Source organism: Cupriavidus taiwanensis (genome assembly GCF_900250115.1).
Classification (GTDB): Bacteria; Pseudomonadota; Gammaproteobacteria; order Burkholderiales; family Burkholderiaceae; genus Cupriavidus; species Cupriavidus taiwanensis_B.
The window spans coordinates 666,575-723,135 of record NZ_LT984803.1; the positions used below are offsets into that span (position 1 = coordinate 666,575).

Annotated in this window: 49 protein-coding genes (2 of these 49 running past the window's edge); 20 read left to right on the forward strand and 29 right to left on the reverse strand. The window is 67.9% G+C overall.

Annotated elements, in window-relative coordinates; all coding sequences use genetic code 11:
• A protein-coding gene (locus CBM2586_RS03170) for a diguanylate cyclase (protein WP_115688609.1) crosses the window boundary here: on the reverse strand, positions 1-1,286 show its 5' portion. Its footprint begins 2,098 nt before the window's first position; the window shows 1,286 of its 3,384 coding nt (coding positions 1-1,286); its start codon is at positions 1,284-1,286; its stop codon lies beyond the left edge, outside the window.
• Positions 1,287-1,638: 352 nt separating this feature from the next.
• Here CBM2586_RS03170 and CBM2586_RS03175 point away from each other — a divergent pair, with 352 nt between their 5' ends.
• Positions 1,639-2,037, forward strand: coding sequence for a nuclear transport factor 2 family protein (locus tag CBM2586_RS03175; protein ID WP_115686790.1), 399 nt, complete (start codon positions 1,639-1,641; stop codon positions 2,035-2,037).
• Between the two features lie 98 nt (positions 2,038-2,135).
• Positions 2,136-3,023, forward strand: coding sequence for a c-type cytochrome (locus tag CBM2586_RS03180; protein WP_115686791.1), 888 nt, complete (start codon positions 2,136-2,138; stop codon positions 3,021-3,023).
• On the opposite strand, the gene CBM2586_RS03185 is transcribed toward CBM2586_RS03180, so the two are convergent.
• A complete protein-coding gene (locus CBM2586_RS03185; RefSeq protein WP_115688611.1) occupies positions 3,020-4,141 on the reverse strand; it encodes an acyltransferase family protein in 1,122 nt (373 codons plus the stop codon). The genes CBM2586_RS03180 and CBM2586_RS03185 overlap by 4 nt on opposite strands.
• A gap of 308 nt (positions 4,142-4,449) precedes the next feature.
• Here CBM2586_RS03185 and CBM2586_RS03190 point away from each other — a divergent pair, with 308 nt between their 5' ends.
• The 3 genes from CBM2586_RS03190 to CBM2586_RS03200 all read left to right on the forward strand — a co-directional run bounded on the left by CBM2586_RS03190 (position 4,450) and on the right by CBM2586_RS03200 (position 7,702).
• Positions 4,450-4,914, forward strand: coding sequence for a (2Fe-2S)-binding protein (locus tag CBM2586_RS03190; RefSeq protein WP_115662862.1), 465 nt, complete (start codon positions 4,450-4,452; stop codon positions 4,912-4,914).
• Positions 4,915-4,930: 16 nt separating this feature from the next.
• Complete coding sequence (locus CBM2586_RS03195) at positions 4,931-7,201, forward strand: xanthine dehydrogenase family protein molybdopterin-binding subunit (RefSeq protein ID WP_115686792.1); 2,271 nt, start codon at positions 4,931-4,933, stop codon at positions 7,199-7,201.
• A 213-nt stretch (positions 7,202-7,414) separates the two neighbouring features.
• Positions 7,415-7,702, forward strand: coding sequence for an ArsR family transcriptional regulator (locus CBM2586_RS03200; protein WP_115686793.1), 288 nt, complete (start codon positions 7,415-7,417; stop codon positions 7,700-7,702).
• Between the two features lie 75 nt (positions 7,703-7,777).
• Here CBM2586_RS03200 and CBM2586_RS03205 read toward each other — a convergent pair whose 3' ends face one another.
• Complete coding sequence (locus tag CBM2586_RS03205) at positions 7,778-8,206, reverse strand: hypothetical protein (protein ID WP_115686794.1); 429 nt, start codon at positions 8,204-8,206, stop codon at positions 7,778-7,780.
• A 374-nt stretch (positions 8,207-8,580) separates the two neighbouring features.
• Here CBM2586_RS03205 and CBM2586_RS03210 point away from each other — a divergent pair, with 374 nt between their 5' ends.
• From CBM2586_RS03210 to groL, 4 genes are all read left to right on the forward strand, one after another.
• Entirely contained in the window at positions 8,581-9,540 is a 960-nt protein-coding gene (locus CBM2586_RS03210; protein WP_240987885.1) for a hypothetical protein, read from the forward strand.
• A 155-nt stretch (positions 9,541-9,695) separates the two neighbouring features.
• Positions 9,696-10,622 carry a transcriptional regulator GcvA gene (gcvA, locus tag CBM2586_RS03215; RefSeq protein WP_115686796.1) on the forward strand — a complete coding sequence of 309 codons (927 nt, stop codon included), beginning with the start codon at positions 9,696-9,698 and terminating at the stop codon, positions 10,620-10,622.
• Positions 10,623-10,888: 266 nt separating this feature from the next.
• The gene (gene groES, locus CBM2586_RS03220; protein ID WP_008644494.1) at positions 10,889-11,179 is read left to right on the forward strand and encodes a co-chaperone GroES; all 291 of its coding nucleotides are present in this window, start codon (positions 10,889-10,891) and stop codon (positions 11,177-11,179) included.
• Positions 11,180-11,226: 47 nt separating this feature from the next.
• Positions 11,227-12,870: a chaperonin GroEL gene (gene groL / locus CBM2586_RS03225; protein ID WP_115662857.1), complete on the forward strand. Its 1,644-nt coding sequence runs from the start codon at positions 11,227-11,229 to the stop codon at positions 12,868-12,870.
• A gap of 117 nt (positions 12,871-12,987) precedes the next feature.
• Here the strand turns inward: groL and CBM2586_RS03230 are convergent, their stop codons facing one another.
• The 15 genes from CBM2586_RS03230 to CBM2586_RS03300 all read right to left on the reverse strand — a co-directional run bounded on the left by CBM2586_RS03230 (position 12,988) and on the right by CBM2586_RS03300 (position 26,677).
• Positions 12,988-13,761 carry a metallophosphoesterase gene (locus CBM2586_RS03230; protein WP_115686797.1) on the reverse strand — a complete coding sequence of 258 codons (774 nt, stop codon included), beginning with the start codon at positions 13,759-13,761 and terminating at the stop codon, positions 12,988-12,990.
• A 211-nt stretch (positions 13,762-13,972) separates the two neighbouring features.
• Positions 13,973-14,947, reverse strand: coding sequence for a type II secretion system F family protein (locus CBM2586_RS03235; RefSeq protein WP_115662855.1), 975 nt, complete (start codon positions 14,945-14,947; stop codon positions 13,973-13,975).
• A 75-nt stretch (positions 14,948-15,022) separates the two neighbouring features.
• Positions 15,023-16,000, reverse strand: coding sequence for a type II secretion system F family protein (locus tag CBM2586_RS03240; RefSeq protein ID WP_115662854.1), 978 nt, complete (start codon positions 15,998-16,000; stop codon positions 15,023-15,025).
• A 45-nt stretch (positions 16,001-16,045) separates the two neighbouring features.
• Positions 16,046-17,416, reverse strand: coding sequence for a CpaF family protein (locus CBM2586_RS03245; protein ID WP_115686798.1), 1,371 nt, complete (start codon positions 17,414-17,416; stop codon positions 16,046-16,048).
• A 58-nt stretch (positions 17,417-17,474) separates the two neighbouring features.
• On the reverse strand, positions 17,475-18,668 hold the full coding sequence (locus CBM2586_RS03250) for an AAA family ATPase (RefSeq protein ID WP_115688613.1): 1,194 nt from the start codon (positions 18,666-18,668) through the stop codon (positions 17,475-17,477).
• Positions 18,669-18,691: 23 nt separating this feature from the next.
• On the reverse strand, positions 18,692-19,150 hold the full coding sequence (locus CBM2586_RS03255) for a TadE/TadG family type IV pilus assembly protein (protein ID WP_115662852.1): 459 nt from the start codon (positions 19,148-19,150) through the stop codon (positions 18,692-18,694).
• On the reverse strand, positions 19,147-19,656 hold the full coding sequence (locus CBM2586_RS03260; RefSeq protein ID WP_115662851.1) for a TadE/TadG family type IV pilus assembly protein: 510 nt from the start codon (positions 19,654-19,656) through the stop codon (positions 19,147-19,149). Before CBM2586_RS03260 ends, CBM2586_RS03255 begins: the two co-directional genes overlap by 4 nt.
• Before the next feature lie 9 nt (positions 19,657-19,665).
• Positions 19,666-20,922: a pilus assembly protein TadG-related protein gene (locus tag CBM2586_RS03265; RefSeq protein ID WP_115686799.1), complete on the reverse strand. Its 1,257-nt coding sequence runs from the start codon at positions 20,920-20,922 to the stop codon at positions 19,666-19,668.
• Positions 20,923-20,944: 22 nt separating this feature from the next.
• Positions 20,945-21,283, reverse strand: a complete 339-nt coding sequence (locus CBM2586_RS03270) for a hypothetical protein (protein WP_115662849.1) — start codon at positions 21,281-21,283, stop codon at positions 20,945-20,947.
• Between the two features lie 32 nt (positions 21,284-21,315).
• Positions 21,316-23,208 carry a type II and III secretion system protein family protein gene (locus CBM2586_RS03275; protein WP_115686800.1) on the reverse strand — a complete coding sequence of 631 codons (1,893 nt, stop codon included), beginning with the start codon at positions 23,206-23,208 and terminating at the stop codon, positions 21,316-21,318.
• Between the two features lie 65 nt (positions 23,209-23,273).
• A complete protein-coding gene (gene cpaB, locus CBM2586_RS03280; protein WP_115662847.1) occupies positions 23,274-24,113 on the reverse strand; it encodes a Flp pilus assembly protein CpaB in 840 nt (279 codons plus the stop codon).
• 45 nt (positions 24,114-24,158) lie between these two features.
• Positions 24,159-25,571: an ATP-binding protein gene (locus tag CBM2586_RS03285; protein WP_115662846.1), complete on the reverse strand. Its 1,413-nt coding sequence runs from the start codon at positions 25,569-25,571 to the stop codon at positions 24,159-24,161.
• A gap of 75 nt (positions 25,572-25,646) precedes the next feature.
• Entirely contained in the window at positions 25,647-26,180 is a 534-nt protein-coding gene (locus CBM2586_RS03290) for an A24 family peptidase (protein WP_115686801.1), read from the reverse strand.
• A 50-nt stretch (positions 26,181-26,230) separates the two neighbouring features.
• Entirely contained in the window at positions 26,231-26,404 is a 174-nt protein-coding gene (locus tag CBM2586_RS03295; protein WP_115662844.1) for a Flp family type IVb pilin, read from the reverse strand.
• 87 nt (positions 26,405-26,491) lie between these two features.
• A complete protein-coding gene (locus CBM2586_RS03300) occupies positions 26,492-26,677 on the reverse strand; it encodes a Flp family type IVb pilin (protein ID WP_115662843.1) in 186 nt (61 codons plus the stop codon).
• A gap of 1,202 nt (positions 26,678-27,879) precedes the next feature.
• On the opposite strand from CBM2586_RS03300, the gene CBM2586_RS03305 reads away from it, so the two are divergent.
• Positions 27,880-29,118 carry a glycosyltransferase family 87 protein gene (locus CBM2586_RS03305; protein ID WP_115686802.1) on the forward strand — a complete coding sequence of 413 codons (1,239 nt, stop codon included), beginning with the start codon at positions 27,880-27,882 and terminating at the stop codon, positions 29,116-29,118.
• Positions 29,119-29,226: 108 nt separating this feature from the next.
• Positions 29,227-30,249 carry a glycosyltransferase family 2 protein gene (locus CBM2586_RS03310; RefSeq protein ID WP_115662841.1) on the forward strand — a complete coding sequence of 341 codons (1,023 nt, stop codon included), beginning with the start codon at positions 29,227-29,229 and terminating at the stop codon, positions 30,247-30,249.
• Between the two features lie 29 nt (positions 30,250-30,278).
• Here CBM2586_RS03310 and CBM2586_RS03315 read toward each other — a convergent pair whose 3' ends face one another.
• The 4 genes from CBM2586_RS03315 to CBM2586_RS03330 form a co-directional block, all read right to left on the reverse strand.
• Positions 30,279-30,668 (reverse strand): GtrA family protein, encoded by a 390-nt coding sequence (locus CBM2586_RS03315; RefSeq protein WP_115662840.1) that lies wholly within the window; start codon positions 30,666-30,668, stop codon positions 30,279-30,281.
• Positions 30,665-31,399: a class I SAM-dependent methyltransferase gene (locus CBM2586_RS03320; protein ID WP_115686803.1), complete on the reverse strand. Its 735-nt coding sequence runs from the start codon at positions 31,397-31,399 to the stop codon at positions 30,665-30,667. Before CBM2586_RS03320 ends, CBM2586_RS03315 begins: the two co-directional genes overlap by 4 nt.
• 31 nt (positions 31,400-31,430) lie before the next feature.
• Entirely contained in the window at positions 31,431-32,807 is a 1,377-nt protein-coding gene (locus tag CBM2586_RS03325) for a sigma-54 dependent transcriptional regulator (protein ID WP_115662838.1), read from the reverse strand.
• Positions 32,808-33,938: 1,131 nt separating this feature from the next.
• The gene (locus CBM2586_RS03330) at positions 33,939-34,907 is read right to left on the reverse strand and encodes a LysR substrate-binding domain-containing protein (RefSeq protein ID WP_115686804.1); all 969 of its coding nucleotides are present in this window, start codon (positions 34,905-34,907) and stop codon (positions 33,939-33,941) included.
• A gap of 496 nt (positions 34,908-35,403) precedes the next feature.
• Here CBM2586_RS03330 and CBM2586_RS03335 point away from each other — a divergent pair, with 496 nt between their 5' ends.
• The 3 genes from CBM2586_RS03335 (at position 35,404) to CBM2586_RS03345 (ending at position 40,102) form a co-directional block, all read left to right on the forward strand.
• Positions 35,404-36,300 carry a phosphatase PAP2 family protein gene (locus CBM2586_RS03335; RefSeq protein WP_231942512.1) on the forward strand — a complete coding sequence of 299 codons (897 nt, stop codon included), beginning with the start codon at positions 35,404-35,406 and terminating at the stop codon, positions 36,298-36,300.
• 67 nt (positions 36,301-36,367) lie between these two features.
• Positions 36,368-38,668 carry a methyltransferase domain-containing protein gene (locus tag CBM2586_RS03340; RefSeq protein ID WP_115686805.1) on the forward strand — a complete coding sequence of 767 codons (2,301 nt, stop codon included), beginning with the start codon at positions 36,368-36,370 and terminating at the stop codon, positions 38,666-38,668.
• Between the two features lie 171 nt (positions 38,669-38,839).
• A complete protein-coding gene (locus CBM2586_RS03345) occupies positions 38,840-40,102 on the forward strand; it encodes an MFS transporter (RefSeq protein WP_115662834.1) in 1,263 nt (420 codons plus the stop codon).
• Positions 40,103-40,164: 62 nt separating this feature from the next.
• Here CBM2586_RS03345 and CBM2586_RS03350 read toward each other — a convergent pair whose 3' ends face one another.
• The 5 genes from CBM2586_RS03350 to hemL form a co-directional block, all read right to left on the reverse strand.
• Entirely contained in the window at positions 40,165-40,836 is a 672-nt protein-coding gene (locus CBM2586_RS03350; RefSeq protein WP_115662833.1) for a methyltransferase family protein, read from the reverse strand.
• Between the two features lie 204 nt (positions 40,837-41,040).
• Positions 41,041-41,544, reverse strand: coding sequence for a TPM domain-containing protein (locus tag CBM2586_RS03355; protein WP_115662832.1), 504 nt, complete (start codon positions 41,542-41,544; stop codon positions 41,041-41,043).
• A gap of 20 nt (positions 41,545-41,564) precedes the next feature.
• A complete protein-coding gene (locus CBM2586_RS03360; protein ID WP_115662831.1) occupies positions 41,565-42,443 on the reverse strand; it encodes a TPM domain-containing protein in 879 nt (292 codons plus the stop codon).
• A 4-nt stretch (positions 42,444-42,447) separates the two neighbouring features.
• A complete protein-coding gene (locus tag CBM2586_RS03365) occupies positions 42,448-43,086 on the reverse strand; it encodes a LemA family protein (protein WP_115662830.1) in 639 nt (212 codons plus the stop codon).
• 109 nt (positions 43,087-43,195) lie between these two features.
• The gene (gene hemL / locus CBM2586_RS03370; RefSeq protein WP_115662829.1) at positions 43,196-44,488 is read right to left on the reverse strand and encodes a glutamate-1-semialdehyde 2,1-aminomutase; all 1,293 of its coding nucleotides are present in this window, start codon (positions 44,486-44,488) and stop codon (positions 43,196-43,198) included.
• Between the two features lie 241 nt (positions 44,489-44,729).
• On the opposite strand from hemL, the gene CBM2586_RS03375 reads away from it, so the two are divergent.
• The 6 genes from CBM2586_RS03375 (at position 44,730) to CBM2586_RS03400 (ending at position 55,151) form a co-directional block, all read left to right on the forward strand.
• The gene (locus CBM2586_RS03375) at positions 44,730-44,900 is read left to right on the forward strand and encodes a rubredoxin (RefSeq protein WP_010813017.1); all 171 of its coding nucleotides are present in this window, start codon (positions 44,730-44,732) and stop codon (positions 44,898-44,900) included.
• A 337-nt stretch (positions 44,901-45,237) separates the two neighbouring features.
• The gene (locus CBM2586_RS03380; RefSeq protein WP_115662828.1) at positions 45,238-45,765 is read left to right on the forward strand and encodes a response regulator; all 528 of its coding nucleotides are present in this window, start codon (positions 45,238-45,240) and stop codon (positions 45,763-45,765) included.
• Positions 45,766-45,803: 38 nt separating this feature from the next.
• Positions 45,804-46,175, forward strand: coding sequence for a response regulator (locus tag CBM2586_RS03385; protein ID WP_115662827.1), 372 nt, complete (start codon positions 45,804-45,806; stop codon positions 46,173-46,175).
• Positions 46,176-46,228: 53 nt separating this feature from the next.
• Positions 46,229-46,786, forward strand: a complete 558-nt coding sequence (locus CBM2586_RS03390) for a chemotaxis protein CheW (RefSeq protein ID WP_115686806.1) — start codon at positions 46,229-46,231, stop codon at positions 46,784-46,786.
• Positions 46,787-46,894: 108 nt separating this feature from the next.
• Complete coding sequence (locus CBM2586_RS03395) at positions 46,895-49,135, forward strand: methyl-accepting chemotaxis protein (protein WP_115662825.1); 2,241 nt, start codon at positions 46,895-46,897, stop codon at positions 49,133-49,135.
• 127 nt (positions 49,136-49,262) lie between these two features.
• Positions 49,263-55,151 (forward strand): hybrid sensor histidine kinase/response regulator, encoded by a 5,889-nt coding sequence (locus tag CBM2586_RS03400; RefSeq protein WP_115686807.1) that lies wholly within the window; start codon positions 49,263-49,265, stop codon positions 55,149-55,151.
• A 135-nt stretch (positions 55,152-55,286) separates the two neighbouring features.
• Here CBM2586_RS03400 and CBM2586_RS32525 read toward each other — a convergent pair whose 3' ends face one another.
• On the reverse strand, positions 55,287-55,718 hold the full coding sequence (locus tag CBM2586_RS32525) for a hypothetical protein (protein ID WP_373424212.1): 432 nt from the start codon (positions 55,716-55,718) through the stop codon (positions 55,287-55,289).
• A gap of 598 nt (positions 55,719-56,316) precedes the next feature.
• Positions 56,317-56,561: the final stretch of an MFS transporter gene (locus tag CBM2586_RS03410; RefSeq protein ID WP_115662822.1), read on the reverse strand. The gene runs 1,063 nt beyond the window's last position; the window shows 245 of its 1,308 coding nt (coding positions 1,064-1,308); its start codon lies off the right edge, out of view; it ends in the stop codon at positions 56,317-56,319.

Here is a 56,561-nt window from a genome sequence, read left to right on the forward strand (position 1 = left end):
CGTTCCAGCTCTTGCTGCGCCACCTTGCGTGCGTGGATATCTTCCACCTGCGTGATGAAGTGCTGGGGCGCGCCGGTCTGTTCGTCGCGCACCAGCGAAACCGCCAGCAGCACCCAGCGGTAGTGGCCATCCTTGTGTCGGTAGCGCTTTTCCAGCCGATAGGCCTCGACCTTGCCCGACAGCAGGTTGGCGACCTGGCGCAGGTCGCCGGTCAGGTCGTCGGGGTGGGTCAGCTGCTGGTAGCTCAGTTCGCGCAGCTCGGCCGCGCTGTAGCCGAGCAGCTCGGTCATGGCGCGGTTGACGGTCTGCCAGCGGCCGTCCATGTCGACCAGCGCCATGCCGATGGCCGAATGCTCCATGGCCTGGCGAAAGCGCTTGTCGCTGCTGCGCAGGCTGGCGCGGCCGTGCCGGTTCTGCTCGGTCAGGTAGGCAATGCAGACCGGCAGCACCATGATCACCGCGGCCGACAGCGGCACCGCTTCATGGCGGTGCGACAGCAGCATCAGCGCCTGCAGGCACAGCGTGGCCACCAGCGCCAGCAGCGCGGTGGCAAACGGATTGCCGGCCAGCGCCAGCAGCACCAGCGGCAGCGACATCGCCGCGAACGGGTCGTGGCCCTGCCAGTGCGCAAACGCGCCGATGGCCAGGCTCAGCGCCAGCGCGCCCGCCTGCGGCGCCAGCATCGGCCGCGCGGCGGCGGCGCGCACCCGCGCCGCGGTCATCGACAGCATCAGCGGCAGCAGCAGCGCCATGCCCAGTGCGCTGGCCTGCCACCAGGTCCACCACACCGGCGCAAAGCGGCTGCCCTCGAGCGCGGCGATGGCCGCCGCGCCGGCGGTGGCCCCGACCATCGGCGCCAGGATGCCGCCCAGCGCCAGCATCACCGCGAATGCGGCCAGCGGGCCGTGGCGTCCGGTCACGCCATGCCGGTCCAGCAGGCGCAGCAGCAGCAGCGCGGACAGCATCTCGGCCAGGTTGGCGCCGCTCAGCATCAGCGCCGTGCCGACGCTGTCGCCCGCGCCGTGGTTGGCCAGCACGCTGGCCACCAGCATGCCGGCCAGCAGCCACGGGCCCTCCGCGCGCGGCCGCTGCAGCAGCAGGCCCAGCCCGAACGCGTTGGGCAGCCAGACCGAGGCCACGGTACCGGGCAACCGCGCCAGCCACAGCGCCGCCGCCGCCAGCACAAAGTAGCAGGCGCCGGCCAGCAGCAAGGGCAGCCAGCGGCGCGGCGCGGCGAAAGGGGCTGAAGCGGCCGGATGGCTCGGCGGGGCCGTGTCGGGCGTCATGGACGAGAGCGAGGCAAAGGCGGTGCGATGCGGGTGGGAAGAAGGCGGCGCGGCCGGCGCGCCCGGCGGCATGCCCCCGGAACGCCCGGACAGACCGCCGCCCAGCGTAGGGGCAATGTAGCGAGAATAAGCGCACGGCCATCGGCAGGACAGGGGGCAGGTTGGGGGGTTACTTGCCTCTGGTGTCGGGGGCGATTTTTTGGTAGGGCGGCAAGAGCCGGGGTCCGCTAGGCCGGTGTCCGTGCCGATAACCTCCCCGGTAATCGCCCCGCCGCGGCCCAGCGCCGATCATGCAGCCATGGCCTGACGCCAGGCCCCGAGAGCCTGATCATTCAACCCCAAGGAGAACGCCATGTCCGCTGCCACCCAGTCCCCCCAGGTCGAACACGCCGCCACCCTTGCCGACCGCTACCTCGCGGCGTGGAACGAGACCGATGCCGCGCGCCGGCGCGAGCTGATCGCGGCGGCGTGGACGGAAACGGCTTGCTATGTGGATCCGCTGATGCGGGGCGACGGGCATGCCGGCATCGACGCGATGATTGCCGCGGCACAGGCGAAGTTTCCCGGTTTCCGCTTCACCCGCGTCAGCCCGGTCGACGCGCATGGGGAACACCTGCGCTTTACCTGGGAGCTGGGGCCCGCCGGCGAAGCGGCGCTCGTGGTCGGCACTGACTTTGCCACGGTGTCGGCCGATGGCCGGCTGGCGCGCATGACCGGGTTCATCGACCGCGCCCCGGCCGGGCTGGCCTGAGCGCCGCCGGCGCTGCGCTATGTTGCCTGTCCCACCGACAGACCCCCTGGCCCTGGCCGCAAGCTGCGGCATCCGGTGCGGCGGACAGGGGAAGGCAAATGGCGCGGGTTCTGCGGAGGGTGGCATGGGGGCTTGCCGGCACGGCCGTGGTGGTGGCCGCGGCGGCTTACGGCGCGGCATGGGTGGGAGAGCGCAAGGCGCAGCGTCTGGTGCAGGTCCGGGTCGCGCCCGTCGCCATCCGCGAGGATCCGGCGGCCATCGCCCATGGCAAGTACTTGTATGAATCGCGCGGCTGCATGGAATGCCATGGCGCCGGCGGGGGCGGCAAGCAGGTAATCGACGACCCCGGCGGCCTGCGCGTGCGCGCGCCCGACCTGACCCGCGCCAATCCGGACATCGCCGCCTACCAGCCGGTGGACTGGGTGCGCAGCATCCGCCATGGCGTGGCGCCGTCGCACCGCCCGCTGCTGGTGATGCCCAGCGAAGACTACAACCGGCTCAGCGATGAGGATCTCGGCGCATTGATCGGCTACCTGCGCAGCCTGCCGGCGGCGATGGGCGCGCCGGCCGAGATCACCATGCCGTGGCTGGTGCGCGCCTTGTATGGCGTGGGCGTGGTGCAGGATGCAGCGTCCAAGATCGACCACAGCCTGCCGGCGCAGCAGGCGCTGGTGCCGGAGCCGACGCCGCGGTATGGCGCCTACGTGGCCAATGTCTGCCTGGGCTGCCACGGGCCATCGTTCCGCGGCGGCAAGATCCCGGGGGCGCCGCCCGACTGGCCCGCGGCCGCGGACCTGCGTCCGGTGCCGGGCGGCGCGATGGCGCGCTACGAGCAGCCCGCGGCCTTCATCGAGATGATGCGCAGCGGCAAGCGGCCTGACGGTACCGCGCTCAGCCGCGTGATGCCGTTCGATTCCTTCGGGCGCATGAACGATACCGAGCTGACGGCCTTGTACCTGTTCCTGGCCGGCCTGCCGCAACGCTAGCCGCGCGCCAGCCGGCGCCCGGCCGCGATGCCGGGCAGCTCGACCCAGCGGTGCAGCAGCCACGCCAGCGCCAGCGCCAGGCCGGCATCGATGGCGAAGCGCAGCAGCTGCATCGCGGTCTGGTCCGCGCCCAGCTCGGGCATCACGCGCTTGACCGCTTCGATCACGGTGGGATGGGTCAGGTAGAGCGCGTAGGACAGCTCGCCCAGCCAGATCAGCGCGCGCGGCACGCGCAGCATGCCGGCGTGCTCGGCGGCGACCACGCCGGCCACCAGCAGCGCCGCCGGCAAGCCGCGTCCGGCCAGGCTGAAATCCGGCCCGACCAGCGGCAGCGACAGCGCGAACGCCGCGCTGCCGAGCGCCAGCAGCGCCAGCAGCGCCAGCGCCGGTGCCGGTGTCAGCAGGTGGCGCCAGCGCGCATAGGCCCACGCCAGCCCGCAGCCCAGCAGGAACTCAAGCACCAGCGGATTGCTGACCATGGCCAGCCACGGCGCCGCGAACCCGTAGCCCTGCGCGGGATCGGCCACCAGCGTGCCGAAACGCCACCACGGCAGCGCCAGGGTGAACAGCGCGAACACTGCCAGCACCACCAGCAGCGCGCGCCGCCCCGCCAGCAGCAGCCCGAGCGCGAACGCCGCGTAGAACGCCAGCTCGTAGTTGAGCGACCAGCCCACATACAGCGCCGGATAGCCGTAGTAGGGCGCATGGCTGGTGGAGGTCGGCAAGAACGCCAGCGACGCCGCGAACAGCGCCGGCGTGACCGGATTGAGCAGCAGCGCGTGGATTGCCGACATGGTCCAGTACGGCGGCGCCAGCCGGCACAGGCGCCGGATCATGAAGCCGAGCGGACGCTCCGGACGCGGCCGGGCCAGCACCGCCACCCAGGCGATGATGAAGCCGCTGATGACGAAGAACACGTCCACGCCGACATGGCCGCGCTTGATCACGTTGTGGGTCAGCCAGTTCAGCACCGGCGCATTGGCGCCGCCCAGCGCGAGCCCGGAGTGGTAGAGCACCACCAGCGCCGCGGCCAGTCCGCGCAGGGCCTGGATGCTGTCGAGCCGCGCCACCTGCGGCGGCTGTGCCGCGCACGCGCGCGCAGCGAGCGGGGCGGTGATGCCGGGCGCGCCGGTGGCGTCAGGGGATGGGGCCGTGCTGGCCCCGGCAAATGAATTTTCTGGAATAGTCGATGGCACTGTTTCAACGGCAGGAACCGGATCACGCCGGGCCCGCCGGATGGCAAGGCAATCCATGAGGGACAGCTGTTCCTTGCACAAAGTTCGTGCAACCGCCTCCAACGGGCACGCTAGTTCGCAAAGCGTCCGGCAAGGTGCCGGAAATTGCACTATCCTCACTTGTCCGTTGCGCCAGGCTGCGGCGCAAAGGCGATGACCAGCGGGCAACGTACCCAAGGAGTGTCCCCCCAATGACCACCCTCTCCATCAACGTCAACGGCAAGACCCGTGAAGTCGACGTGGACCCGTCCACGCCGCTGCTGTGGGCGCTGCGCGACAACCTCGAAATGAGCGGCACCAAGTTCGGCTGCGGCATGGCCGCGTGCGGTGCCTGCACCGTGCACGTCAATGGCCAGGCCACGCGCAGTTGCGTGACGCCGGCCTCGGCGGTCGCCGGTGCGCGCATCACCACCATCGAAGGCATCGGCACCGACCGCGTCGGGCGCGCCGTGATGGACGCCTGGCTCAAGCACGATGTGGCCCAGTGCGGCTACTGCCAGAACGGCCAGGTAATGAGCGCCGTCGGCCTGCTGCGCAGCAAGCCGCGGCCCACCGACGCCGACATCGACCAGGCCATGGCCGGGAACCTGTGCCGCTGCGGCACCTACCAGCGCATCCGCGCGGCGATCAAGGACGCCGCCCGTGCGCTGGCCTGAGCGGGAGCGAACCGATATGCGTATCCGAGGCATCGAAGCCCTGGCCGGCGGCCAGGCAGGCAATCCCGGCGAGGCACGTGCCGACGCCGACGTGGCGACAATGGACCGCCGCAGTTTTCTCAAGCTGACCGGCCTGGCCGGCGGCGGGCTGGCGCTGGGCGTGGCACCGCTGGCGCAGGCGCAGGAGGGCAACAAGCCCAAGGCGGCGCCGGCGGCGCCGCAGGCGTTCCTGGTCATCGCGCCGGACAACACCGTGACCGTGGCCGTGAACCGGCTCGAATTCGGTCAGGGCGTGCATACCGCGCTGCCGATGGCGCTGGCCGAAGAGCTGGATGCCGACTGGCGCAACGTGCGCGCGGCGCTGGCGCCGGCCGGCGACCCCTACAAGGACCCCGGCTTCGGCATGCAGATGACCGGCGGTTCCACCGCGCTGAACCACTCGTTCCAGCAGTACCGCGAACTCGGCGCGCGCGCCCGCGCGATGCTGGTCGCAGCCGCGGCGCAGCGCTGGAAGGTCGACCCGGCCAGCTGCAAGGTCGAGCAGGGCGTGGTCACGTCCGGCAGCCAGCGCGCCACCTTCGGCGAACTGGCGCCGGCGGCGATGGAGCTGCCGGTGCCGCAGCAGGTCACGCTGAAGGACCCGGCACAGTTCCGCATCGTCGGCAAGCCCACGCCGCGGCTGGATGCGCGCGGCAAGATGGAAGCGACCACGCCGTTTGGCATCGACACCCAGCTCAAGGGCATGGTGGTGGCGGTGGTGGCGCGTCCGCCGCGCTTCGGCGGCAAGGTCAAGAGCTTCAGCGCCGACAAGGCCCGTGCAGTGCCGGGCGTGCGCGGCGTGCTGCAGGTGCCGGTCGACCGCGGCGGCAGCGGCGTGGCGGTGATCGCGAGCGGCTACTGGCCCGCCAAGATGGGCCGCGATGCGCTCGAGCTCCAGTGGGAGGACACCGGCTCGAAAGTATCGTCGCAGGCCTTGTTCGATGAATACGCGAAGCTGGCCGGCCAGCCCGGCACGGTCGCGCGCGCGGGAGAGGGCGCGGGTGGCGGCGATATCGCCGCGGCGATCCAGCGCGCCCCGCGCAGGATCGAGGCCGACTTCCGCTTCCCTTACCTGGCGCATGCGCCGATGGAGCCGCTGAACTGCACGCTGCAGCCCGAGGTGGCCGGCGGCAAGGTGCAGTCGGTCAAGGTCTGGGTGGGCTCGCAGTTCCAGACCGTCGACCAGGCCGCGGTGGCCCGCACGCTCGGGCTGGCGCCGGACAAGGTGGTGCTCAACACCATGATGGCCGGCGGCGGCTTCGGCCGGCGCGCGGTGCCGACCTCCGACTACATCGTCGAAGCGGCCAACGTGCTCAAGGCCTGGGTCGCCGCGGGCCACACCGAGCCGCTCAAGGTGGTGTGGAGCCGCGAGGACGATATCCGCGGCGGCTATTACCGCCCGCTGCACCTGCACCGCGCCCGCATCGGCCTGGACGCGCAGGGCAAGGTGGTGGGCTGGCAGCACACCATTGTCGGCCAGTCGATCCTGAAGGGCACGCCGTTCGAGCCGTTCATGGTCAAGAACGGCGTCGACGCCACCATGACCGAAGGCATCGTCGAGAACGACTACGACCTGCCGCTGCAGATGTCGGTGCACCACCCGCAGGTGGACGTGCCGGTGCTGTGGTGGCGCTCGGTCGGCAATACGCACACCGCCTTCGTCAAGGAAACGCTGGCCGATGAAATGGCCGCAGCCGCCAGGCAGGATCCGGTGGCATTCCGGCTGGCGCGGCTCGACGAAAAGAAGCATGCGCGCCATCGCGCCGCGCTGCAGCTGGCGGTGGAGAAGTCCGGCTACGGCAAGCGCAAGCTGCCCAAGGGGCATGCCTGGGGCGTGGCGGTGCATGAGTCGTTCAGCACCGTGGTGGCCTATGTGGTCGACGTCTCGCTGGTGAAGGGCGAACCGCGCGTGCACCGCGTGACCGCCGGCGTGCATGCCAACCGCGTGGTCAATCCGTTGTCCGCCGAGGCCCAGATCCAGGGCGCCTGCGTGTTCGGGCTGGCCATGACCCGGCCCGGGTTTGCCATCGAGATCGAGAACGGCGCGGTGAAGAACAGCAACTTCCCGGACTTTCCGCCGCCGCGCATCACCGACGCGCCGGTGGTGGACGTGTTCTTCGTGCCGTCGCAGGACAACCCCACCGGGCTGGGCGAACCCGGCGTGCCGCCGATCGCGCCGGCGGTGGCCAATGCGTTGTTCACGCTGACCGGCAAGCGCCAGCGGCAATTGCCGTTCGTGCTGGCCTGAGCGCGGCCGGGCAGCCGGGCCGGGCGGCGCGGGCGCTGTTGTAATCGCGCCAGCGTCCGCCCGGCCGTGGCACCACCCTATTGCCTTTGCGGGGCGAGCCGCGTAGAACGGGGAAAAACCGCCCGCGCCAGGCGCGCGGCAAGAATCACCCAGCATCGCCCCGACGCCGCGTACCGCCCGGCCCGGTGCCGTGCGCGGAGACCGAGGTGTGACATGGAGACCCAGGAAAGTACGCTGACGCTGGCGCTGATGACCGAACCCGCGCGCCTCCGCATCTGCCGCGCGCTGCTGGAAGCCGGCGAGGCGGGACTGCCCGCCACTGACCTGGCGCAGGTGGCGCGGCTCAGCCTGGGCCGTGCCGGCCATGTGTTCCAGGAGCTGGTCCAGGCCGACGTGCTGGCGCTGTCGATCCAGGAGCGGCGGGTCTGCTACGTGCTGAAGGCGCGTCGCGCCGTGGTCGAAGCACTGGGCTATATCGACGCCAGCGGACTTGCCGACTGAGCACGCCAAAACGGGCCCCGCGGGGCCCGTTCGCATTGGCGCTGCGGCGCTCGCCGCGCGCCCTGCGTCACTGCGTCACTGCTTCGGCGCGGCCATTTCCTGGCGGGCCGTGGCATCCGCTGCCTTGTTCTCAACCGTGCGTTCCTGCTTGGCGGCGCCGACTTCATCCTTGTACTCGCCCTTGGCGGCCTTCTTTTTCGCCTTGTATTCGGCGGCCGCCTTCTGACGTGCCTCGCGCCGCTCGACCAGCGGGTCCTTCGGCGGCTGGATCTGGGTCACACCGGGCGCCGCGCCCTGGCCGCCGGCGGGGCTGGCCGAGGTCGCCGGCATGGCGGGCGTTGCCGGCGTTGCAGGCATGCCCTGCGCGGCAGGGACCGCCGGCGTGGCCGGGGTGGCGGGCGTGGCGGTGGTCTGCGCAATGGCCGCGGCACAACTGAGGCCTGCCAGGCCTGCCGCAAGCACGCTGGCAATTCGGGTATGGCGAGCGGGTTTTTTCGGATCCATGGAATACCTCCAGGGTTAGGGTCGGAAGCGCCGGCCGAGGTGGCCGCGGCGCGACGTATGCCGCACATGCCTGCCTGGCAGGCCACGCGGCGACAAGGCCAGTCTAGGCAGCGGGCCGGCTGCGCGCTGTCGGGCATGCGCCGATGAAATGCCGGAATTGCTCCTACACGCGCCGCGTGACAGGCAAGCGCGATTTCAAGTTTCTTTAACGCGACGGCAAGAAGATTCACTTCCGCCGTTGCTGCACTTCCGCCACCATGGCTGCCACGGAACGTGGCCGCGGATCCCCCCGGACCAACTGCCGATGACGCTGTTACGCTGTTGTCGTCGTGCCAGCGCAGCGTGCGATGGCATAAGAGCGGATAGACTGAACCATGCGAGCGCAAGGCCTCCCGGTGTTCATGCTGCTGGCCGGCCTGGTGGCCGCGCCCAGGCCCGCGCTGGCCCAGGCGGAGCCGGCGTACCGCGTGGTCGGCGCCAATGTGCAGAAGCAGGCCAGCTCGGTGCTGACACTGATGTCGTTCGCGGTGGTGCCGGACCTGGCTTCCAGTTCGCTTTCCATCAGCAATGCCAACACCGACAACCCCGACCTGACCCTGTGGCAGCTCGGCGGCGGCTTCACGCTGAGCCAGTCGTTTCCACTCTACCTGGAGGGGTCGATTGCCTATAACCGCTACGACCCCGCCTTTGTCTCCAGCAACGGGCAGGAATCGCGCCGCTTGCCGGCCAAATGGAACACTTTCGCGGGCACGGTCGGCATCGGCTGGGATTTCCCGCTGATCCCCAGCAAGGAACTGGTGTTCCGCCCGATCTTCAACGCTTCGCTCGGCCGCGTGGCCAGTGACCTGTCCATCGCCCAGTTCGCGGTCGAGCAGAAGACCGAGCGCGACATCGCCTTCCTCAGCGACGGCTCGATGAATGCCTATGGCCTGGGCGGAGCGGTGATGCTCGACTGGGAAAGCCACCGCGATAACCGCGATATCGACGTGGAGCTGCGCTATACCAACATCTACCTGCGCAGCTTCGGCGGGTCGTCGGGCATCGAGGTCTCGTCCGCCGCGCAGACCGCGAGCCTGTACGCGCGCTGGCGCGCCCCCACCGGCATGCGCGCGCTCGACCGGCCGGTGCGTTATGTGCTCGAGCTGTCGCATTCGCATTATTTCGGCAACCAGGCCGGGGCGCTCGGGTTCGACCACCTCACCACGCTGGGCACCGGCCTCGAGCTGGATACCAGTGCGCACGAAGTGTTCGTGACGCGGATCCGCGCGGTCGTGCGCTACGTCTTCGGCAACAACGTCTCGGGCGTGTCGATGGGGATTGCCGCAAGTTTCTAGCGTTCCCGCCCTGAAAGAAAATCTGTCTGTCCAGGCCGCGCCGAGGGCAGCAACGATGGTCGAAACGCGGCCATGACATGGCCGGGAAATCCCCCGCGAACCCTGCGGCGGGGCCCGTGCTAGGCTTCTGGCAAGTCAAGGAAAACTTTCCCGCCATGAAGTCTCCCGTCTATCTGAATGCCCTTCGCGCCTTTGACGCCAGTGCCCGGCACCAGAGCTTCTCGGCCGCTGCCGCCGAACTGAACGTGACGCCCGCAGCGATCGGCCAGCTGGTGCGCAGCCTGGAAGACTGGCTTGGCACCCCGCTGTTCCATCGCCAGGCCAAGGGCCGCGCGCGCCTGGTGCTGACCGAAGTGGCGGAACGCGCGCTGCCCGACATCCGGGCGGGTTTCGACCGGCTTGCCGTCGGCCTGGACCGGTTGAAGGAGGGCTCGGCCAACGGGATCCTGACGGTGACCACCAGCCCGGCCTTTGCCGCCAAATGGCTGCTGCCGCGCATCGAACGCTTCCACGCCCGATGGCCGGATACCGACGTGCGCCTGGACACCAACCTCAAACCGCTGGATTTCGCCACGCATGGCATCGATATCGGCGTGCGTTATGGCGCAGGGCAATGGCCTGAGGTTGCGGCGGAGAAGCTGATGGACGAGCAGATCTATCCGGTCTGCTCGCCCGACTATGCACGCGGCAAACGGGTTCGCAAGCCTGCCGATCTCGCCGGCGTCACGCTGATCCATGACCTCTCGGTCCCTAGTCACGCCGGCTTTGCCTCATGGAGTGCCTGGCTCGATGCGGCCGGCGTCGAGGGCGTCGAAGTCAGGCGCGGCATGCGGATCAATAACTCGGCGGCGGTCTTGCAGGCGGCGATTGATGGCCATGGCGTGGCACTGGGCCGCAGCGTGATGGCGCGGGACGATCTGGTGTCGGGCCGGCTGGTGCGGCTGTTTCCGGACATCGAATGCCTGTCCGCGCTGGCTTACTACGTCGTGTATCGACCGGAGTGTGCAAGCCTGCCGAAACTCGTTGCGTTTCGCGACTGGTTGTTCGACGAGGTGGCGAGCGCCAGAGCGCGTTTGGCTTGAGACCGCCGACCACGTGGGCGATCAACGCGCTATGCGGGTGGTCATCCCGATAACCGGTGCGCGCCGGACGCCCCCCCCCCCCCCCCCCCCCGGGAAAACCCGCATCCAGCCTCTGTCTTGAAATGCCACTACCCCGTCCCTATAATTAGCACTCGTCAGGGGGGAGTGCTAACAGCCCTCTGCGACACCTGAACATTTCTGACGGCCGTCGCCTCGGTAGCCGGCCGATTTGTGATCAAAAACACACTTTGTATCTAGGAGTCCGTATGAATCTGCGTCCTCTGCACGACCGCGTGATCGTGAAGCGTCTGGACAACGAAACCAAGACCGCGTCCGGTATCGTGATTCCCGACAACGCTGCCGAGAAGCCCGATCAAGGCGAAGTGCTGGCAATCGGTCCCGGCAAGAAGGATGACAAGGGCAACAACATCGCCCTGGACGTCAAGGTCGGCGATCGCGTGCTGTTCGGCAAGTATGCCGGCCAGGGCGTGAAGGTGGATGGCCAGGAACTGCTGGTCATGCGCGAAGAAGACATCATGGCCGTGGTCAACAAGTAATCCATTACTTGTAGCCCCACCCGTACAGATTTCAGGAGATTCAGAACATGGCAGCAAAAGACGTAGTGTTCGGCGACGCCGCCCGTGCCAAGATGGTCGAAGGCGTGAACATCCTCGCCAACGCCGTTAAAGTGACCCTGGGCCCGAAGGGCCGCAACGTGGTGCTGGAGCGCAGCTTCGGCGGCCCGACCGTGACCAAGGACGGCGTGTCCGTGGCCAAGGAAATCGAGCTGAAGGACAAGCTGCAGAACATGGGCGCCCAGATGGTCAAGGAAGTCGCTTCCAAGACCAGCGACAACGCCGGTGACGGTACCACCACCGCTACCGTGCTGGCCCAGTCGATCGTGCGCGAAGGCATGAAGTACGTTGCCGCCGGCATGAACCCGATGGACCTGAAGCGCGGTATCGACAAGGCTGTCGCCGCCGCCGTGGAAGAGCTGAAGAAGGTCAGCAAGCCCACCACCACCAGCAAGGAAATCGCCCAGGTTGGCGCGATCTCGGCCAACAGCGACACCTCGATCGGTGAGCGCATCGCCGAAGCCATGGACAAGGTCGGCAAGGAAGGCGTGATCACCGTCGAAGACGGCAAGTCGCTGGCCGACGAGCTGGAAGTCGTGGAAGGCATGCAATTCGACCGCGGCTACCTGTCGCCGTACTTCATCAACAACCCGGAAAAGCAGGTTGTCCAGCTGGACAGCCCGTTCGTGCTGCTGTTCGACAAGAAGATCAGCAACATCCGCGACCTGCTGCCGGTGCTGGAGCAAGTGGCCAAGGCCGGCCGCCCGCTGCTGATCATCGCTGAAGACGTCGAGGGCGAAGCCCTGGCGACCCTGGTGGTCAACAACATCCGTGGCATCCTGAAGACCGCCGCCGTCAAGGCCCCGGGCTTCGGCGACCGCCGCAAGGCCATGCTGGAAGACATCGCCATCCTGACCGGCGGCACCGTCATCGCCGAGGAAGTCGGCCTGACGCTGGAAAAGGCCACCCTGAACGACCTGGGCCAGGCCAAGCGCATCGAAATCGGCAAGGAAAACACCATCATCATCGATGGCGCCGGTGACGCTGCCGGCATCGAAGGCCGCGTGAAGCAGATCCGCGCCCAGATCGAAGAAGCGACCTCGGACTACGACCGTGAGAAGCTGCAAGAGCGCGTGGCCAAGCTGGCCGGCGGTGTTGCCGTGATCAAGGTTGGCGCTGCCACCGAAGTCGAAATGAAGGAAAAGAAGGCCCGCGTGGAAGACGCCCTGCACGCCACCCGCGCTGCGGTGGAAGAGGGCATCGTCCCCGGCGGTGGTGTGGCCCTGCTGCGTGCCCGCGCTGCGATTTCGGCACTGACCGGCGACAACGCCGACCAGAACGCCGGTATCAAGATCGTGCTGCGCGCCATGGAAGAGCCGCTGCGCCAGATCGTGCTGAACGCCGGTGAAGAAGCTTCGGTGGTCGTTGCCAAGGTTATCGAAGGCAAGGGCAACTACGGCTACAACGCCGCTTCGGGCGAGTACGGCGACCTGGTCGAAATGGGCGTGCTGGACCCGACCAAGGTCACCCGCACCGCACTGCAGAACGCCGCTTCGGTGGCTTCGCTGATGCTGACCACGGACTGCGCAGTTGCCGAAACGCCGAAGGAAGAGTCGGCTCCGGCAATGCCGGGCGGCATGGGCGGCATGGGCGGCATGGAAGGCATGATGTAATCCATCCCCGGCCTCCTGCCCGCGAGGGCAGGTCGTGATGAAAAAACCCCCGCGGACGCGAGTCCACGGGGGTTTTTCTTTGGATGGCCGGCGCGGTGGCGCGCGGGCCGGGTCGCGTCAGACCTCCACCACGCAGCACCAGTCAAAGGCCTTGTTCTCCAGCTCGCCGGTACGCCGGCTGACATAGCCGCGCGGGTTGCAGACCACGCGCGAGTTGTCGACCCAGTAGTCGAAGCTGGTGTGGGTATGGCCGTGGATCCACAGGTCCGCCTGCGCGACCAAGTCTGGGCGGCGCGACAGGAAGCCCCCGGAGACGAGGTCATGCGAAAAGCGCGGGTCCAGGCTACCCAGATCCGGGCCATGGTGCGTGACCACGACCGTCTTGCCCGGAAACGGCAGCGCCAGCTGCGCCGACAGCCAGTCGGACGCGGCCAAGTGGCGTGCCAGTGCGTCCCGCGGCGTGAACTGGCGCATGTGGCCATCGTTGCCGCGGATTTCGATCAGCCGGTGGTCAAACATCGCTTTCGCACACGCCTGCATGGCCTCGTCGCGCCGGTCGGTGCCGAACAGCGTGTAGTCGGTCCACCACGTCGTGCCGATGACGCGCACGCCGTCGAATTCGGCCACCTCGCCATTGAGCAGGCGCACCCGCGGATGCGCTGCCGCGGCCTCGGCCATCTGCTGGTCCACGGTGTCGAAATTGCTCTGGTAGTACTCGTGGTTGCCGGGCACGTAGAGCACCGGCTGGCTGAACGTGCTGACGGCCCAGTCGATGCCGTCGCGGCCGTTGGCGATGTCGCCGGCCAGTATCACGAGGTCGGCGTCGCACGCGGGTACGGACTGCGGCAGGTTGTGTTCGATGTGGAGGTCGCTCAAGATGCGTAGCTTCATCGGAACTCCAGGCGGGTAGGGCGCGCGCTGCATGGTCTCGGCGCCGGCAGGGGTTTGCCTGCATTCTTCAGAAGCCGGCCGGTCCGGTCAAGCCCCGGGATTCGCCCCGCAAAGCAAAAAAGCCCGGAACCTGGGTTCCGGGCAAGTGACTGTCTTGCCGGCATTGCACCGGGAGACAGCCGGGGGAAACGGTCGCGGTTTCCCGGAAGTCTTAACCTCCTTGTCCCGCCATGGTCGGCAGCAGCACGCGATAGATCTGGATGAAAGCCGGCCCCAGCAGCACCAGCAGCAACGACGGGAAGATGGTGAAGATCAGCGGGAACAGCAGTTTCAGCGCAATCTTGGCGGCCTGCTCCTCGGCGCGCATGCGGCGCTTGGTGCGCAGCATGTCGGACAGCACCCGCAGCGACTCGCCCAGGCTGGTGCCGAAGCGGTCGGCCTGGATCAGCATCGATGCGAACTTGTCCACGTCTTCCACGCCGGTGCGCAGCGAGAGGTTCGACAGCGCCTTTTCTTTCGAGAAACCCGAGCGTAGTTCCAGCAGCATCAGTTGCAGTTCATCGGCCAGCACCGGGCAGCGCAGCGCCAGTTCGTCGGCCACGCGCATCAGCGCCGCGTCCAGGCCGAGGCCGGCTTCGACGCAGACCGTCAGCAGGTCGATCACGTCGGGGAATTCCTCGAAGACGATGCGCTGGCGTTGGGAGACTTTGCGCGACAGTACCGCGTTGGGCAGGTAGTAACCGATCGCGCCCAGCAGAGCGAGCAGCATGAACATCAGCTCCTGGCTTTGCTGCCCGGGCTGGCTGCTGACCACCAGCAGTCCCAGCATGGGCAGGCCGACGGCCAGTACCGTCTTGGCGCCGAAGTACAGCGGTGCGGCGTTGGCACCGCGCCAGCCGGCATTCATGAAGCGCACGCGCAGTTGCGAGTTCTCCCAGCCTTCCTTGGGCAGCGACAGCCGCGACACCGGCTGCGCCCACTTCACCAGCTTTTCGATCAGCGCTTTGTACCGGCTCTGGTCCCCTTCGAATGGGCCAGCCTGGCCGGCCATCTGTTCGGCCCGCCCACGCAGACGATGGGGCGCGAGCGCATAGAGCACGCCGAACACCGTGCCGAACGCCGCCACGAAGATCAGCGCGAGCACGAGCATCTGGTCGCCCTGGAACCCCTGGAAAATCTCTTGCATGATGGACTCCCGTCAGTATGGCTGTCCAAGCCCTGCTTCTTCTGTTGCTGCACTGAGCTGACCGCGTCCGCCGCGTCAGACGCGGATCCGGATGATCTTGCGCATCCACAGCACGCCGAAGACCATCGACACCAGCGCTCCGCCGATCATGCGCAAGCCCATCGGGTCTTCCCACAGCACATTCATGAAACCGGGGTTGACCACCAGGATCAGGCCGGCGGTACAGAACGGCAGCAGCCCCAGCACCCATGCCGACATCTTGCCTTCGGCCGACAGCACGCGGATCTTGTCGAACAGCTTCAGGCGCTCGCGCACCATGGTGCCGATCGTGTCGAGGATCTCGGCAAGATTGCCGCCGCTCTCGCGCTGGATCAGTACCGCGATGACAAAGTAGCGCAGGTCGGCCACCGGCACGCGCATGGCCAGGTTGGTCATGGCTTCGTCCAGCGCCACGCCGTAGTTGATCTCTTCGAAGGTGGTGCGGAACTCCGGGCCGATCGGCGCCTTCATTTCCTGCCCGACCATGCTGAGCGCGCCGCTGAACGAGTGGCCAGCGCGCAGGGCGCGGCTGATCATGTCGACCGCATCGGGCAGCTGGGCCTCGAGCTGCTTGAGCCGCTTGGCGCGCAGGCGCAGCACGTGCAGCACCGGCAGCATGGCGGCCAGCACCGCACCCAGCATCACCAGTGAAGCCGGCACCGGCAACAGCGGAATCAGTGCGACCGCACACAGCACCACCATCGCGCAGTACCCCAGAAGCTGTGCCACCGACCACGTGCTGCCGGACTGCTCGAGCCAGCGATCGAGCGCGCCGATGCGCGGCACCCGCATCAGCCACTGCTGCATGCGCGGCGAGTCCGCCAGCAGGCGCTTCTTCAGGATCGACAGCTGCTCGGCGCCGACGTGTCCGCCGGCCGACAGCGCCCGCAGCCGCGCTTCGATACGCTTGGCCGCGGGTCCGTGGGCATTGTTCCACCACAGGTAGATGCCCTCGACGCAGAGCACCACGGCGACGAACAGCAGGATGCCGAAGGCGTAGAAGATCGTACTCATGTGCAGCTCCCCCGGATGGATCGTATTGGTATGTGCCCTGGCTGGTCAGACTTCGTAGCGCTTGGCGGGGTCGTAGGTATCGTCAGGCAGTCCCACGCCGAATACGCGCAGCCGCTCGGCAAACTTGGGATAGACCCCGGTGGCGCGGAAGTTGCCGCGCACGGCGCCGTCCTTGTCCACCCCGGTGCGCTGGAACGTGAAGATCTCCTGCATGTTGATGATGTCGCCCTCCATGCCGGTGATCTCCTGGATGCTGATGATCTTGCGGCGGCCATCGTTCATGCGCGCGGCCTGCACGATCACCGTGATGGCCGAGGCGATCTGCTGCCGCATGGCCTTGGCCGGCATGGTCAGGCCCGCCATGCTGACCATGTTTTCCAGCCGCGTCAGCGCATCGCGCGGGGTGTTGGCGTGGATGGTGGTGAGCGAGCCTTCATGGCCGGTGTTCATCGCATTGAGCATGTCGAGCGCCTCGCCGCCGCGTACTTCGCCCAGGATGATGCGGTCCGGGCGCATGCGCAGCGCGTTGCGCACCAGGGCGCGCTGCGTGATCTCGCCCTTGCCTTCGATATTGGGCGGGCGCGTTTCCAGCCGCAGCACGTGAGGCTGGCGCAGCTGCAGTTCCGCGGCATCCTCGATCGTAACCACGCGCTCGTCTTCGGGAATAAAGCCCGACAGGATGTTCAGCAGCGTGGTCTTGCCGCTGCCGGTGCCGCCCGACACCAGCACGTTGACCTTCGCCTGCGACAGCGCCTGCAGCAGTTGCGCCATCGGCGGCGTCAGGCTGCGCAGGTTGACCAGGTCGGCTACTTGCAGCGGATTCACGGCAAAGCGGCGGATCGACAGCAGCGGTCCGTCGATGGCCGAGGGCGGAATGATGGCGTTGACGCGCGAGCCGTCCGGCAGGCGCGCGTCGACCATCGGGCTGGTTTCGTCGATGCGGCGCCCGACGCGCGACACGATCTTCTCGATCACCTTCATCAGATGCGCGTCGTCGTAGAACACGACGTCGGTCAGTTCCAGCTTGCCGCGCCGTTCGACATAGGTCTGGCGCGCGGTGTTGACCAGGATGTCTGACACCGTCGGGTCTTTCAGCAGCGGCTCGAGCGGGCCGAAGCCGAACATCTCGTCGTAGATCTCGACGGTCAGCTGGCGGCGCTCGTTGTCGTTGAGCAGCACCTTCTGCTCGTCGACGATCAGGTTGACCAGCGCGGTGATCTCCTGGCGCACTTGCTCCTGCGGGTACCGTGCCAGTCGCTCCAGCTCGACGCGGTCGAGCACGGTCTCGTGCACGTCGCGCTTGAGCTGGTGGTAGCCGCCCGATACGGAGGCGGCCGAGGTCGCAAACTGGATCGCGGCGTGGCCGTTGGCAGTGAAGGCGGGCCCGGCATTGGCCAGTTGTTCTCGGATCGACATGATGGACTCCTCGTTGGCGCTGCGGTTGACCGTGGCCGGTCGGCTGCAATCGGTGAAATCAGGTGCTCTTGGCGCGCAGCATCAGGCGGCGCAGCGGCGATGCGGATTCGGTGCGGCTGCGCCGCTCGGCCTCGGCCGGCGTGCACAGCTGCGTGGCCATGGCCTGCAGCGCGCGCGTCATGGCGCTGCGCCGGCTCAGCTTGGCCACCGGCTCGCCGTGGCTGATGGCCTCGTCCACCGCGGCCGGGTCGTCGGGCAGCGTGAAGGCGGCCTTCACGCCGAAGATCTCTTCCATGGTGGCGCGCGGCATCTCGTGCTTGCGGCCGGTGCGGTTGAGCACCAGGCGGACCTTGTCGGCGGGATAGCGCAGGGCGCTCAGGATATCGAGCAGCTTGCGGCCCGGACGGCCGAAGGCAATGGCCGGCTCGGCAACCACGCAGATGCGCTCGCTGTGGTCGAGCACGCTGATCGACAGCGGGTCGATGCTCTGGCCCAGGTCAAAGATCACGAAGTCGTAGGCCGGCTGCACCACCGAGAGGATCCACTCGAGCTTGTCCTTCTGGATCTGGCTGGCCTTGACCGGGTCGGACGCGCCCGCCAGCATGTCGAAGCCGTTGTCGACATGCACCAGGCAGGCCTCCAGGAAGGCGCTGTCCATGCGGTCGATCTGGCTGCAGATATCCGGCAGGGTCGACGGCGGGATCTTGTCGCTGACGATATAGGTCAGGTCGCCGAAATGCCGGTTCAGGTCGACCACCAGCACGCGCTTGCCCAGATGCCGCGCCAGTGCGTCGCCCAGGTTGGCCGCGATGAAGCTGGTGCCGGCACCGCCCTTGCAGGAAATCACGGAAATGACCTGCCCGTTGTCCTGCGCGCGCGGCACATGGGTGGCTTCCACGCGCTTGAGGGCCTCGGACAGCTGGACCTTGTCAACCGGCCACGGCAGTACGTCGCGGATGCCGGCGCGCATCGCCCTGATCAGCACGTCCGGGCTTGGCGCCGGCGTCACCAGGATACATGGCAGTTCGGGATGCTGCTGGCGCAGCATCTCGATCGACTGCATCTGCTGGGGGCTGATGGCGGGCAACTCCAGGACAAGCAGATCCGCCATGCGCAGGCGACTGGCATGCAGAGGGAAACGACCAAGGCCCTCCTGCAGCGTCATGGCCTGGAAGTTGCCCACCGCGGCGCTGATCCGGTGGATCTCGGCGAGCCGGTCGGCGTCTTCGGAAACGATCAGAATTCTGAGCATGGTGTGCTCCTGGCTCATACGCGCTAGTTGCAGATCTTGCCGCCGGTGGAGGAGTCGAGGCTCTCCCGCGGCAACGTGGTCGTGAACGGGGGTAGCGACACCGTGATCGGCACCACCGGAATAAAGGTCTTGACCGTGATGTCGGCCACGCTGACGGTGACAGAGCGGCAGGAACTGCGCGCCGAGTCGTCGTCGGCGTCGCAACCACTGGGCTCGAATGCGACCTGGATATTGCTGGCCTTCAGCAGGGGCATGAGACTGGTCATCCGGTCCTTGATGGCGGTGTCGGTGACGTCGCACACTACCGCGATGCGGGCACCCAGCCGGGTCGCTTCGCCGGCGGTGTTCCAGTAGAACAGCACGCGCGAAAGCTCGGCAATGCCGATCAGCAGCATGAACAAGATGCTGGCGACCAGGGCGAACTCGATGGCGGCTGCGCCGGTCTGGCGCGAACGCAGGCGCGGAGCGCGGATCGGGGTCATAGCACCTGCCTCATTATCGTTGTGATGTCTGAGAACGCCAGGGCCCCCACGTTGAGGTAGGTCTGCATGGGCGAGTAGGTAAAGCCCGCGATCTTCACTGCCACCAGGTTGATGGTTCCCGCCGGCGTGCCGGAACTGCCGCCGCCTTCGTAAATGGCAACGTTGGCAAACTGCTTGCCGGCGCAGCCGCTCGAGTCGACCCGATCGCACACCACCACCATCGACGTGCTGAGGCCGTTCACCAGCGCCGTGCCGCCGCAGGTGGTCTTGCCATAGACGGCGATGCACTTGGCCTGGGCCACCGGGTAGTTCGGTTCGCTCGGCGCGTACTGCGACAGGAAGCGCGCCGCGTCGCGCGTGGCCTTGGTCAGGGCGTTGTACTGGTAGATGGCGCGCCCGAATTCCGCCACGCCGGTCACCAGCATCAGCAAGGGCACCAGGACCAGCGCGAACTCCACGGCGACCGCGCCGCGGCGGCTGCGCCTGCGTTGCCAGCATCGCTTCATGATCGGCTCCTATTGCACCAGCACTGGCACGCGCGGGCCATTGCCCGTGCTCGATCCGGGCACGCCCTGGGTCGCGCACGGGCTGGTGGGGTCCTTCGAACTGCCAAGGTACTCGATGTAGGTCACGTCTTTTACGCTGGGATCCTGCATCGGTTGCACCATCAGCATGCAGGCCCAGGACTCCACCGTGGCTTGCTTGGTCGAGGCAAGGTCATTGCAGTTCACCACGGGTACCTGTACCAGCCTGCGGTCGGCGCCAGCCTGATGGACCGCCTTGGTGGAAGCCGTGCCATGAGTCGACAGTCCGCTGTTCGCGTCGGTCTGGTACGGCTCGTTGGTACCGCGCTTCTGGATAAAGTCGGAGTAGGCGTTGCCACCGTTCGGCGAATTCCACGTTGTCACGCTGTAGGAATAGCCTGTGAAGTCCGGTGTGCCGTGCTCGGGTCCCTTGTAGGAGCCGGTATAGATCCCGAAGCGGGTGTTCCACGCGGGTATCAGCGACGAGATGCTGCCTGGCTGCCCCACCTTGGAGCCCACTACCGACAGGTCGCACTGCCCAGAGCCGGCCAGCAAGTCCGCCAGCTCGGAAGCGCCGCCTCCGGGGGGCGTCAGGTCGGCCCAGCCAAAGCTGCCAGGACCGTAGGGGTCCTTTTCGTCCTTGGACTTGATCCAGTCGCCGCGGTTGTAGGCGGTCCTGACCGGATTCGCGGTTTGCGGCGTGCAGATGTAGACCGGGATGGCGCACGCCGTTTGAGCACTGGTGGTGGTGGCGACCGCCATGGCATTCACGGTGCTGGGCTGGATATTGATCCCTGGCAGCGTGTTGAGGATCTGGATGAACCAGTGGGCGATCCCCGTGCGCTCGGCCGTGCATTTGACGTATTTGATCTTGTCGAGCGAGTAGGGGACCTTATCCTTGGTATAGAAAGTGTTGTCGGGAGTATCGCTGTACGAGACGTTGAGGTTCTCGAACATTTCCACCGCCTTGCCTTGGAACAGGGCGGCGTTGCTGGTGCCCGTGGTCAGGCCGGCGGCTTCGGACACGAGCAGGGGAGTGGCTCCCGTTACATCGCGCGCGGCCGCCAGTGCGCAGGCATCGACGCTATTCTGCAGTTCGCTCTTGGTTACATAGAGCTTGCCCAGGTCGAGTGCCAGCCCGACAAAGCCGATCAGCACGGCCAACGACAGCCCGACGATGATCGCCACTGCGCCGCGCTGGCGCCGGCGCCGCGTTAGCGTGGTCCGTGCGAAGCCCGATGTAGACATGATAGCCTCCGCGTTTCCGGGGTCAGCGGCTGTCGCCGCCTCCCATGCCGATGCCACCATAGCCGCCGGCGCCGAAGTCGATGGTCATGGATGGCGAGCCGCCTTGCTGGCCCTTCGCCAGCGAGCGGTCGAAGTTCTTCATCGCCGCCACGGCGGTCTTGCCGTCGGTGCCGGTGACGGTCGGCAGTCCGGCCGGCGCGTCGGGGTTGATGATCTGCATCTGCGTGACGGTTGCCAGCGCCACGCCGCGCTGGCCGTCCCACACCGGCGTCGAGGTCATGCAGCCCGACAGGCCGAGGCAGGCCAGGCCACCGAGCACCACCACGGTGGCGCCGCGCGAAAGCTTGAAGGTCTTGTTCATGGTCGTTCTCCGGTTGTGCGGTTGGCGGCGGGTCAGTTGCCGCCCGCTGCGGTGCGGCCGGTGGTGGCCGCCGCCGCGGCCCTGGCTTGCGCCAGCCGGGCGGCGGTCGCCTCGATGCGGGCGATGCGCGCGGCGTTGTCTTCGGCGGGTGCCGGTGCCACCGCGCTGCTGCGCGCGGGAGTCGCGGGCACGGGCACGGGCACGGACGGTCGCGGGCCTGCTGCAGCCACGGCCGGCGGTGCGGCCGGCGCCGGTTCGTCCAGCGGCCTGCCGGTCGGCACGGCCGAAACCGAGGTGGCAGGGGCGCCTTCGCCGCGCGGTGCCGCGGGCGGTGCGGCGGGCACCGCGGCCGGTGCAGCGGGTTGCGACGGCGCCGGGGCCGGCTGCGTCGGACGCTTGCCGTCGCCTTCCATATTGCCCATGAAGTACAGCGACAGCGGGTTGGGCGTGGAGAAGCTGTCGGTCGGCAGCGGATAGTTATTGGTCTGCATCGGCTTGACCAGGCGCGGCGTGATGATGAACACCAGCTCGGACAGGTCCTGCTGGTACTGCGTGCTGCGGAACAGCGTGCCCAGCACCGGCACTTCGCCGGCGCCCGGCAGCGCCTTGAGCGAGCCGCGCGCGCTGTCGGTCAGCAGGCCGCCGATGGCGAAGCTCTCGCCGTCGCGCATCTGCACGGTGGTGGAGGCGCGCCGGGTCGTGATCACCGGCAGGATGGTCTGTCCCGCCAGCGTGCCGCCACGGATGGTGGCGCCGGTCGGCGACAGTTCGGACACCTCCGGTGCCACCTTCAGGTGGATGCGGCCATTGGCCAGTACCGTGGGCGTGAACTTCAGGCCCACGCCGAACTCTTCTTCCTGCAGCGTGACGGTGCCGGCGCCGTTCAGCACGTTGGCCTGCGCCACCGGGATATAGATCTTGCCGCCCGCGAGGAAGCTGGCTTCCTGGCCGCTGATGGTGACCAGGTTCGGCTCTGCCAGGATCTTGACCAGGCTGTCGTTCTTCTGCGCGTCGATGGCGAACTCGAACGGCAGGTTGTTGGCCTTGCTGCCGAAGACCGCCGCCGACGCGCCGGTCAGCAGCGATGTCACCAGGCCGCCGGTCCAGGAGCCGAAGCCGCCCTGCAGGTTCACCGCGGAACCGAGCTGGTTCAGCAGCGTCTTGGACACCTCGGCCACCTTGACTTCCAGCATGACCTGCTGCGGGGTATCGACCGACAGCATGTTAAGCACGTTGCCTTTCCGGCTGCCATTGCCATTGCCGTTGCCGTCGCCGCTGTGCGCTGCATTGGCGTACGCCTGGGCAATTTCCATCGCCTGCTGCGCGGCTTGCGCGTTGGTAACACTGCCAGTCAGCACGAGGTTGTCGGCGGCCGTGGTCACGCGGATGCCCGACTCGCCGGGCAGCAGCTGGCCGAGCGAGGTCTGCAGCCCGCCGGCATCGGCGTTGACCACCACGTTGATGATGCTGCAGCTGCCGCTGCGGCCCTGCACGATCATGTTGGTGGTACCGACCGTGCGGCCCAGCACATAGAGCGTCTGCGGCGACACCATGGTGGCCTGCACTACGCTCGGGTTCCCCAGGGTACGGTTGCGCACCGGTTCCTGCAACGTGATCAGCTGCGACTTGCCGACTGGCACGACCACGCTCGATTCACCGCGGATGGCACCGGTGCAGTTGGGGCCGCGCGCTTCCGCCGCCGTGGCGGCCGGGGCCTGCGCGGCCGGCGCGGCCGCACCGGGCGTCATGCTGATGGTCATCTGCATCGGGCCCTGTGGCGCCTTGGCCGCTGCCGGTGCGGTGGCCTTGGTCAGGTTGCCTGCCTCGACCGCGGCCTGGGCCGCGGCAGCCAGTGGCGTGCAGAGGATGGCGGCCAGCACCAGGATGCGGGTACCGCCTGCGGCGTCGGATCGTGTCTGGTTCATTTTGAATCTCCCCCCGGAGAGCTGTGTTGCGGCTCAGAATTCGTTGGATGCGATGGTGCCGGCGCTCAGAAGCACTCGACGCCGCCCTGCATGCCTGCCAGCACGCCGATGCAGTTGCCGCGCGCGGGGGCTGCCGCCACCGTGCGCGTCTTGACCACGGTGCGGGTCTCGGTCTTGGTCACGACCTTGGCCGGCGCCTCCGGTGCCTTGCCCAGCAGCGTGCCCTTGGTGGCGCCACCGGTATTGATGTCGGCCACGTCCATCTGGTTGCGCAGCACCAGCGAGAGCGTGCCCACGCTGCGTGCCACGTCGAGCTTCTCGGCCTGGTCGGGCGTGACTTCGAGCGTCACGGCGTTGACCACCTTGGGCTGGGTCTCGTCGCGGCTGACCTGCTGCGCGACCGCCAGCACCAGGATCTTCTCCAGCACGATCTTCGAGATGCTGCTGTTCTGGCTGGTCTTCGCTTCTTCGTTGGTATTGACGATCACGTCGACGTAGTTGCCCGGTAGCGCGAAGCCGGCCACGCCGACCACGTCGTTGACGCGGACCGTGATGGCGCGCTTGCCGTCGTTGATCACCGCCGACAGCCCGCCCTTGGTGCCGACCGGCGCCAGCTTGGCGTCGAGAATTGGCTCGCCGCGCTGCAGGCTGGTGCGGACCACGCGTCCTTCCAGCGCCTTGGCGTCGGTGAATGCGCCCGGCGGCACGCTGCCCGCCGGCCAGCTGACCAGGCGCAGCTGGCCGCCGTTGAGCGGCTGGCCGAGGTTGAGGTCGTTGGCCGCGACCACCACTTGCTTGACCGAGCCGGACGACTGCTGGACCAGCCATCGCGATGCCGATACCACTGCCGCCACGCCGGCGACCAGGGCGATCAGCAGCATCAGGATTGCGCGTGTGTTCTTCATGATGACTCTCCCCTACAGTTGTTCCGAGTATTTCGGTGGTGCGGTTCAGCTTGCGGCGCGGTGATCGTCCGCCCCTCGGTGCGTGGTGTCCGCAGGCGGCATCGGCTCGACCGTGGTGCGCAACCCGTAGTAGCTCTGCCAGGCCGACTGCAAACCAGCTTCGGTGACCTGTGCCGCGCCGCCGTGGTACCGCACGCCTGAATCCACCAGCCGCAGCAGATCTCGGGGGATGCAGGCGAGCAATGGCGTATCGGTGGCGCAGTGCAGGTGGTCCACGAGGAAGCCGAAGTCGGCTTCAGTGCTGGTCAGTCCGAAATCGGCGGCGGTGCGGTGATACACATCGCGGTAGTCGTCCACCGACAACGGCCCCACATAGAGCTTGCTGCCCAGTCGGCGCAGGAAGGCATCGTCGCCCAGCGCCGCCGGTTCGAGGTTGGTCGAGAACACTGGCCAGACGTCGAACGGCACAGAGAAACGCACGCCCGTGTTCAGCGTGAACATGTCGACCGACCGGTCCAGCGGCACGATCCACCGGTTGAGCAGGTCGTCGACACCGACCAGTTGGCGGCCCAGGTCATCGACGATGTAGATGCCGTTGTTGGCCTTCATGTGCGGGGGCGCCTGGTAGAAGCCGGCGGTGCGGTCATAGCGCAGGTCCAGCATGGATAGCGTCAGTTCACCGCCTGACAGCACCACGGGGCGATGGCACAAGACCCAGCGGCGGTCGAGCGAGCGATGCGCCAGAGACGCATCACTGTTGTCGAAGGGAACATGTACCAGCGGATCGAAGACCTGGACGATTTCCCCGGCCACGGTGATGGCGTGCGGCACCGGCACGGCGCCGGGCAACAGGGAGCCCAGGCGCTGCGCCAGGTAAGTCTTGCCACTGCCGGCGGGGCCATAGATCATCAGCGCTCGGCATGTATTGAGTGCCATGCCGATCGCGTCCAGCAGGTGTGCCGGGACCACCAGCTCGCGAAAGGCCGCGGTGACATCCGCCTTGCTGACCTTCGCATGGCCAACCGAGTGGCTCGTGACGGCAGCGATGTAGGCATCCAGCGTGACCGGCGCCGCGCCAAGGTAGCTGCAGCGCGCAGACGCTTCCGCCGCGCGCGCATATCCCGCATCGGTGAGGCGGAAGCGGACGTCCAGGTCGCTGGCGCCACGATGTGCGACTTCCAGCAAGCGCTCGCGCACGGCCACGGCGGCCACTTCATTGACCACCAGGGCCGGCAGCTTCAGCGTGTCAGTCAGCACCGCCAGCGTGACGGTGCGGTGCAGATAGGCGGCCTTCATCAGCAAGCCAAGCAACTGGGCGATGTCCAGGCCGGTGTCCGCGACGGTGCGCGGCAGCGCGTACCAGGCTGGCAGCGGCAGCGGGTCATGTTCGGCATTGCTGCCGCTGGCGACGGGCTCCAAGAGCCGCGTTGCGTGGCGCGATTCGTGATGCTCGATCATTGCCATCCCCTGTTTTCTGATATGCGAGTTCACTTCAGCGCGCCCGCCGTGGCTGGCGCGATAGTCCTGGTTGCCTCAGGTGCTGGTAAAGAGCATGGCCAGCGTGCCTGCGGCGATGGCAACGCCGTAGGGCAGGGAGCCGGCTGAGGTACTGGCCTGCGCTTGCGGGGGTGCTGCGCGATGATGGACGGCCATGCTTAGCAGCATGTGGCCGACCCTCGACAGCGTTGCGCGGGCCTGACCGGTGAGCAGAAGCAGTGTCAGCGCCCAGACGCCACCGATCAGCCATGTCGCCAGCGCGATCTTCGGCACCATGCCCGCGCCAAGCCAGGCGCCCACGGCTGCCATCAGCTTGACGTCGCCCGCAGCCATGCCGCGCAGAAGGTAGAAGGGCAGGAAGAGCGCCAGGCCGGCCGCCCAGCCATAGAGCCATGCCAGCGACCCAGCGGCCATGCCGTGGATGGCCGCCTGCATGGGCAGGGCTGCGAGCCATGCGCCGAAAGTCAGCCAGTTGGGAATGCGACGGCGGTCCAGGTCGATGGCCGCGGCGGTGGACACGATGCCGATCGTGATGGGGCCGACTAAGGTCGCGAGAGTAGCGGATTGCATGGCGTCAGGTCGGAAAGTTTGGATGGCCGCGAGTCCGTTGGTCCGATGCATCAGGGCATCTTGGAGGCGATCAGTTCGTACATGGACTTCACGCTATCGCCGACCGCGGAAACCGCGCCGACAATGGCGATTGCGATCAGCATGCCGAGCAACGCGTATTCGATGGACGTGACGCCGGCATCGTCGTGCACTAGATCCGCAATGGCGGTGAGGAGCTTTTGCATATCGCGTTCCCGGTGACCACAGTGCTACGTTGAGCCGGTGCGTCCCGCATGGCCGGCCTGTCGCGGACAGCCATGCGGGCGTACCGATCAGGTGTTGGCGGACGTCAGCGCGCTGCCGATCTTGCTGAACACGCTGTTCAATTGCGTGCCGACGATCTGGACCGACGCGATAATGACGATTGCGATCAGGGCGGCAATCAGGCCATATTCAATGGCCGTTACCCCGTCTTCGTCGCGCATGAATTGCTGGAACATGGTGGTCAGGGCTTGCATGACAATCTCCTTTAATCGAGAAGAACTGCTCGGTGCTACAGGACAGCGAAACCGCTGTTTGGGAAAGCTGGCATGACTGATCACAGCCGGTGTGTGCGGGAGCAGGGCGGCGCGCAGATGGCACACGCGTGGAACGGCCAGCGGCCAGGACGGCGCATGCCCATCGGGCTGCGCGCCTGCAACCGACGCTCCGCCGAGGCGTGCATGCACCGCGCAGCATGCTGCGCATGCTGGGCGCGGGCCATGCAGCGGAACGGCGCGCTGCCGCCCAGCCGGGCAGCGGCAGGGTGGCGGGCTTGCATGTGCGCTAACGCCGGTTGGTGGACGGCAGGCATGGTGAAGCTCCCCGAATATTTTTTGTGTTGTCGGCCAAATCGCACCGGCATTGCGGTGCCGCGATGCTGAAGGCGATGCCGCGTGCCATGGCATAGGCAAGGCGCGGGCCAGCTGGCGTGAAATCATTGTCCCGCAAGGATTTCCAGCCATCGGCGCAGGCTCGGTGCAGTCCTGGCCGGCGGCGCAACGCCGATCCGGGCCGGCTTCGTTGCCAGCCGGAAACGCGCCTCACACAAGCAAATTCGAATGACTGGACCGATGCACTAGTGCGCATCACGGCGCACCGCTCGCGATTGCGGGGCATGGTGCGCTGCTCTCAGCCAAAAGCATGAGCCGGCATGGTGGGCCGCGGGCTTTGCCTCGGGCGCGTGGATGACCCAATTGATGCTCTCGCCCAGGCGTTGCCACCTTGAGCCGCCTGATGGATGAGGAAGCTCTGCCGGACGTCAGCGTTTCCAAATAGAAACATCACGGCTGCCGGGTGCCAGCTGAGCGATTCCAAGACGATGGCTCAGTTTCCTCGCCGCCCCTTGTGAAATCGACGGTCTACGCCGGACCAGGACCGATGATTCAGGATGGAAACGCTGTGCGCGGATGGGCTGGCCTGGGCCCGGAAGGTACGCGTCCCGGCATCCCCGTTGGCTTGCGTTCCACCGCCTGAGCGACAACACTGAACCGCGGAGGTTGGCTGTTGGCGGCGCTCCTGCGGAGTCGATCGCAGCAACTACATTGCTGATGGCGACGGAGCTGGCCATGGGTCGATGGCGCATGCGCATGCTTGCACGTAGGCAGGCACGGGACACGCTGCGATAGACACGACGGGCCGCCGCAGCTGCCCCAGAACGTGAGTCTCCGGAGCGAATGACATGGCTCTTCAGAACCTGATGATCAGCAAGCAGCCGATCGACGCGCCAGACGGGCACTGGCTCGACGCGGGTCGTCTATGGCTGTATACGTGCGCGGGGCTGATTTGCTACGTGTCGTTCTTTGGCATCTGGATGTTCCGAGCCTGGGTATTGGCGGTTCCGGGGCTCATCCAGCCGGGAGCAGACTTTGTCGTCTTTTGGAGTGCGGCGAGCGTCGCGCTCGAGCAGGGCGCAGCGGCTCCGTACAACTATGAACTGCTGCACGCCAAGGAAATCTCGGTCATGCCTGACCTTGCGGTCGGCGACGGCATGCTGCCATGGTTTTATCCGCCTACATTCCTGCTCCCTCTGCTGCCGCTTGGCCTGTTGCCTTATTGGGGCGCGGCGCTGATATTCCTGTTGGGCGGATTCAGTTGGTATGGATTCGCGATGTGCCGGACCTTGCCCTGGCGCGGAGCCTGGATTGCCGCATTGGGATTCCCGGGAGTCGCCATCGGAGTTGCGACCGGGCAGAACTCGCTTTGGCTGGCTGGTACCGCGGGCCTGGCTCTGACACTCCTGCGCCGACGCCCGATGTTGGCCGGGATGTTGCTTGGGCTACTGACGGTCAAGCCGCACCTCGCGATTATGTTCCCGCTTGCCTTGTTCTGTGCCGGCGCTTGGCGGGCGTTGCTCGGACTGCTTGCGAGCGCGTCGGCGCTGGCACTCGTGTCGCTGGTGTCCTTCGGGGTCGATCCCTTTCTGGCATTCCTGAAAGCAACAGGCATTGCACGCGTGGCGGTCGAGGACGGTTCGGCAATGCTGGTGCGGATGCCCACGGTGTTTGCGGCCATCAAGCTGTTGGTCGGAGGCGTCACCGTGCCTTACTTCGTGCACGCGATGTTCGCTTGCGCGGCAGTGGCTTCGGTGGTTTACGCATGGTCACGTCCCTGTAGCTTTGCGTTGCGTGCAGCGCTGCTGTGTACTGCCATGCTGTTGGTCCCTCCCTACCTGTACGACTACGACCTGGCTTTCCTGGGTATCGCCATCGCGTGGCTGGGCATTCATGCACATCGCTATGGCTGGCTACCTGGCGAGCGTGAGTTGCTGGTCCTGTTGTGGCTACTGCCGTTGTACGGGCTGCTGGCGGGAGAGTGGGTCGGGATACAGGTGATGCCGCTCGGATTGTTGCTGGCGCTGGCGCTGTCTGTCTGGCGCATACGGCTGGAACGGACCGGCAAGGCATTGCGGGAGGACTGATGGCAGAGCTGCGGCGGCTATCCGATAGTGCGCCGGGCCGAAAACAAGGCGCTCGATAGCGCAAGCATGACGGCACGCACAGGCTGCGGCGTCTCGGGGAGAGAAATCATGTCGGGTCTAAATGATGTCAGGCTGCTTACCTTGGTGGTGCCTTGCTACAACGAGTCGGACAGCATCGGCAAGTTCTTCCACTGTGTCATTCCGGTGCTCGAAGCCATCGATGCGATCCGCTTCGAAATTGTCCTGGTCAATGATGGCAGTTCGGACGACACGCTGGCACAGCTGATCGCCTGGTCGCACCGCGACCCGCGCGTGCGTGTGGTGGACCTGACGCGGAACTTCGGCAAGGAGGCGGCGCTGACGGCCGGGCTCGACGAGGCCCTGGGCGATGCGGTGATTCCCATCGATGCCGACCTGCAGGACCCGCCCGCGCTGATTCCCGAGCTGGTCAGGCGCTGGCGCGAAGGCGCCGAGGTGGTGTTGGCCCAGCGCAGCAGCCGGGCCTGCGATTCGTGGCTCAAGCGCATGACCGCGGGCGCGTACTACCGCGTCCATAACAAGCTCTCAGACCAGAAGCTGCCGGTGAATGTGGGCGATTTCCGGTTGATGGACCGGGTCGTGATCAATGCGCTCAAGCAGATGCCGGAGCGCCGGCGCTTCATGAAGGGCCTGTTCGCCTGGGTCGGCTACCGTACCGTGATCGTGCCGTACGAGCGCGAGGCGCGCAGCGCCGGGCATTCCAAGTTCTCGGGCTGGCGCCTGTGGAATTTCGCGCTCGAGGGCATCACCAGCTTCAGCACCATGCCGCTGCGCAGCTGGACTTACATCGGCGTGGCGATCGCGCTGGGGGCGTTCGGCTACGGCGCGTTTATCGTGGCGCGCACGCTGGTGCTGGGCATCGATGTGCCGGGCTATGCGTCGCTGCTGTCGGCGCTGCTGTTTCTCGGCGGCATCCAGCTGATCGGCCTGGGCGTGGTCGGCGAGTATGTCGGCCGCATCTACGACGAGGCCAAGGGACGGCCGATCTACCTGGTGCGGCGGCGCTACCAGGAGACCGGGCAGAGCCGGAGTGTGGCGTCGGGACGGCGCGTGATCCGGATCGATCGCGGGCAAGTCAGCAACGGCCGCTAAAGCCTACTGCCGCCTGGGCCTGCCGCGAATCAGTCGCGGTAGGTCCAGGTCCGGTGCAGCAGATAGGTGAGCATCGGCACGGTCAGCACCACGCCCGCCAGCCCGGTCCAATAGCTCGCGCCGAGCCGCTGCGCGGTCCACGAGATACCCAAAGTCAGCGCCAGTCCCAGCAGCGAGACGCCGGCAAAGCGCGCCAGGGTACGGTGGCGCAGGCGCGACGAGAAGCTCCACAGGGTGTTGAGCAGGTACGAGCATGCCGTCGCGCAGACGAAGGCGACGCCGTTGGCCGCCACGGGCGAGGCGTCGAGCGTGCTCACCAGCGTTGCCGTGATGGCGACATGCACGCCGGTCGAGCTGGCGCCGGCAAACAGAAAACGCGTGAACTGGCGCAGCCCGGGGGCGGTGCCGCCGGCGTTCACGATGCGCGCAGCACGGCCATCAGCGAAATGCCGAACGGCAGCGAAGCGCGCGCGAGCCAGTGGCGCTCCGCGCGGAACACGCGGTGCAGCGCGTGGTTGACTGGCGCGGCCGGAACGCCGGCACCGGTTGCGTGGCGGCTGCCACGCAGCCGGTCGCCCATGCGCGCGGCGACCGCCAGCGGGAACAGCATGGTGTTGAAGTACGACATCCGGTCCACGTGCAGGCCGCAACGGCCGGCCAGAGCGTGCAGCGAACGCTTGCTGTAGCGGCGCTGGTGATGCAGGAAGACGTCGTGGGCGCTCCATAGCCACTGGTAGGCGGGCACGGTGACCAAGACCGCGCCGCCTGCCTTCAGCAGCCTGGCCGCGCAATCCAGCGAGCCGGCATCGTCGGCGATGTGCTCGAGGCAGTCGAGCAGGCAGACCAGGTCGAAGCTGTGCCCGGCGAACGGCATCTGGTCGGGACACTTGCCATGGCGCAGGTCATAGGCATCACCGGTCTTCTCGCGTGCCAGCCGCAGCGCGGTGCCGTCCATTTCCACCGCGCTGACCCTGCCGAACTGCGACAGCATCGCCAGGTTGCCGCCGGTGCCGGCGCCGATCTCGAGGATCGACGCATGGCGCGGCAAGCCTATGCCGGAGAGGATGGTGGCGACGATCTCGCGCCGGCCACGGAACCACCAGTGGCTGGCCTCGGTATCGGCCATTTCGAGGTAGGCGTCAGGGGACATGGGGCTATCCTTCAGTGCCAGCGTCGTGGTGCTAGCCCTGCACGCAGATCAAGCCCAGGTCTCCCTTCTTCACCTGCAGCTTGTGGTCGCGCATCAGCCGGAACAGCGTTACCCGCGAAATCCCGAGTTCCGCCGCCACATCGATCAGCCGTTCGTGATGCCGCTGCAGCGCTTCGACGATGGCGTTCTGCTCGGCGGCCTCGCGGATCGCGGCCAGCGTGAGCGGACGGTCGTCGGCGGGCGCGGCCAGTTCCAGGTCGTCGGGCTGGATCACGCCGTCTTCGCACATTGCGGCGGCGTGGCGGATGCGGTTGATCAGCTCGCGCACGTTGCCGGGCCAGGTGTGCAGCTGGATCGCGCGCAGCGCCAGCGGCGAGAAGCCGCGGATGCGCGCCGGCGACTGCTTGCGCACGGTGTCCAGCACGTGTTCGGCGATCAGCAGGATGTCGCTGCCGCGCTCGCGCAGCGGGGGCTGGCGCACACGCAGCACGCACAGCCGGTGGTACAGGTCGCCGCGGAAGCGTTCGGCGGCGATCGCGGCTTCCAGGTCGACGTGAGTGGCGGAGATGATGCGGACATCCACCTCGACCGACTCGGTGCCGCCGAGGCGCTCGATGCGCCCGGTCTCGAGGAAGCGCAGCAGGCTGGTCTGGCTTTCGATCGGCATGTCGCCGATTTCATCGAGGAACAGCGTGCCGCCCTGCGCCATCTCGATGCGCCCTGGCTTGCGCTTGGTGGCGCCGGTGAAGGCGCCGCGCTCGTAGCCGAACAGTTCCGACATCAGCAGCGTGGGCGGGATCGCCGCGCAGTTGACCGCGATGAACGGGCGCGAGGCCCGCGCCGAGGCGCGGTGGATGGCCTGCGCGGCGAGTTCCTTGCCGGTGCCGGACTCACCCGAGATTAGCACCGGCGTGTCCCAGCGCGACACCTTCTCGATGCCGCGGAACAGCGACTGCATCGCCGGGCAGCTGCCGATCATGCCGTCGGGGCGGGCCGTGCGCGGGGCCTCGTGCTGGGCGCCGGGCCGCAGCCGGGCCATGCCGAGCGCGTGGCCCAGGGCCTCCGCCAGGCGCGGGTGTTCCAGCGGGGCGGTGTGGTAGTCGACGAAGTACAGGCCGAGCAACCGGCGCGCGGTCTCGCTCAGCGCGTGCTGGCCGGCGACGATGCCGATCCAGCCGACATGCCGCTGCGCCAGCCAGGGCTCGAAGGCTTCCAGTTCGGCATCGCCGAAGCCGCCTTGCAGGTCCAGCAGCGCGGCCAGCGGCTGGTTACTGGGAGGCATGGCCTGCAGGTCCTGCAGATTTGACGCGAAGCTGATTTTCCAGCCGCGCTGGGCAAACAGCCGGCACAGCGTGGCGTCATGGTGCTGCGACAGGTACAGCAGCGGGCGGTTGGCGTACGCGCTCATGAGATTTCCCCGGATTCTTGTTTTTTGCGGAACTGGCGGCCGGCATGGCCGGCCGCTGGTCCCGTTGGCTCTAAGGCTTGCGCCGGCGCATCATGGCGATGCGGCGCGGCGCGCTCCCAATTTCTGTTGTTCAACCCCATTTCTGTCCGGGCGCACCGGCATGCCGGCGTGCCTCGGGCTTCAGGTGGCACGGACCGCTTGCTTGCGCTCGCGGCCCGTGTTCCTGAATGACCTCCGCTTTATCTTGTCGACGCCCATGTCATGGCGGGTGCCGGTGCGGGCCAGTTCCTGCCGCGTGGCCCTCGCTTACAGCGCCAGTCCAATTCCCCGCCCTGGGTTGCGGGGGCCGTCCTGAAACTGATCCTCGGCGAACGTGCCAGTGTGCTTGCCGCTGTCGTTTCAGACTTCCCCTTTGTGCCGGGCTTCTGTTCGCGCAGACATATGTGCGATGACTGTGCCAGATCTGTCTAAGTCTTTGAAGACAAAGGTTTTTCGATGTTGCCTCGGGCGCCGCCACGGCCCGGCGCGATCCAAAATGTTCCGCTCTTGTTACGTCACGGGGCAATTTCATGCTGCATCGCAAAAAATCATCCAGCGGCAAAGCAAGGTATCGAGCACGAAATCGGCGTATTGGGTGCCGAAAAAGACATTGCGACCATGCGGTGCCCACCGGAACGAGGGAATGCAAAATTTGAAACACGCGCAACCGAGGGCTCCCATACTGCACCTCGCCGCGCCTCAAGATAGTTTCATTTCCGTTACAAGGAATTGAAGGGCATACATCTTCCGCCGACACGCGGCGACCGCGCCGGCCTCAGCCTTTTGGTGCCGCGCACTCGCTGACGGTACTGGCGGGACGGAGAACACCGGCGCGTTGACAAGCCTTCGGACGAATCGCGGCTGAACGGCTCAGCCGCTTCTCATCTGTTTGGATGGGACGGGCAGGTTTTCCAGGGTGCCCGGCATGCGGGACCAAATGGTTGCATTCGTGAAACTCGGACAACGCGCCGGCGAGGCGGCGAGGTCGTGGCGTGGTACCTGGCGGGCGAGTCCCGGCGGGTGCCACGCCTTTGATTTTGCGGGCCTAGACGAAAATGATTCGTATTGCCAACCTGGCCGCGCCAAACAATTTCACGGATGAAACTGCCCGGCATTTCGGGCTTCGACAGTCGCCGCCTGCGTGCCTTCCAGTCGCACCTGTTCCTGCAGCCAGGCATGGAACTGCTGGATGGCCTTCTCGCGCGGGTTGCCTTCGCGCCAGGTCACCCAGTAGTGCAGGCTGGACGGGATCCGCGTGGGGCCGATCTGCACCAGCTCGCCGCTGGCCAGGTAGTCATGCGCCAGCTGTGCACGCGCCGTCGCCACGCCCAGGCCGGCCACGGCGGACTGCAGCATCAGGCCGGCGTCCTGGAAAATCGGGCCGCGCTCCGGTTCGTCACCGGGCAGGCCGGCGGCCTCGAGCCAGTCGCGCCAGGGGCGCAGGGCAAAGCGCAGCATCGGCAGGCGCGGCACGTCGGCCAGCGTGAAGCCCGGGTAGCGCGCCAGCAGCGCCGGGCTCGCCACTGCGATCACGTGGTCTTCGATCAGGTTGTGGCACTCGAAGCCGGGCAGGTCGATGCGCTGGTGCCAGATGCCGACATCGACGCTGTACGGGTCCGGCGGCGTAATCTCGGCGTGCAGCCGCAGGTGCAGGTCCAGCGACGGCACCTGGGCGTGCAGGCTGGGCAGGCGGCGGATCAGCCAGGCATTGGCCAAATCGGCCATCACGCTGACCTGCAACCGGACCACCGGCGGCCCGGCGCTGTTGCCGGCCTCGCGCAGCGCGCTTTCGATGTCGTCGAGCGCGCCGCGCACCTGTTCGGCCAGTCGCGCCCCCACGCTGGTAGGCACCATCTGGCTGCCGCTGCGCTGGAACAGCTTGGTGCCAAGGCTGGTTTCCAGCGCGCGGACGTGATGGCTGATGGCGCTGTGGGTCAGGGACAGCTCCTCGGCCGCGCGCGAGAAGCTGCGGTGGCGCGCGGCGGCCTCCAGTGCACGCAGCGCTTGCAGCGGCGGCAGATGGACGGGGCGCGGGGCGGGGTTGGCGGGGGCTTTGGCCATGGTCGGGCCAATTCTAATCACAATTGCCGCGGATATCCTCGGTTGGCTCTGCACTGGAATGGGCAAGAGACAAAGGCCACATGACGCGACGGCAAACATGCCTTCCGCTTTCCCGGACAGGCCGCAGCCAGTGATGTTGTTGCAAGCCATGGTGGGCGCGTATGGCTCGATGCGGACTTGACCCGAACGGCGTCGGAGCGCTAGCCGGGCGACCCTCATCCGGCGGCAAAAGGCGAGTGCAAGCGGCGCTGCGGTATTGCGCGCGCTGCGCGCCCAAGGGCCGGGAGCAAGGCTTCTGGTCCCTTAAGTCTTAAGGTTGATTCGCCCAAAGGACGATGCCTGTTACGCACGCCGGACAGTATCTTGCCAATATCAGCTTTGCCTGGTGACGACCCGTAGCGATCGTTGCCGGGTCTTGCCGGGGGGCAAAAAAATGACAACGGGGACTCGGGTCTGCACCCGTGGAGATTTGCTTAGATGGGGAGTGGTATTGCTCGTGCTGGTCCTCGACGGAGCCTGGCTCGTCGCGAGCGAGCGCTCGGTGACTACCGCTAGTTTGCGTGGCAGCGGCCTTGGCGTGGCCATGCTGGCCGCAATCGCCACGGTCCTGGGCCTGATTGCCTCCCATCCACGTATTACCGCAACGTCGCGTGGATTGCACTATCGGCGTCTGGCTTTGGTGGCGCACAGCGGCGCGCTGCTGGTCGCCTTTACCAATGTCATGAGCGTCATGTCATACCTGCTGGTGACATTGGCGCCGCCGCTAGTGGATGAAAGGCTGGCGGCGCTGGATCGGATGCTTGGCTTTGACTGGCCACAAGCTTACGCGTGGGTGCGTGCCCACCCGGCTATTGATCTCATTTTCAAATTCGCCTACATGAGCGGACTGGCTCAGTTGTTGCTCATTCCCATGCTGACTGGCTTGCTGGGACACGCTACTTATCTGCGCGAGTTTGTTGCGAGCCAGATGCTGTCGTGCGTGCTGCTGTTGCTGATCGCAGCGCCTTGGCCGGCAGCCGGAGCCTATGTCAGCTATGGTCTGGCCAGCCCGGGCGAGCTGGCCACGGTTGCGCATTTCGGCCCGCTGCGCGATGGCACCATGCAGGTGTTCGACCTGGGCCATATGCAGGGCCTGGTTTCGCTGCCGTCCTACCACACCACGCTTGCCTTGATCTTCGTCCAGTCAATGCGCTGGACCCGAGTCGGCTTCATCGTTGCGTGCGTGCTGAACGGTCTGATGATTCTGTCCACGCCCACAGAAGGCGGTCATTACCTGGTGGATGTGGTCGCAGGAGTAGCGCTGTGGGCGTTGACCGCGGGCATGCTGCACGTGTTTTCCAACCGTTCCACGCCAGCGCTAAGCGGACGGATGGCACCGACACAGCCGGCTTGAGCGAGGGGCGAGGCGTCAAGGGCGCTGGCTGGCAGACAACGATAACCATAATTTTGGGGGGACGGTGATGGAGCCAGCCAATTCAGTCGATGCCGCCATGCCGGATGGAGCCGCAAAGGCGTATGGCCAGCCCAAGGCAGGAGCGGAAAACCTGGAATTGCGCTGGAAGCGCATTATCTGCGTGCTTTTCTTCTTCTCCGGCTTTCCGGCGCTGATTTACCAACTGGTTTGGCAGCGCGCGCTGTTCCGGATTCTTGGCGTCAATATCGAGTCGGTGACCGTTGTCGTTACCGCCTTCATGCTCGGGCTTGGTCTGGGCAGCCTTGCGGGTGGATTGCTATCGAGGCGGCGCGGCTTGGCGCTGCTTCCGCTGCTTGCTGCTATCGAACTCCTTACCGGTGCCTTCGGTCTGGTGTCGCTCGGCATTTTCGACCGGGTCGGTACGCTGGCGCTTGGTTTGCCCTTGGGTATGACAGCAGCCATGACACTGGCGCTGGTGCTGGTGCCAACGCTGTTGATGGGCGCCACCCTGCCGGTGCTGGTCGGTCACCTCGCGCCGCGGTCCGGCAACGTTGGCAATGCGGTGGGGCTGCTTTACTACGTGAACACCTTGGGCGCAGGAGCCGCCTGCCTCGTTTGCGCGGTGGTGCTGTTTCCCTTCCTCGGCATGCAAGGAGCAGTGTATGTGGCGGTCGCGTTGAATGTTGTGGTCGCTTTCGGAGCGCTGCTGATGCACTGGCGCGAAGGCAAGGCCCTTCATGTGGGCCGGGAGCGGGCAGCGGCTCTCAGCACTACCGCGCCAGCGTTGAGGTTCTTTGTAGTCTTGACGCTGGCCTGTATCGGCGGAGCCATTTCGCTGTCATACGAGATCTTCTTCTTCCGCACCGTCTCCTATGCGTCGGGCGGCAGCGCCTTCGCCTTCGCCGCAATCCTGGGCGCGTTCCTGATAGGCATCGCCTCGGGTTCGCGCCAGGCGGGCGAATGGTGTGACGGAGCGATAGAGCACGGCATGCGGCGCCTGGCGGCCGCGCTGCTCAAAGCGAACCTTGCCGGGCTGCTGTTCTTGCCCGTGCTGGCGCATCTGGCGCTGCCTCATGGCGTGCTCCTCGGCGCCTTGCTCCTGATGGTCTACCTGGTGGCACGCAGCTGGGGATCACTGCTGCCCTGCCTTGCTCATTGGGGTGTCGCGGCCGATGGTCATGCCGGCATGCGTACCGCGCTGCTTTATCTTGCCAATATCATCGGCTCCGCCGCCGGCAGCATTGTCACCGGCTTCGTGCTGATGGAGAAACTGAGCCTGGTCAGCATTGCCGTGGTGCTAGTGGGTGCCGGGTTGGTGTGCACTCTGTTATTGGAGATTTGCTTGCCCTTGCCACCGCGCGTGAAACGCTGGCACGGGGGGCTTGCCTGCGCAATGGGCGTGTCCGCCATGGTGGCGCTGCCCCCGCTTAGTGAGGCAGTGCTGGAGACACTGTTGTGGAAAGGAGCGTCCGATGCCAGGGGACCCTTTGTGCAAGTGATTGAAAATCGCAGCGGCATCATCACGGTAGACCAGGAGGGTACCGTGTACGGTGGAGGTATGTACGACGGACGCTTCAACGTGGACCTGCGGCATGACACCAACGGTATCCTGCGGCCCTACGCCCTGAACCTGTTCCATCGCCACCCGCGCGACGTGCTGATGATCGGCCTGTCCTCAGGATCCTGGGCGCAAGTGATCGCCAATAACCCGGAGGTCCATTCGCTTACCATTGTCGAGATCAATCCAGGCTATGTGGAGCTAATCGCGCGCAATCCGGAAGTGGCCTCGGTGCTTCGCCATCCCAAGGTGACCCTCGTCGTCGACGACGGGCGCCGCTGGCTTCGCCTGCATCCGGAGCGTCGCTTTGACGCCATCGTTTCCAATACCACCTGGCACTTTCGGGCCAATGCCACCAATCTGCTGTCAGCGGAGTTTCTGCAACTGGCCGGTCACCACCTGAAACCGAACGGCATTCTCTACTACAACACCACTGACTCCGAACGGGTCCAGCGAACGGCATGCCTGGCGTTTCCCTATGGAGCGCGCTTCAGCAATCATATGGTGGTGTCTCGCGCGCCGCTGGTCTGGAACTTTGAGCACTGGCGACGCACACTGGGAGCTTATCGTATCGACGGCCGGGCTATCCTTGACGCGAGCCGCGGGCAGGACCGTGTGCTGGTCGATACCTTGAACGCCGTGTGGCGATCCATTGAGCAAGGTGGCGGATCGGGAAGCGGCGATGCCATGGAAGCTTGCCCGCGCATTCTCGCCAGGACCGCTGGGCTGGCGCCGATCACAGACGACAATATGGGTACCGAGTGGCGTCAGCCGCTCAGGCTTGACTGAACGTCGGTCAGCCAACTCTCCAGCGCAATCGACCGATAATCCCGCTCATTTGTGCGTAGGCGCGCGCCTCGGCCGAAAAACGTTTCGCCACGGACGTCAAATTCTATTCACAATTGCAGTGGGTATCTTTCGTTGGCTTTGCCATGTCAGAGGGAAGACAATGCAAGCCATATGACGACTACGACTTCCTCCTTGTCTTCCGCATCTCCGCAAGCGCGGCCTGAAACCATTGCGCCCGCCCGCTGGCGGGTGCTGGCCGTGTTTTCCCTGGGCTTTTTGATTTCCTATCTGTTCCGCGGCGTCAACCTGGGCTTTGCCTCCCATCTGACGCGTGAACTCGGGCTCAATGCCGGCGACTTGGGCCTGCTCACCAGCTTTTATTTCCTTGGCTTTGCCTGCGCCCAACTGCCGGCGGGCATCCTGCTGGATCGCTACGGTCCGCGCCGTACCGAAGCGGCGATGCTGCTGGTAGCGGTGGCCGGGTCGCTGGTGTTCGCGCTTGCGCCCGGCATGGCTGGACTCGCCGTCGGCCGGCTGCTGATCGGCGTGGGCGTGTCGGTGTGCCTGGGCGCTGCCATCCAGGCCTTGTCAATGTGGTTCCCGCTATCGCGCATGCCTTTGCTCAACGGCGTGGTGATGGCCATCGGTGGCCTTGGTGCGGTGCTCGTCGGCACGCCACTGACCTGGCTGCTGTCGTTTACCGACTGGCGCACGATCAGCACCGGTCTCGCCTGCGTGTCGTTAGCGATGGCGGCGCTGCTTTGGTTCTGTGCGCCCGACAAGCCTCGCGTCGGCAAGGAAAGCCTGCGCGAGCAGTTGCGCGGCACCCGCCAGATCCTTGGCAGCGAGCGCTTCTGGCGCGTGGTGCCCCTGACGCTGCTCAACCAAGGGGTATTCCTTGCCGTGCAGACGCTATGGGTGGGCGCCTTCCTGCGTGACGTGTCGGGCTACGATGCAGGTAACAGCGCGCGGCTGGTATCGGTGATCGGCTTTGCGATGATGGCCGGCTGCGTCGGTTCGGGCTGGGCCGCGCGGCACCTGGAGCGCCTTGGGGTGAGCCTCTATGCCTTTGCCGGAACCGGCATGACCGGGTTCATCGTGATCCAGTTGCTGCTGATGGCGCAAGTGCCGCTGCCACCGGTGCTGATATGGGCCGCGTATGGCGTGTTCGGCTCCAGTGGCATCTTGACCTACGCAGTGCTGGCGCGCAGTTTCCCCGATGCACTGATCGGTCGGGCGACGACGGCATTGACGCTGACAGTGTTCCTATCGACCTTCGCCTGCCAGCTGGGCGTGGGAGTGGTGCTGGACTTTTGGGCCGCGACCGCCGGACATTACCCGAAGGCTGCGCACCTCACGGCGTGGGGCGGACTAGTGGTATTGCAGATGCTTGCGGCCGTATGGTATCTGCTGGGCGCGCGCCAACCCCGTTGACGGCTCGGGGGCTGATTCTTTCGCATCGAACCGAGAACCGCGCCCGAGTGCGCGCGGGCGAATCAGTAAATGCCCGGCACGACGCGATACCTCACTTTTTCGCGATAGCGAAGGTATTCGGGATCGTTAGAGAGCAGCGCTTCCTCGCGAGTGATGCGGACGTACTGCAACGTATAGAGTCCGGCATAGACCAGCAGGTTTTGCAAGCCGAAATTCGTTAGCAGGAAGCCGATGTCGGCAATGACGTATCCCAGGTAGATCGGGTGTCGCACAAATCGGTAAGCCCCGTGCGAGACGATGCCGCGATTGGCAGGCAGTATCCCGAACGAGAAGCGGAGCGTGAACTTTGCATAGATCTGCCATGCGAGTCCTGCGGCTTGCAGGCCAGCTCCAACCATTTCCGGTACTAGGCGATCCCCTGGCGCCAGCTCAATTGCCAGGAAATAGTAGGAAGCGCCTAGCGAGCAGATCACGGTGACAGGACTCCAGTCCCGCCTTTTGGGAACCCGCACAAACAGGGACAGCCCGAGGGTCAGGCAATGTGCGAACACCAGCAGCAGCAGCGTGATTCGCGTCGGGTCAGCGAGCCATTGCTGGATCGCCACGTATGCGAACCCGGCAAGCAGTATGGCGGTGGTGCTTCTGAGCCCGGCCTCGACCAGGAATTCCCGAAGATTTATTTTGGTCGTGAGGCTAGGGCCGCACTGATCCTTGTATGCTTGGTATTCCTGCATGGCTTCCCCTTGTACGCGGAAGCTTGGCGCTCCGCTTCGCTGGCTTTATTGCAGCTGTCCATCAAGGGTAGCCCGCGCGCGACAGGCGCCATATCGGGTAGAAGTATGTTTCTCCAATGGAACGAGCTCAGGCACTGGTGAGCATGCCGACTAATGTCCGGATGCCACAGCGCCACTGCGAATAGACAGGGCAGTGGCGCAACCCTAGAGAAACACCGGCCGATCGTCCAGCTCGTTCGGGTTATGCCCGCCGTCCGACGGGAAGTGCGTGGCCAGCAAGCCATGGATGCGCGCCACCGTGGCGAGCACCGGCCGCACCGACAGGTCCTGCCTGAGCCCCTGCGCCAGTTGGTCGCACACTTCGCGCCACGTGGCGGGTCCCACGCGGGCGTCGATGCCGCGGTCGGCCAGCAGTTCGACGGCATGGTCGGCGAGGTTGATGTAGAGCAGCACGCCGGTCTTGTCCGCGGTGTTCCAGACCTCGAGCGCGCCGAACAAAAAGCGCGCGCGCTCGCGCGGCGTGACCCCGGCCCAGGCGTCGCCGAGCGGCAGGCTGGCTTCGATCACTACGCGGATCTCGCCGCGGTGGCTGGATTCGCCGGCATGCACGGCATGGTGCAGCTGCTGCTGCGCTTCCGGCGGAAAGTGCTTGCGCGTGGTGGCGGCAGTGGTGGCGATATGGTGCAGGGCGCGTTTGAGCTGCGGCATGGTCGTCGTTCCTCGTGCTGTCACCAGTTGCCGGACGCGCCGCCGCCGTCGAAGCCGCCGCCGCCCCCGCCGCCAAAACCACCGCCGCCAAAGCCGCCGCTGTCACCGCCTCCGCCAAAGCCGCCACCCCAGCCGCCGCTGCGCCGGCCCCAGTCCTGTCCGATGGTGTAGCCGCCCAGGCCGCCGAGGCCGCCGGCGATGACGTCGCGGCCGCGCCGGGTGGTGACGATCTGCGGACCGCGCCGGCGCAGGATGGCGCTCAGGAAGAAGAACACGATGATCGCCAGCGGCAGCAGCGCCGGCAGCCATTGGTCCAGGGCGGAGGCCTGCTGCGCCTTGCGCTGCGGCGCCGCCAGGCCTTCCTTGTCGATCGTGGCCTGGATCGCCGAGATGCCGGCCGCCAGCCCGCCGTAGAAATCGTTCTGGCGGAAGTGGGGCGCCATCACGTCCTGCAGGATGCGCTTGGACATGGCGTCGGTCAGCGAGCCCTGCACGCCCCGGCCCACTTCCAGCCGCATCTTGCGCAAGCCGGGCGGATTGTCCTTGGCGATCAGCACGATCACGCCGTCATCGATGCCCTGGCGCCCGGCGCGCCAGGCATCGGCGACGCGGATGCTGTAGGCGTCGATCGGCTCGGGATCGGTGGTCGGCACCATCAGCACGAAGATCTGGCTGCCGCGCTGCTGCTCGTATTCGGCCAGCACGTTCTCGAGCGCGCCGCGCTGCTGCGGCGTCAGCGTGCCGGTCAGGTCGGTGACGCGCTGGGTCAGCGGCGGCACCGCGACGAAGCCGTCGGCCGCCAGCGCCGGGCCGCCCAGCAGGGCCGCCAGCCACAGCAGGGCGGCGGCCAGCCAGCCGTGCCGCGCAAACCAACGCCAGGGGTGGCGCGTCGTTGCCATCGCGTCAGAACTTGACCGCGGGCGGGGTGGAGATGGCCTTCTCGTTTTCCACGGTGAACGAAGGCTTGACCGGGTACTTGAAGATCATCGCCGTCAGGTTGGTCGGGAAGCTGCGCGCCAGCACGTTGTACTGCTGCACGGCGGCGATATAGCGCTGGCGCGCCACGGTGATGCGGTTCTCGGTGCCCTCGAGCTGCGATTGCAGGTCGCGGAACGAGGCATCGGCCTTGAGCTGCGGGTAGTTCTCGGACACCGCCAGCAGGCGCGACAGCGCGCCGGACAGTTCGCCCTGCGCCTGCTGGAAGCGCTTGAAGGCTTCGGGATCGTTCAGGGTCTCGGGGGAGACCTGGATGCTGGTGGCGGCGGCGCGCGCCCTGGTCACGGCTTCGAGCGTCTCGCGCTCGTGCGAGGCGTAGCCCTTGACGGTGTTGACCAGGTTGGGAATCAGGTCGGCGCGCCGCTGGTACTGGTTGATGACTTCGCCCCAGGCCGCCTTGACCGCCTCGTCCTTGGCCTGGAAGTCGTTGTAGCCGCAGGCCGACAGCAGGCTGGCCAGGACCGCCAGCACCAGCCAGCGCAACCCGGACAGCGGCGAGCGGGTGGACAGCGTGGGGGGCAGCGAAACGGACGAGGAAGCGCGCATCGGAGGCTCCGGCGGTTGGACGAACTCCAAGTGTAGCGCACCGCCCTTGTCGTCACCCGTGCGCCGCCGGCGTAACCTGGCGCCGCCGGCGTGTCCAGGCTGCCGGGCCTCAGGCCGCCGCGAAAGCCTTGCGCGCGGCCTCGAACGTTGCGTCCAGGATGGCGTCGTCATGCTGCGCGGAGACAAAGCCGGCTTCGAACGCCGACGGCGCCAGGTAGACGCCGTGGTCCAGCATGGCGTGGAAGAAGCGGTTGAAGCGGGCGGTGTCGCTCTGGGTGACTTCGGCGAAGCTGCCGGGCACGCCGTCGCGGAAATAGAGCCCGAACATGCCGCCGACCGCATCGGCGGCGAACGGCACCCCCGCCGCCCCGGCAGCTTCGGCCAGGCCGTCGGCCAGCTTGCGCGTCTGCGTGGCGAGGCGGTCATAGAAGCCGGGCGCCTGGATCAGCCGGAGCGTGGTCAGGCCCGCCGCCACCGCCAGCGGGTTGCCCGACAGCGTGCCGGCCTGGTACACGCCGCCCAGTGGCGCCAGGCTGGCCATGATGTCGCGCCGCCCGCCGAAGGCCGCCGCCGGCATGCCGCCGCCGATGACCTTGCCCAGGCAGGTCATGTCGGGACGGATGCCGTAGTGCGCCTGCGCGCCGCCCAGCGCCACGCGGAAGCCGGTCATGACTTCATCGAAGATCAGCACCGCGCCATCGCGCGTGCACAGCTCGCGCATCGCCTGCAGGAAGGCATCGCTGGCGCGCACCAGGTTCATGTTGCCGGCCACCGGCTCGACGATCACCGCGGCGATTTCGCCCGCATGCTTGGCGAAGGCCTGTTCCAGCTGCTCGACGTTGTTGTACTCCAGCACCATGGTGTGGCGCGTCACGTCGGCCGGCACGCCAGCCGACGACGGCGCGTTGCGGGTGGTGTCGGCAAAGGTCAGCAGGCCGGAACCGGCCTTGACCAGCAGGCTGTCGGCGTGGCCGTGGTAGCAGCCTTCGAACTTGATGATCAGGTCGCGGCCGGTAAAGCCGCGCGCCAGGCGCAGTGCGCTCATGGTGGCTTCGGTGCCGGAAGAGACCAGGCGCACCTGCTCGATCGACGGCACCAGCTTGCAGATTTCCTCGGCCATGGTGATCTCGGCCTCGGTCGGGGCGCCGAACGAGAAGCTGTGCGCGGCAGTTTCCTGGACCGCGCGCACCACCTCCGGATGGGCATGGCCGACGATCATCGGGCCCCACGAGCCGATGTAGTCGATATAGCGCTGGCCGTCCGCATCCCACATATACGCGCCCTCGGCGCGCGTGATGAAGCGCGGCGTGCCACCTACCGAACGGAAGGCGCGCACGGGCGAATTGACGCCCCCGGGGATGGTCTGCTGGGCGCGGTCGAAAAGCTGCTGATTACGGGACATGGCGTTGAGGTGAGGACAGGACTGCAGGGATCGTGCTCGGCGGGCCTGGGGCCTGGCGTTGACATGCGGCAAAAACAGCGGAAGTTCGCTGCAATTGCCCGTCAATCCTGCGCTAACAAGGCGCTAACGGGTGCGAACACGGCGGAACTGGCCCGATTCCGGCCCTCGCGCGGCTGGCGCCGGCGGCACGGTTTCGGTACCATCTGCGCTGGATTTTAATGGAGAGTGGCCAGAGCCTGTTATGGAATACAAGACTTGGATGTGCCTGATCTGCGGCTGGATCTACGACGAAGCCGCAGGCGCGCCGGAAGACGGCATCGCCCCCGGCACCCGCTGGGAAGACGTGCCGATCAACTGGACCTGCCCGGAATGCGGCGCGCGCAAGGAAGATTTCGAGATGGTCGCGATCTGAGCGGCCACTACCAGAAGAAAAACGACACGGCAGGCGCGCCCGTCGCGCCGATGCGACAGAACGCCGCCAGGGGCTGGCCGCACCGGATTGACGGCCCCCCGGCGTCTTGTCACACTCTGTTGCAAAAATAACTGGCCGTCCCTCCGCCCGCGGTGGGAGGACGGCGGGCAGATGCGGGGATCACGCATCGCCGCTGCCGGGCTCAGCCCGGCCTTGGAAGGGAAATAACAAGAATTTTCGGGGGTCCGTCGGGGCGCGCATGGGTCGCGCTGCTCCGCACGGGTGTTCTCTGGTGCTTGCCGGCGCTCCACCAGGAGCCGCTGGTCGCGGGAACAACATGCGGGTCGCTCATCTAGAAGAAAACCAGCGGGTCAATACCGCCGGCGCCCATGGTGTGGCGCCTGGCGTTCCTGTTCCGGGCACCGCGCCGGACAACAAGCCGGACGGCACGTCCGGGACCGCTTTGCAGCCGCGCCGCAAGGTGCTGGTCATCGACGATTCCAGCACCATCCGCCGCACCGCCGAAATTTTTCTGGCGCAGGCCGGGTACCAGGTGATGCTGGCCGAGGACGGCTTCGAGGCGCTGGCCAAGGTGGGCGAGCTGCATCCCGACCTGGTCTTCTGCGACATCCTGATGCCCCGGCTGGACGGCTACCAGACCTGTTCGCTGATCAAGAAGAGTCCGCGTTTCCACGCCATCCCCGTGATCATGCTGTCCTCGCGCGACGGCGTGTTCGACCGCTCGCGCGGCCGCCTGGTCGGCGCGCATGACCACCTGGCCAAGCCCTTTACCCGCGACGCGCTGCTGCAGGCGGTGCAGGCCTGCCTGCCATGCCAGCCCGCGGGCGAGGCGTTGCCCGCCTGAAGCGCAGGCGCGCCGTGTACGAATCGAAGGAAAACCTCATGACCGCCATACACAAGATCCTGATCGTCGACGACTCCCCGACCGAAGCCCTGTTCATGTCCGACCTGCTCGGCAAGCGCGGGTTCAAGGTCGCGGTTGCGAGCAACAGCGAGCAGGCCTTCGCCCGCCTGCAGGCCGAAGCCTTCGACCTGATCCTGATGGACGTGGTGATGCCCGGCCAGAACGGCTACCAGGCTACCCGCGCGATCAAGCGCGACGACCGCTTCAAGGACATCCCCGTGATCCTGTGCACCAGCAAGGGCCTGGATACCGACCGCATCTGGGGCATGCGCCAGGGTGCGTCGGACTATATCGTCAAGCCCGTCGACGGCGAAGAGCTGCTGGGCAAGATCGCCGCGCTGGCGCACTGAGCCGCCCGCGCCGGCCGCACGGCAAGCCACTGCCACCTGTTCCGGGGACCGCCATGAACGCGCCACGCCAAGACCTCCGCGCCCGCCACACCCGCCTGCAGGACTACCAGGCCATGCTGGCCCGGCGCCTGCGCGAGGCGCGCAGCCTGCCGGCCGCCGACAGCTACCTGGCGCTGCAGGTGGGCGCGCGCCACTGGCTGCTGCCGCTGGCCGATGCCGGCGAGGTGCTGGACCTGCGCCAGCCCAGCCCGGTGCCGCTGACGCAGCCGTGGTACAGCGGCCTGGTCAACGCGCGCGGCAGCCTGCTCGGGGTGATCGATTTCAGCCTGTTCTGCGGCGGCGCGCCGACGCTCTTGCAGCCGGGCAGCAAGATCGTGGTGCTGTCGCGCGACGCCGAACGCGCGTGCGCGATCCTGGCCACGCGCGTGGCCGGCCTGCGCCATGCGGCGGACCTGGGTTTGCCGCACGGCGACGCCGCCGGCTCCGATCCGGCGCCGGCGTGGGAAGGGCAGCGCTATGCCGACCGCGAGGGGCGCGACTGGCAGGTGCTGGACGTGCGCGCGCTGCTGGATGCGCCCGCCTTCCTGCAGGCGGGCCGGGCCGCCGCCTGACGCGCGGCTGGTCACGCCAGGCACGGACAATGACGGCGCGCAGGCCATCGCCTGCCGCACCCGGCACGAGCCGCCGGGGATGACAACGATAAAACGGAAGAGGGTGCCATGGGTTTCAAGAATTTCAGCCTGGGCCGGCGCACGCCGGCAGCCGACGCTGCCACCAGCCTCGCCAGTGGTCCGGGCGATTTGGACGGTTCAGGCAGGGCCTATGCCGGGGGACCCGAACCCGCGCCCGTGCCGCCCGCGCCGCCCGGTGCCGGGGGGCTGGGTGCGACCCCGCTGGAGCACCTCGGGCGCTGGCTCGGCCGCATGCCGTTCGCTTCGCAGCAGCGGCTGCTGACCGTGGGCGTGGTGGTGTCGCTGGTGGCGCTGCTGGGCTCGGTGTACCTGGATAACCGCATCGCCAACAATGCCGCCGCGCAGATCGAAGTGGCCGGCGACATGCTGATGCACTCGCAGCGCCTGGGCAAGGCGGTGCCGGTCGCGCTGCTGGGCAATGCGCAGGCCTTTACCCAGCTGCGCCAGTCCCGGGACGCGCTCGCTGGCGACCTGAAGGCGCTGCAGCAGGGCAGCGACGAAAAGCGCGTGCGCGCCACCACCGGCGCGGCCGAGCCGCTGCTGCAGACCGCGATGCAGTCCTGGCAGCGCTCCGAGAAAAGCGCCGCTGACGTGCTGGCGCAGCAGCCGGTGCTGACCACCATCGGCCAGACCCTGCAGATCTTCAACGCCTCCAACCCCGAGCTGCTCGAAGCCGCCGAACAGGTGGCGGCGATCAAGCTGCAGTCCGGCGCCAATGCGCGCGAGGTGGCGGCCTCGGCGCAGCTGGTGATGCTGACCCAGCGCCTGGGCAAGAACCTGAACGAGTTCCTGGCCGGCGAAGGCGTCAACCCCGAGACCGCGTTCCTGCTGGGCAAGGACACCAACACCTTCCGCGAGACCCTGGACGGCCTGCTCAACGGCAGCGAGGCGCTGCGGCTGTCCGCCGCCGCCGACGAGGAAACGCGCGGCTACCTGCAGCAGCTGTCGCAGCGCTTCGAGGCGGTGCAGAAGACCACCCACACCATCCTGCAGAACCTGCCCGGGCTGATCGCCGCCAAGCGCGCGCAGCAGCAGATTTTCAATGACAACGAGGCGCTGCGCGCCGAACTCTCGGCGCTGCAGCGCGCCTACGCGGAGTCGGCGCGGAGCCGCCCGCTGACGCTGGGCGCGACCGTGGTGTCGGCGGCGCTGACGCTGCTGTGCCTGGTCGGCCTGGCGGCGCTGTACCTGCGCGATTCGCGCATGCGCGCGCTCGAAGCCGAGGCGCGCGAGCGCGAGGCCGAGGCCCGCCGGCTCGACGAAAAGCGCAACAACGACAACACCCAGAAGGCGATCCTGCAGCTGATGAACGAGCTGCAGGACATCGCCGACGGTGACCTGACGCGCCAGGCCACCGTGACCGAGGACATCACCGGCGCGATCGCCGACTCGGTCAACTACACCGTGGAAGAACTGCGCGAGCTGGTCGGCCGGGTGCAGCAGACCGCGGGCGAGGTGACGCAGGCCTCGGGGCAGGTGCAGGCCACCTCGACCCAGCTGGTGTCGACCACCGAAGAGCAGTCGCGCCAGATTCGCCAGACCGGCGAGTCGGTGGTGGAGATGGCCGACCGCATCACCCAGGTGTCGCGCGGCGCGGCCGAGTCCGCCAACGTCGCGCGCGCTTCGCTGTCGGCCGCGGAGCAGGGCCAGCAGGCGGTGCAGAACGCCATTGCCGGCATGAACGGCATCCGCGAGCAGATCCAGGAAACCTCCAAGCGGATCAAGCGGCTGGGCGAGTCGTCGCAGGAGATCGGCGAAATCGTCGAGCTGATCTCGGACATTACCGAGCAGACCAACGTGCTGGCGCTCAACGCCGCGATCCAGGCGGCGTCGGCGGGCGAGGCCGGGCGCGGCTTCTCGGTGGTGGCCGAAGAAGTGCAGCGGCTGGCCGAACGCTCCGGCGAGGCGACCAAGCAGATCGGCGCGCTGATCCGCACCATCCAGACCGATACCCAGGACGCGGTGCACGCGATGGAGCGCAGCACCCAGGGGGTGGTCGAAGGCGCGCGGCTGTCGGACCACGCCGGTGCCGCGCTGGTCGAGATCGGGCGCGTGTCGCGCCAGCTCGCTGAGCTGATCGAGCAGATTTCCCAGTCCACCTCGCACGAGGCCGACCTGGCCACCACCGTGGCGCGCCATATCGAACGCATCCTGCAGGTTACCGAGCAGACCACCACCGGCACGCGCCAGACCGCGCAGTCGGTGCGCCAGCTGACGCTGCTGAGCGAGGAGCTGCGCAACTCGGTGTCGCGCTTCAAGATCGCCTGAGTGGCCGGATGACGCCTGCGACCGCTTCCGCGCACCGCAACCCCGCGCCTTATGCCAACTCCGCGCCCGCCGCCCGTTGCGGCGGGCGGCCTGCGGCTGCCGTGCCGGCGCCGCACTGGAAGCCGTCATGTCCCTGAATGTTCCTGTCCCGCGCGACGCGGGCGCAGCCGGTATCCCGGCCGGCCCCGGTGCCCTGCCTGAACCCGAACCCGCACCGTTGCCGGCCGGCGCGCAGCCGTCGCCCGAAGGCGCCGCGCGCGACCTGTCCGGACTGGCGTGGCTGGCGCCCAGCCTGCGCAGCGCGCTGGAAGACGCCGCCGCCGAGCTTGGCCACTATGTCGATGAAGTGCGGCAGGCGCCCGAGGCGCTGGGCGCGCGCGATACCACTTCGCTGCGGCTGGCCGGCCAGCATCTGCACCAGGCTGCCGGCGCGGTGCATATCGTCGGGCTGCGCGGGACCGATCCGTATTGCCAGGCGCTGCGCCGCCTGCTCGACGCCATCGACGCCGGCACCGTTGCCGCCGGCGCCGAGGCGCTGGCGGTATTCCGCGCCGGCGTGCAGGCGCTGGCCGAATATGTCGACGACCTGATGGCCGGTGACGACGAGGCCCCGCTGCGGCTGTTCCAGCCCTATGCCGCGGTGCTCGCACGGCTTGGCGAGGAGCGCGTGCATCCCGCCGACCTGTGGCTCGACGAACTGCAGATGCTGCCCGGCATGCTGCTGCCGCCGCGGGGGCCCGCCGCGGTCGCGCGCGCGCGCCAGCAGTTCGAATCCGCGCTGCTGAAGGCGCTGCGCCTGCCGACGCCGTGCGCCGACGCGGCGCTGCTGCGCGAAGCCTGGCTGCCGCTACACGCGGCGCTGGAAGAACTGCGTGCCAACGAGCAGGAAGCGCGCCGCGCCGCCGACCATCCCGATCGTGGCGTCTGGCACGTGCTCGGGCTGGTGTGCCGCGCGCTGGCGCTGGGCCTGCTGCCGTCGGACCTGCTGGCCAAGCGCTTTGCCGGCCGCGCCAACCTGCTGCTGCGCCAGTACCAGCAGGGCCATGTGCGCGTGCCGCAGGCGCTGCTCAACGACGCGGTGTTCCTGCTGGTCTGCAGCGGGCTGGCCGAGGGCGGCAGCGACGACGCGGCGGCGCTGCGCGCCGAGATCGCGCGCACGCTGGCGGCGTTTCGCCTCGATGCCGCCCATGCGCAGGCAAGGGCCGATTTCCGGCTGCGCTACTACGGCTGGCTCGACCCGATCGACACGCGCAACCTGCAGCAGGCCGCGGCCGGACTGGAGCGCGCCGCCGCCGCCGACCAGGCCGCGTGGGAGCTCGCGCTGGCGGCGCTGGCCGAAGCCGCGCAGCCGCTGGCGCAGCCGCCGCTGCAGCGTTGCCTGGCGCAGGCCGCCATGCCGGGGCGCGAGCGCGGCGCCGGCGATGCCCTCGGCGCCGCCGGCATCGCGCTGTTCCTGTCGCGTGCGCTGGCGCTGCCGTGGCGCGTGCACGGACAGTCCGCCCATCCGGCCGCGGCGCACTTTGCCGCGCAGTGCGACGCGCTGGCCGCGTGCCTGGTGCCCCCTGACGCTGCCGCGCCGGCCTGGCTGGCGCGCATGGTCGACGAGGCGCGCGCCCAGGCGCTGCGCAGCGAAGCCGTGGCGCAACTGCGCGCGCAACTGGACAGCGGCGAGTCCTGGCTCGACAGCTATGACCGCAATGCGGCGCGCGCCGACGGCGCCGCGCACCTGCGCGACGCGCGCCAGGCCTTCGCGGCGCTGGCGGGCACGCTGGCGCAGCTGCAGGCGTCGTCGGCGCTGCCGGGCGCGCTGGCCGGCGAGGCCGCGCAGGCCAGCGCGGCGGTGGAAGCCGTCAAGGGCCGCCTTGCCGACGCGCGCGCGCTGGCCGAGGCCAGCGCGCGCGCGGCGCTGCTGCGTACGGTGGCGGCGGAACTGGGCGTGGTCCATGCGTTTGCCGATGCGCTCGAATTCGGCCGTGCGCGCCACGCCGAGGCCTTGCCGGATGTGGCTGCCGCGGACGACGCGCACGCGCAGCAGGATCCGCTCGACGCGGCGCGCGCCGCCGCCGACGCAGCCCTGCGTGCCGGCGCCGTCGCCGACGCGCCGGCGGTGCAGCGGCTGCGCGCCGCGCTGCAGGCACTGGCCGACCAGGCCGCGATCGACGACGATGCCGCGCTGCGCCGCCAGGCCGCCGACGCCGTCACGCAGTGCAACGCCTGGCTTGCCGGCAGCGACGACGCCGGCGCGCGCCTGGTGATGGCGCTCGCCGCCGTCCCGGCGGAGCCCGCGCCGGTGCCGGCCGGCGCCATCACGCCGGGCGCGCCGGCCACCCCGGCCCTGCCCGCGGCCGGCGACCACGCCGCCATCGATGCCGAGCTGCTCGACATCTTCCTGCACGAGGCCGACGAGGTGCTGGGCGGCATCGCCGGCGATCTCGGCGCCGGTGTCGAGGCGCTGCGCGATGCCGACATGCTCAGCCGGCTGCGGCGCGCGTTCCACACGCTCAAGGGCTCCAGCCGCATGGTCGGCCTGCATCGCTACGGCGAGGCGGCATGGGCGGTGGAGCAGGTGATGAACCTGTGGCTGGCCGAAGCGCGCCAGCCCGCGCCGGCGCTGCTGGCGCTGTTGCGCCGCGCGCATGCCGAGCTGTCGGCGTGGGTGGCGCGGCTGCATGGCGATGCCGCGGCGTGGCACGACATCGCGCCGCTGGTCGCGGCCGCCGAGGCGGTGCGCGATGCCGGCACTGCCGCGGATATCGCGCCGGCCGCGCCTGAAGCCGCTGGCGACGACGCGCCGGACGAGCCTGCGCAGGCAGCCGCACGCGCGGACACCGATACCACCGATGCCGGCGCCCACGCCGACACCGTCACGCCCGACCACAACGTGATTCCCTTCCGGCTGGCCGGCGGCCTGTCGGACGAAGACGATCACTACAAGGTCATCGGCCCGGTGCGTATCGGCCTGGCGCTGTACAACGTCTACCTGCAGGAAGCCGACGGCCTGCTGCGCCAGTTCGCCACCGATATCTCCGAATGGCGGCATGAAGCCCATCCGTGCCCGAGCGAGCTGGCGCTGCGCGTCGCCCACACGCTGCAGGGCAGCGCCTCTACCGTGGGGCTCGAGCCGGTGCGCGAAATCGCCGAGGCGCTGGAAGCGTTGCTGCTGCAGCTGGGCGCGCATCCGGTGGCGATGCATGCGGGCGATTTCCGCCTGCTGGAGCAGGCAGCCGAGCGCATGCGCGGCATGCTGCACCAGTTTGCCGCCGGCATCTGGCCGCAGGCCGATGCCGCGCTGTGCCGCAGCCTGGTCGAGTTCGGCGAGCGCGCACTGCTGCGCCCGCGCGTGGCGGTGCCCGCACCGCCGCCGGCCGATGACGAGATGGCGCAGGTATTCGGCCTGCCGTCCGCGGCACCCGCCACACCCTCCGCACCCGCCGTGCCGCCTGCCGGCGCGCAGGATGCGGTGGTGATCGCGCTGCCGACGTCGCCGCGCGCGCCCGAGGCGCCGGCCGCCGACGCCGGCACCGCCCCTGACCCGGCACTGGTGCAGATCTTCCTGGAAGAGGCGCAGGGCTCGCTGCCCGAACTGGGCAAGCTGTTGCGCGGCTGGGAAGCCGCGCCCGACGACGCGCGCCATGGCGGGCTGGTGCTGCGCGCACTGCATACGCTCAAGGGCAGCGCCCGCATGGCCGGCGCGATGGCGCTGGGGCAGGCCGCGCACGAGATGGAGACGCTGCTCGACAGCACCTTGCGCGGGCCGGGGCAGCAGCCGGTGGCGGCGCAGGTGTTCGCGCGGCTCTATGCCTGGTACGACCGCATCCTCGCGCATGCCGAGGCCTTGCAGGCCGGCCGCCTGCTGCCGGCCGACGATGCCGACGTGGTCAACGGCCTGGCCGATCCCCAGGCGCCGGCCGACGCCGCGGTGCCGCAGCCCGAAGCCGCCGAAGCTCCCGGCGCCTGCGCCGCCGCAGCGCGCGCGCACGACCTGCCCGCGGTGCCGGGGCCGGCCGACGTGATGGTGCCGATGCCGCCGGCCGCACCGCTGGCACCGCTGGCACCGCTGGCAGCGGCGGAGCCGCAGCGCGCGCTGGTGCGCGTGCAGGCGCGCGCGCTCGATACGCTGATCAACGAGGCCGGCGAGGTCGGGGCCACGCGTGCGCGCCTGGACAGCGAGCTCGAGGCGATGCGCGCCTACCTGGGCGAACTGAACGACAACGTCGCGCGCTTGCGCGGCCAGCTGCGCGAGATCGAGATCCAGGCCGAATCGCAGATGGCGTCGCGCATTGCCGATGCGCAGCACAGGCAGGAATTCGATCCGCTCGAGTTCGACCGCTTCACGCGCTTCCAGGAGCTGACGCGGATGATGGCCGAGTCGGTCAACGACGTCGCCACCGTCGAGCAGAACCTGCAGCGCGGCTTCGACCGCGCCGCCGGCGACCTGGCCGCGCAGGCGCGGCTCACGCGCGGGCTGCAGCGCGGGCTGATGCAGGCGCGCATGGTGCAGTTCGACGCGCTGGCCGAGCGGCTCTACCGCGTCGCGCGGCAGGCCGCGGCCGAGACCGGCAAGGAAGTGCGTCTGCTGATCAAGGGCGGCACGGTGGAGATCGACCGCTCGGTGCTGGACCGCATGGCCGGCCCGATCGAGCATCTGATCCGCAACGCAGTGGCGCACGGCATCGAGCCCGCTGCGCAGCGCCGCGCGGCAGGCAAGCCCGCCACCGGCGCGCTCACGCTGGAGGTGCAGCAGGAAGGCAACGAGGTGGTGCTGCATTTCATCGATGACGGCAGCGGGCTGGACCTGGCGCGCATCCGCGCCCGCGCGGTCGAGCGCCGGCTGCTGGCGCCGGACGACGACGCCGGCGAGGCGCGCCTGACCGAGATGATCTTCACCCCCGGCTTTTCCACCGCGCAGACGGTGTCCGAACTGGCCGGCCGCGGCGTCGGCATGGACGTGGTGCGCGCCGAGACCGTGGCGCTGGGCGGCCGTATCACGCTGGCATCGCAGCCGGGGCAGGGCACCACCTTCACCGTGCACCTGCCGCTGACCACGGCCATCACCCAGGTGCTGGTGATCGCGCTGGGCGCGCGCCGCTACGCGGTGCCCAGCGGCATGATCGACCAGGTGCAGCAACTGCGTGCACCGGCGCTGCTGGACGCGTACAACCATGGCCGCCTGGCCGTGGCCGGCGCCGAGGTGCCGTTCTTCTACTTCGGCGCGCTGCTGGAACAGGGCGATGCCGCGCCCGGCGGGCGCAAGTACTCGCCGGTGGTGGTAGTGCGCAGCGGCGCCGAGCGCGTTGCCGTCCACGTCGACGACGTGGTCGGCAACCGCGAAGTGGTGGTCAAGCACATCGGCCCGCACCTCGCGCGGCTGGAGGGGATCGCCGGCGCGACCACGCTTGGGGATGGCGAGATCGTACTGATCTACAACCCGGTGGTGCTGGCGCAGCGCTTCGTGCGCGAGCGTGGCCGGTCACTGCCGCTGGATGTGCCGCTGCCGCAATCGCAGCCCCCCCAGGCAGTGGCCGCGCAACCGGGGGCGGTCGCCGAACTGGCCGGCGACGGCACCGCCGCGCCCGTACCCGGGCTGGCGGCGCAGCCTACCGTGATGGTGGTGGACGATTCGCTGACCGTGCGCAAGGCAGCCCAGCGCCTGCTGGGTCGCGCCGGCTACCACGTGGTGCTGGCGCGCGACGGCGTCGACGCGCTCAAGCAGCTGCAGGACGTGATGCCGGACGCGATGCTGGTCGATATCGAGATGCCGCACATGGACGGCTTCGACCTGACCCGCAACGTGCGCTCCGACACGCGCACCGCGCACCTGCCGCTGGTGATGATCACCTCGCGCACCGCCGACAAGCACCGCCGCTATGCGGAGGAAATCGGCGTCAACGTGTACCTGGGCAAGCCGTATAACGAGGATGAACTGCTGGGGACGCTGCACCGATTGCTGGGCGAGCGCGCGGCGGGAACGGCGGGGTCGGTGGCGCAGATGCTGGGGGATGGGCAGGCGGGGTGAGAGGGGCGCGCGCAATAGCGACAGCCTTCACTTCGTGGATGCGCCCGCCCTCACCCCAACCCTCTCCCGCATGCGGGAGAGGGAGTACCCCACGCGGTCACCCAAGGCACATCCACGATTCCTGCTTCGGCGCCACTACCACCGCATCTGCGCGTTCTTGCTGTTGGTGCTGACCGTCATGCTCTTGGTCCGGCCCTTGTAGGTCGCCCGCACGTTGTACGTGCCCGCAGGCGCCTTCAGCAGGCAGCGCGGCCCGTCAGCGATAAAGCTGGCGACTTCCCTGCCGCCGCGCATCAGCTTGACGTCGACATCCGACAGGTATTCGCCGCGCGTGCCCTGAGTGAACAGCAGGCTCATGTTGTACTTGCGCGCCTGCGATTGCAGCGCGGCCTGCTCGTCCTCGGCCACGCCGCCGCAGATATAGGAGACCGGACCGGCCTGGCGCTGCACCATCGCGTCGCGCGGCGGCGGCGCGGGCGGCGCGCTCAGTGGCGGCCGGGGCTGAGCCGGGGCTGCCACGGGCGGCGCCGCCGGCACTGCCGGCGGCGTGCCGCTGGGCGCGGGCATCGGTGAAGCCGTTGGCGGCGGCGCGGCCGTGGCCGGAGCGGCTATGCCGGGCGCGGGCTCGGGGGCGGGCGGCATGGTGGCCGCCGGCGGTACAGAGGTGGAGGGCGGCATGGTGGCGGCCGGCGGTACGGTCGTGGCGGGCGGCGTGGCGACGCCCGGCGTCGGTGCCATGGTGCCCGGGGTCGGTGCCATGGCGCCGGGCGCCGGGGCCGGTTCAGCAGTCGCGGGCGCGGCCGGGGTTGCCGGCACCGGGTTGGCGTCGACCACGGGTGCCTGCGCATGGCTGGCTGCCGGCACCAGGGCCAGCAGCGCGACCAGGCCGGCGCTGAGCTCGAGCACCAGGCGCTTCACGCGCGAGCGGCGTGCCAGGCGCGCTTCGACGATTTTCAGCGAACGGGTAGGGGCAAACGGAAGCAGTTGCGGCATCGTGGCCTCCTTGGCAAGCTTGGGAATCAGATGCCCGGAGGACCCCGTCGGGATCACTCCGGGTGTCTCTTTTCCATGCTAGGGCCGAGGAATAGGCGACACTGCCGGGCGTGGTCCTACATCGGCGTCAGCCGACGGCGCATTCGGCCGGACAAGCGGCGCGTGATCGACTTCACTTCCGGCTCACCAGCCGCTTCGGCACCGACAGCGTCAGCGCCGCGCCGACCACCAGGCACGCGGCCAGCAGGTACATGCCGGAATCGGTGCTGTGGGTCAGGTCCTTGAGCCAGCCCACCGCGTAAGGGCTGAGAAAGCCGGCGAGGTTGCCCAGCGAGTTGATCAGCGCAATGCCCGCGGCCGCGCCCGTGCCGGCCAGGAATGCCGTGGGCAGGCTCCAGAACAGCGGCAGCGTGGTCA

Excerpts from the sequence above, each read along its gene's own strand:
- CBM2586_RS03345 (WP_115662834.1), top strand. The coding sequence starts at position 38,840 with ATGACGACTACGACTTCCTCCTTGTCTTCCGCATCTCCGCAAGCGCGG.
- CBM2586_RS03190 (WP_115662862.1), top strand. The coding sequence starts at position 4,450 with ATGACCACCCTCTCCATCAACGTCAACGGCAAGACCCGTGAAGTCGAC.
- CBM2586_RS03325 (WP_115662838.1), bottom strand. The coding sequence starts at position 32,807 with ATGAGCGCGTACGCCAACCGCCCGCTGCTGTACCTGTCGCAGCACCAT.
- CBM2586_RS03180 (WP_115686791.1), top strand. The coding sequence starts at position 2,136 with ATGGCGCGGGTTCTGCGGAGGGTGGCATGGGGGCTTGCCGGCACGGCC.
- CBM2586_RS32525 (WP_373424212.1), bottom strand. The coding sequence starts at position 55,718 with ATGCCCGCGCCCAGCGGCACGCCGCCGGCAGTGCCGGCGGCGCCGCCC.
- groES (WP_008644494.1), top strand. The coding sequence starts at position 10,889 with ATGAATCTGCGTCCTCTGCACGACCGCGTGATCGTGAAGCGTCTGGAC.
- CBM2586_RS03340 (WP_115686805.1), top strand. The coding sequence starts at position 36,368 with ATGGAGCCAGCCAATTCAGTCGATGCCGCCATGCCGGATGGAGCCGCA.
- gcvA (WP_115686796.1), top strand. The coding sequence starts at position 9,696 with ATGAAGTCTCCCGTCTATCTGAATGCCCTTCGCGCCTTTGACGCCAGT.
- CBM2586_RS03290 (WP_115686801.1), bottom strand. The coding sequence starts at position 26,180 with ATGCAATCCGCTACTCTCGCGACCTTAGTCGGCCCCATCACGATCGGC.
- CBM2586_RS03270 (WP_115662849.1), bottom strand. The coding sequence starts at position 21,283 with ATGAACAAGACCTTCAAGCTTTCGCGCGGCGCCACCGTGGTGGTGCTC.
- hemL (WP_115662829.1), bottom strand. The coding sequence starts at position 44,488 with ATGTCCCGTAATCAGCAGCTTTTCGACCGCGCCCAGCAGACCATCCCC.
- CBM2586_RS03240 (WP_115662854.1), bottom strand. The coding sequence starts at position 16,000 with ATGAGTACGATCTTCTACGCCTTCGGCATCCTGCTGTTCGTCGCCGTG.
- CBM2586_RS03375 (WP_010813017.1), top strand. The coding sequence starts at position 44,730 with ATGGAATACAAGACTTGGATGTGCCTGATCTGCGGCTGGATCTACGAC.
- CBM2586_RS03285 (WP_115662846.1), bottom strand. The coding sequence starts at position 25,571 with ATGATCGAGCATCACGAATCGCGCCACGCAACGCGGCTCTTGGAGCCC.
- cpaB (WP_115662847.1), bottom strand. The coding sequence starts at position 24,113 with ATGAAGAACACACGCGCAATCCTGATGCTGCTGATCGCCCTGGTCGCC.
- CBM2586_RS03205 (WP_115686794.1), bottom strand. The coding sequence starts at position 8,206 with ATGGATCCGAAAAAACCCGCTCGCCATACCCGAATTGCCAGCGTGCTT.
- CBM2586_RS03250 (WP_115688613.1), bottom strand. The coding sequence starts at position 18,668 with ATGCTCAGAATTCTGATCGTTTCCGAAGACGCCGACCGGCTCGCCGAG.
- CBM2586_RS03235 (WP_115662855.1), bottom strand. The coding sequence starts at position 14,947 with ATGCAAGAGATTTTCCAGGGGTTCCAGGGCGACCAGATGCTCGTGCTC.
- CBM2586_RS03230 (WP_115686797.1), bottom strand. The coding sequence starts at position 13,761 with ATGAAGCTACGCATCTTGAGCGACCTCCACATCGAACACAACCTGCCG.
- CBM2586_RS03260 (WP_115662851.1), bottom strand. The coding sequence starts at position 19,656 with ATGAAGCGATGCTGGCAACGCAGGCGCAGCCGCCGCGGCGCGGTCGCC.
- CBM2586_RS03195 (WP_115686792.1), top strand. The coding sequence starts at position 4,931 with ATGCGTATCCGAGGCATCGAAGCCCTGGCCGGCGGCCAGGCAGGCAAT.
- CBM2586_RS03255 (WP_115662852.1), bottom strand. The coding sequence starts at position 19,150 with ATGACCCCGATCCGCGCTCCGCGCCTGCGTTCGCGCCAGACCGGCGCA.
- CBM2586_RS03200 (WP_115686793.1), top strand. The coding sequence starts at position 7,415 with ATGGAGACCCAGGAAAGTACGCTGACGCTGGCGCTGATGACCGAACCC.
- CBM2586_RS03395 (WP_115662825.1), top strand. The coding sequence starts at position 46,895 with ATGGGTTTCAAGAATTTCAGCCTGGGCCGGCGCACGCCGGCAGCCGAC.
- CBM2586_RS03320 (WP_115686803.1), bottom strand. The coding sequence starts at position 31,399 with ATGTCCCCTGACGCCTACCTCGAAATGGCCGATACCGAGGCCAGCCAC.
- CBM2586_RS03210 (WP_240987885.1), top strand. The coding sequence starts at position 8,581 with ATGCGAGCGCAAGGCCTCCCGGTGTTCATGCTGCTGGCCGGCCTGGTG.
- CBM2586_RS03245 (WP_115686798.1), bottom strand. The coding sequence starts at position 17,416 with ATGTCGATCCGAGAACAACTGGCCAATGCCGGGCCCGCCTTCACTGCC.
- CBM2586_RS03350 (WP_115662833.1), bottom strand. The coding sequence starts at position 40,836 with ATGCAGGAATACCAAGCATACAAGGATCAGTGCGGCCCTAGCCTCACG.
- CBM2586_RS03300 (WP_115662843.1), bottom strand. The coding sequence starts at position 26,677 with ATGCAAGCCCTGACCACCATGTTCCAGCAATTCATGCGCGACGAAGAC.
- CBM2586_RS03380 (WP_115662828.1), top strand. The coding sequence starts at position 45,238 with ATGCGGGTCGCTCATCTAGAAGAAAACCAGCGGGTCAATACCGCCGGC.
- CBM2586_RS03355 (WP_115662832.1), bottom strand. The coding sequence starts at position 41,544 with ATGCCGCAGCTCAAACGCGCCCTGCACCATATCGCCACCACTGCCGCC.
- groL (WP_115662857.1), top strand. The coding sequence starts at position 11,227 with ATGGCAGCAAAAGACGTAGTGTTCGGCGACGCCGCCCGTGCCAAGATG.
- CBM2586_RS03330 (WP_115686804.1), bottom strand. The coding sequence starts at position 34,907 with ATGGCCAAAGCCCCCGCCAACCCCGCCCCGCGCCCCGTCCATCTGCCG.
- CBM2586_RS03310 (WP_115662841.1), top strand. The coding sequence starts at position 29,227 with ATGTCGGGTCTAAATGATGTCAGGCTGCTTACCTTGGTGGTGCCTTGC.
- CBM2586_RS03400 (WP_115686807.1), top strand. The coding sequence starts at position 49,263 with ATGTCCCTGAATGTTCCTGTCCCGCGCGACGCGGGCGCAGCCGGTATC.
- CBM2586_RS03265 (WP_115686799.1), bottom strand. The coding sequence starts at position 20,922 with ATGTCTACATCGGGCTTCGCACGGACCACGCTAACGCGGCGCCGGCGC.
- CBM2586_RS03390 (WP_115686806.1), top strand. The coding sequence starts at position 46,229 with ATGAACGCGCCACGCCAAGACCTCCGCGCCCGCCACACCCGCCTGCAG.
- CBM2586_RS03305 (WP_115686802.1), top strand. The coding sequence starts at position 27,880 with ATGGCTCTTCAGAACCTGATGATCAGCAAGCAGCCGATCGACGCGCCA.
- CBM2586_RS03175 (WP_115686790.1), top strand. The coding sequence starts at position 1,639 with ATGTCCGCTGCCACCCAGTCCCCCCAGGTCGAACACGCCGCCACCCTT.
- CBM2586_RS03385 (WP_115662827.1), top strand. The coding sequence starts at position 45,804 with ATGACCGCCATACACAAGATCCTGATCGTCGACGACTCCCCGACCGAA.
- CBM2586_RS03275 (WP_115686800.1), bottom strand. The coding sequence starts at position 23,208 with ATGAACCAGACACGATCCGACGCCGCAGGCGGTACCCGCATCCTGGTG.
- CBM2586_RS03365 (WP_115662830.1), bottom strand. The coding sequence starts at position 43,086 with ATGCGCGCTTCCTCGTCCGTTTCGCTGCCCCCCACGCTGTCCACCCGC.
- CBM2586_RS03295 (WP_115662844.1), bottom strand. The coding sequence starts at position 26,404 with ATGCAAAAGCTCCTCACCGCCATTGCGGATCTAGTGCACGACGATGCC.
- CBM2586_RS03360 (WP_115662831.1), bottom strand. The coding sequence starts at position 42,443 with ATGGCAACGACGCGCCACCCCTGGCGTTGGTTTGCGCGGCACGGCTGG.